Source organism: Actinoallomurus oryzae, assembly GCF_039541955.1.
Classification (GTDB): domain Bacteria; phylum Actinomycetota; class Actinomycetes; order Streptosporangiales; family Streptosporangiaceae; genus Actinoallomurus; species Actinoallomurus oryzae.
Window position 1 is genome coordinate 169219 of sequence record NZ_BAABHF010000035.1, and the last position, 55582, is coordinate 224800.

The 55582-nt window shown below is 71.3% G+C and carries 56 protein-coding genes and 1 tRNA gene (2 of these 57 running past the window's edge); 19 read left to right on the plus strand and 38 right to left on the minus strand.

Features of this window, described 5'->3' with window-relative positions; translation table 11 throughout:
• The 3 genes in view from ABEA10_RS29340 to ABEA10_RS29350 are tightly spaced (at most 48 nt apart) and all read right to left on the minus strand, a layout consistent with a single transcriptional unit that may run on beyond the window.
• On the minus strand, positions 1-122 hold the beginning of the coding sequence (locus ABEA10_RS29340; RefSeq protein WP_345469368.1) for an ABC transporter permease. Its footprint begins 2314 nt before the window's first position; the window shows 122 of its 2436 coding nt (coding positions 1-122); the start codon lies at positions 120-122; its stop codon lies off the left edge, out of view.
• Positions 122-883 (minus strand): ABC transporter ATP-binding protein, encoded by a 762-nt coding sequence (locus ABEA10_RS29345; RefSeq protein ID WP_345469369.1) that lies wholly within the window; start codon positions 881-883, stop codon positions 122-124. Before ABEA10_RS29345 ends, ABEA10_RS29340 begins: the two co-directional genes overlap by 1 nt.
• 48 nt (positions 884-931) lie before the next feature.
• A complete protein-coding gene (locus ABEA10_RS29350) occupies positions 932-1519 on the minus strand; it encodes an ArsR/SmtB family transcription factor (protein ID WP_345469371.1) in 588 nt (195 codons plus the stop codon).
• Between the two features lie 108 nt (positions 1520-1627).
• Here ABEA10_RS29350 and ABEA10_RS29355 point away from each other — a divergent pair, with 108 nt between their 5' ends.
• Positions 1628-2275 carry an HAD family hydrolase gene (locus ABEA10_RS29355; protein ID WP_345469373.1) on the plus strand — a complete coding sequence of 216 codons (648 nt, stop codon included), beginning with the start codon at positions 1628-1630 and terminating at the stop codon, positions 2273-2275.
• Here ABEA10_RS29355 and ABEA10_RS29360 read toward each other — a convergent pair whose 3' ends face one another.
• The 3 genes from ABEA10_RS29360 to ABEA10_RS29370 all read right to left on the minus strand — a co-directional run bounded on the left by ABEA10_RS29360 (position 2276) and on the right by ABEA10_RS29370 (position 3858).
• Positions 2276-2851, minus strand: a complete 576-nt coding sequence (locus ABEA10_RS29360; protein WP_345469375.1) for a hypothetical protein — start codon at positions 2849-2851, stop codon at positions 2276-2278.
• Positions 2852-2994: 143 nt separating this feature from the next.
• Positions 2995-3189: a sigma factor-like helix-turn-helix DNA-binding protein gene (locus ABEA10_RS29365; protein WP_345469377.1), complete on the minus strand. Its 195-nt coding sequence runs from the start codon at positions 3187-3189 to the stop codon at positions 2995-2997.
• Positions 3190-3342: 153 nt separating this feature from the next.
• A complete protein-coding gene (locus ABEA10_RS29370; protein ID WP_345469379.1) occupies positions 3343-3858 on the minus strand; it encodes a MarR family winged helix-turn-helix transcriptional regulator in 516 nt (171 codons plus the stop codon).
• 61 nt (positions 3859-3919) lie between these two features.
• Between ABEA10_RS29370 and ABEA10_RS29375 the strand changes: the two genes are divergently transcribed.
• Complete coding sequence (locus ABEA10_RS29375; RefSeq protein ID WP_345469381.1) at positions 3920-5188, plus strand: amidohydrolase family protein; 1269 nt, start codon at positions 3920-3922, stop codon at positions 5186-5188.
• Here the strand turns inward: ABEA10_RS29375 and ABEA10_RS29380 are convergent, their stop codons facing one another.
• The 3 genes from ABEA10_RS29380 to ABEA10_RS29390 form a co-directional block, all read right to left on the minus strand.
• Positions 5189-6166, minus strand: a complete 978-nt coding sequence (locus ABEA10_RS29380; protein ID WP_345469383.1) for a helix-turn-helix transcriptional regulator — start codon at positions 6164-6166, stop codon at positions 5189-5191.
• Positions 6163-6288: a hypothetical protein gene (locus tag ABEA10_RS29385; RefSeq protein ID WP_329241104.1), complete on the minus strand. Its 126-nt coding sequence runs from the start codon at positions 6286-6288 to the stop codon at positions 6163-6165. The genes ABEA10_RS29380 and ABEA10_RS29385 overlap by 4 nt, the downstream gene beginning before the upstream one ends.
• A 225-nt stretch (positions 6289-6513) precedes the next feature.
• Complete coding sequence (locus ABEA10_RS29390; protein WP_345469386.1) at positions 6514-7317, minus strand: mechanosensitive ion channel domain-containing protein; 804 nt, start codon at positions 7315-7317, stop codon at positions 6514-6516.
• 296 nt (positions 7318-7613) lie between these two features.
• On the opposite strand from ABEA10_RS29390, the gene recQ reads away from it, so the two are divergent.
• Positions 7614-9464 (plus strand): DNA helicase RecQ, encoded by a 1851-nt coding sequence (gene recQ / locus ABEA10_RS29395; RefSeq protein ID WP_345469388.1) that lies wholly within the window; start codon positions 7614-7616, stop codon positions 9462-9464.
• A 630-nt stretch (positions 9465-10094) separates the two neighbouring features.
• Positions 10095-10625 carry a GNAT family N-acetyltransferase gene (locus tag ABEA10_RS29400; RefSeq protein ID WP_345469390.1) on the plus strand — a complete coding sequence of 177 codons (531 nt, stop codon included), beginning with the start codon at positions 10095-10097 and terminating at the stop codon, positions 10623-10625.
• 67 nt (positions 10626-10692) lie between these two features.
• Here ABEA10_RS29400 and ABEA10_RS29405 read toward each other — a convergent pair whose 3' ends face one another.
• Positions 10693-11355 (minus strand): DNA-binding response regulator, encoded by a 663-nt coding sequence (locus ABEA10_RS29405; protein ID WP_345469392.1) that lies wholly within the window; start codon positions 11353-11355, stop codon positions 10693-10695.
• Between the two features lie 93 nt (positions 11356-11448).
• Here ABEA10_RS29405 and ABEA10_RS29410 point away from each other — a divergent pair, with 93 nt between their 5' ends.
• Positions 11449-12333 (plus strand): oxidoreductase, encoded by an 885-nt coding sequence (locus tag ABEA10_RS29410; RefSeq protein ID WP_345469394.1) that lies wholly within the window; start codon positions 11449-11451, stop codon positions 12331-12333.
• A 15-nt stretch (positions 12334-12348) separates the two neighbouring features.
• Here ABEA10_RS29410 and ABEA10_RS29415 read toward each other — a convergent pair whose 3' ends face one another.
• The 7 genes from ABEA10_RS29415 to ABEA10_RS29445 form a co-directional block, all read right to left on the minus strand.
• Complete coding sequence (locus ABEA10_RS29415; RefSeq protein ID WP_345469396.1) at positions 12349-12612, minus strand: hypothetical protein; 264 nt, start codon at positions 12610-12612, stop codon at positions 12349-12351.
• 105 nt (positions 12613-12717) lie between these two features.
• On the minus strand, positions 12718-13719 hold the full coding sequence (gene galT / locus ABEA10_RS29420; protein ID WP_345469398.1) for a galactose-1-phosphate uridylyltransferase: 1002 nt from the start codon (positions 13717-13719) through the stop codon (positions 12718-12720).
• Entirely contained in the window at positions 13716-16382 is a 2667-nt protein-coding gene (locus tag ABEA10_RS29425) for a glycoside hydrolase family 2 TIM barrel-domain containing protein (RefSeq protein ID WP_345469400.1), read from the minus strand. The genes galT and ABEA10_RS29425 overlap by 4 nt, the downstream gene beginning before the upstream one ends.
• 22 nt (positions 16383-16404) lie before the next feature.
• On the minus strand, positions 16405-17889 hold the full coding sequence (arfA, locus tag ABEA10_RS29430) for an arabinosylfuranosidase ArfA (protein WP_345469402.1): 1485 nt from the start codon (positions 17887-17889) through the stop codon (positions 16405-16407).
• On the minus strand, positions 17886-18695 hold the full coding sequence (locus tag ABEA10_RS29435; protein WP_345469404.1) for a carbohydrate ABC transporter permease: 810 nt from the start codon (positions 18693-18695) through the stop codon (positions 17886-17888). Before ABEA10_RS29435 ends, arfA begins: the two co-directional genes overlap by 4 nt.
• Complete coding sequence (locus tag ABEA10_RS29440; RefSeq protein ID WP_345469406.1) at positions 18695-19603, minus strand: carbohydrate ABC transporter permease; 909 nt, start codon at positions 19601-19603, stop codon at positions 18695-18697. Before ABEA10_RS29440 ends, ABEA10_RS29435 begins: the two co-directional genes overlap by 1 nt.
• A gap of 7 nt (positions 19604-19610) precedes the next feature.
• Entirely contained in the window at positions 19611-20882 is a 1272-nt protein-coding gene (locus ABEA10_RS29445; protein ID WP_345469408.1) for an ABC transporter substrate-binding protein, read from the minus strand.
• Between the two features lie 192 nt (positions 20883-21074).
• On the opposite strand from ABEA10_RS29445, the gene ABEA10_RS29450 reads away from it, so the two are divergent.
• Positions 21075-22124 (plus strand): LacI family DNA-binding transcriptional regulator, encoded by a 1050-nt coding sequence (locus ABEA10_RS29450; RefSeq protein ID WP_329241154.1) that lies wholly within the window; start codon positions 21075-21077, stop codon positions 22122-22124.
• Between the two features lie 72 nt (positions 22125-22196).
• On the opposite strand, the gene ABEA10_RS29455 is transcribed toward ABEA10_RS29450, so the two are convergent.
• A complete protein-coding gene (locus ABEA10_RS29455; protein ID WP_345469411.1) occupies positions 22197-22787 on the minus strand; it encodes a TetR/AcrR family transcriptional regulator in 591 nt (196 codons plus the stop codon).
• Positions 22788-22878: 91 nt separating this feature from the next.
• Between ABEA10_RS29455 and ABEA10_RS29460 the strand changes: the two genes are divergently transcribed.
• On the plus strand, positions 22879-24126 hold the full coding sequence (locus tag ABEA10_RS29460) for an MFS transporter (RefSeq protein WP_345469412.1): 1248 nt from the start codon (positions 22879-22881) through the stop codon (positions 24124-24126).
• Positions 24107-25021 carry an alpha/beta fold hydrolase gene (locus tag ABEA10_RS29465; protein WP_345469413.1) on the plus strand — a complete coding sequence of 305 codons (915 nt, stop codon included), beginning with the start codon at positions 24107-24109 and terminating at the stop codon, positions 25019-25021. Before ABEA10_RS29460 ends, ABEA10_RS29465 begins: the two co-directional genes overlap by 20 nt.
• A gap of 99 nt (positions 25022-25120) precedes the next feature.
• Here the strand turns inward: ABEA10_RS29465 and ABEA10_RS29470 are convergent, their stop codons facing one another.
• Complete coding sequence (locus ABEA10_RS29470) at positions 25121-25651, minus strand: rRNA adenine N-6-methyltransferase family protein (protein ID WP_345469415.1); 531 nt, start codon at positions 25649-25651, stop codon at positions 25121-25123.
• A 222-nt stretch (positions 25652-25873) separates the two neighbouring features.
• Here ABEA10_RS29470 and ABEA10_RS29475 point away from each other — a divergent pair, with 222 nt between their 5' ends.
• The gene (locus ABEA10_RS29475; protein ID WP_345469417.1) at positions 25874-26431 is read left to right on the plus strand and encodes a hypothetical protein; all 558 of its coding nucleotides are present in this window, start codon (positions 25874-25876) and stop codon (positions 26429-26431) included.
• 481 nt (positions 26432-26912) lie between these two features.
• On the opposite strand, the gene ABEA10_RS29480 is transcribed toward ABEA10_RS29475, so the two are convergent.
• From ABEA10_RS29480 to ABEA10_RS29510, 7 genes are all read right to left on the minus strand, one after another.
• Positions 26913-26985, minus strand: a tRNA-Ala gene (locus tag ABEA10_RS29480).
• Positions 26986-27054: 69 nt separating this feature from the next.
• Positions 27055-27690 carry a histidine phosphatase family protein gene (locus ABEA10_RS29485; protein WP_345469418.1) on the minus strand — a complete coding sequence of 212 codons (636 nt, stop codon included), beginning with the start codon at positions 27688-27690 and terminating at the stop codon, positions 27055-27057.
• Between the two features lie 94 nt (positions 27691-27784).
• Positions 27785-28192, minus strand: coding sequence for a ribosome silencing factor (gene rsfS / locus ABEA10_RS29490; protein ID WP_345469419.1), 408 nt, complete (start codon positions 28190-28192; stop codon positions 27785-27787).
• Positions 28193-28228: 36 nt separating this feature from the next.
• The gene (nadD, locus tag ABEA10_RS29495; RefSeq protein WP_329241176.1) at positions 28229-28819 is read right to left on the minus strand and encodes a nicotinate-nucleotide adenylyltransferase; all 591 of its coding nucleotides are present in this window, start codon (positions 28817-28819) and stop codon (positions 28229-28231) included.
• Positions 28820-28882: 63 nt separating this feature from the next.
• A complete protein-coding gene (locus ABEA10_RS29500; RefSeq protein ID WP_345469423.1) occupies positions 28883-29743 on the minus strand; it encodes a hypothetical protein in 861 nt (286 codons plus the stop codon).
• A gap of 110 nt (positions 29744-29853) precedes the next feature.
• Positions 29854-30003, minus strand: coding sequence for a hypothetical protein (locus tag ABEA10_RS29505; protein ID WP_345469425.1), 150 nt, complete (start codon positions 30001-30003; stop codon positions 29854-29856).
• Between the two features lie 406 nt (positions 30004-30409).
• Positions 30410-31678, minus strand: a complete 1269-nt coding sequence (locus ABEA10_RS29510; protein WP_345469427.1) for a phenylacetate--CoA ligase family protein — start codon at positions 31676-31678, stop codon at positions 30410-30412.
• Between the two features lie 76 nt (positions 31679-31754).
• Between ABEA10_RS29510 and ABEA10_RS29515 the strand changes: the two genes are divergently transcribed.
• From ABEA10_RS29515 to ABEA10_RS29525, 3 genes are all read left to right on the plus strand, one after another.
• Complete coding sequence (locus tag ABEA10_RS29515) at positions 31755-32792, plus strand: M48 family metallopeptidase (protein WP_345469429.1); 1038 nt, start codon at positions 31755-31757, stop codon at positions 32790-32792.
• Between the two features lie 84 nt (positions 32793-32876).
• Positions 32877-36539 (plus strand): RHS repeat-associated core domain-containing protein, encoded by a 3663-nt coding sequence (locus tag ABEA10_RS29520; protein ID WP_345469431.1) that lies wholly within the window; start codon positions 32877-32879, stop codon positions 36537-36539.
• Positions 36536-36952, plus strand: coding sequence for a hypothetical protein (locus ABEA10_RS29525; protein ID WP_345469433.1), 417 nt, complete (start codon positions 36536-36538; stop codon positions 36950-36952). Before ABEA10_RS29520 ends, ABEA10_RS29525 begins: the two co-directional genes overlap by 4 nt.
• 142 nt (positions 36953-37094) lie before the next feature.
• Here the strand turns inward: ABEA10_RS29525 and ABEA10_RS29530 are convergent, their stop codons facing one another.
• The 3 genes from ABEA10_RS29530 to ABEA10_RS29540 are packed head-to-tail and all read right to left on the minus strand — an operon-like array spanning position 37095 to position 38774.
• Positions 37095-37601 (minus strand): WXG100-like domain-containing protein, encoded by a 507-nt coding sequence (locus tag ABEA10_RS29530; protein ID WP_345469435.1) that lies wholly within the window; start codon positions 37599-37601, stop codon positions 37095-37097.
• Positions 37602-37657: 56 nt separating this feature from the next.
• Positions 37658-37987, minus strand: coding sequence for a hypothetical protein (locus ABEA10_RS29535; RefSeq protein ID WP_345469437.1), 330 nt, complete (start codon positions 37985-37987; stop codon positions 37658-37660).
• A 10-nt stretch (positions 37988-37997) separates the two neighbouring features.
• Complete coding sequence (locus ABEA10_RS29540) at positions 37998-38774, minus strand: YbaB/EbfC family nucleoid-associated protein (protein WP_345469439.1); 777 nt, start codon at positions 38772-38774, stop codon at positions 37998-38000.
• Between the two features lie 173 nt (positions 38775-38947).
• Here ABEA10_RS29540 and ABEA10_RS29545 point away from each other — a divergent pair, with 173 nt between their 5' ends.
• The 4 genes from ABEA10_RS29545 (at position 38948) to ABEA10_RS29560 (ending at position 43623) form a co-directional block, all read left to right on the plus strand.
• Positions 38948-39391, plus strand: coding sequence for a hypothetical protein (locus ABEA10_RS29545; protein WP_345469441.1), 444 nt, complete (start codon positions 38948-38950; stop codon positions 39389-39391).
• 24 nt (positions 39392-39415) lie between these two features.
• Positions 39416-39931 carry a hypothetical protein gene (locus ABEA10_RS29550; RefSeq protein ID WP_345469443.1) on the plus strand — a complete coding sequence of 172 codons (516 nt, stop codon included), beginning with the start codon at positions 39416-39418 and terminating at the stop codon, positions 39929-39931.
• A 191-nt stretch (positions 39932-40122) separates the two neighbouring features.
• Positions 40123-41271 carry an ROK family transcriptional regulator gene (locus tag ABEA10_RS29555; RefSeq protein WP_345469445.1) on the plus strand — a complete coding sequence of 383 codons (1149 nt, stop codon included), beginning with the start codon at positions 40123-40125 and terminating at the stop codon, positions 41269-41271.
• Between the two features lie 108 nt (positions 41272-41379).
• On the plus strand, positions 41380-43623 hold the full coding sequence (locus tag ABEA10_RS29560) for a glycoside hydrolase family 3 N-terminal domain-containing protein (RefSeq protein WP_345469447.1): 2244 nt from the start codon (positions 41380-41382) through the stop codon (positions 43621-43623).
• Between the two features lie 86 nt (positions 43624-43709).
• On the opposite strand, the gene ABEA10_RS29565 is transcribed toward ABEA10_RS29560, so the two are convergent.
• From ABEA10_RS29565 to ABEA10_RS29575, 3 genes are all read right to left on the minus strand, one after another.
• Positions 43710-45905 (minus strand): MMPL family transporter, encoded by a 2196-nt coding sequence (locus ABEA10_RS29565; RefSeq protein ID WP_345469449.1) that lies wholly within the window; start codon positions 45903-45905, stop codon positions 43710-43712.
• Positions 45906-46023: 118 nt separating this feature from the next.
• The gene (locus tag ABEA10_RS29570; RefSeq protein ID WP_329241212.1) at positions 46024-46221 is read right to left on the minus strand and encodes a hypothetical protein; all 198 of its coding nucleotides are present in this window, start codon (positions 46219-46221) and stop codon (positions 46024-46026) included.
• Between the two features lie 56 nt (positions 46222-46277).
• Positions 46278-46619, minus strand: a complete 342-nt coding sequence (locus ABEA10_RS29575; protein ID WP_345469452.1) for an ArsR/SmtB family transcription factor — start codon at positions 46617-46619, stop codon at positions 46278-46280.
• A 151-nt stretch (positions 46620-46770) separates the two neighbouring features.
• On the opposite strand from ABEA10_RS29575, the gene ABEA10_RS29580 reads away from it, so the two are divergent.
• From ABEA10_RS29580 to ABEA10_RS29590, 3 genes are all read left to right on the plus strand, one after another.
• On the plus strand, positions 46771-47343 hold the full coding sequence (locus tag ABEA10_RS29580) for an RNA polymerase sigma factor (RefSeq protein WP_345469454.1): 573 nt from the start codon (positions 46771-46773) through the stop codon (positions 47341-47343).
• Complete coding sequence (locus tag ABEA10_RS29585; RefSeq protein WP_345469455.1) at positions 47340-47900, plus strand: hypothetical protein; 561 nt, start codon at positions 47340-47342, stop codon at positions 47898-47900. Before ABEA10_RS29580 ends, ABEA10_RS29585 begins: the two co-directional genes overlap by 4 nt.
• Before the next feature lie 131 nt (positions 47901-48031).
• Positions 48032-49453 (plus strand): phospholipid carrier-dependent glycosyltransferase, encoded by a 1422-nt coding sequence (locus tag ABEA10_RS29590; protein WP_345469457.1) that lies wholly within the window; start codon positions 48032-48034, stop codon positions 49451-49453.
• Here ABEA10_RS29590 and ABEA10_RS29595 read toward each other — a convergent pair.
• The 6 genes from ABEA10_RS29595 to ABEA10_RS29620 all read right to left on the minus strand — a co-directional run.
• The gene (locus tag ABEA10_RS29595) at positions 49422-50675 is read right to left on the minus strand and encodes a glutamate-5-semialdehyde dehydrogenase (protein WP_345469459.1); all 1254 of its coding nucleotides are present in this window, start codon (positions 50673-50675) and stop codon (positions 49422-49424) included. The two genes, ABEA10_RS29590 and ABEA10_RS29595, sit on opposite strands and share 32 nt — an antisense overlap.
• A gap of 9 nt (positions 50676-50684) precedes the next feature.
• Positions 50685-51827 carry a glutamate 5-kinase gene (gene proB / locus ABEA10_RS29600; RefSeq protein ID WP_345469460.1) on the minus strand — a complete coding sequence of 381 codons (1143 nt, stop codon included), beginning with the start codon at positions 51825-51827 and terminating at the stop codon, positions 50685-50687.
• Between the two features lie 22 nt (positions 51828-51849).
• Positions 51850-53316, minus strand: a complete 1467-nt coding sequence (gene obgE / locus ABEA10_RS29605) for a GTPase ObgE (protein WP_345469462.1) — start codon at positions 53314-53316, stop codon at positions 51850-51852.
• A gap of 177 nt (positions 53317-53493) precedes the next feature.
• Complete coding sequence (rpmA, locus tag ABEA10_RS29610) at positions 53494-53751, minus strand: 50S ribosomal protein L27 (RefSeq protein ID WP_290119150.1); 258 nt, start codon at positions 53749-53751, stop codon at positions 53494-53496.
• A gap of 10 nt (positions 53752-53761) precedes the next feature.
• Positions 53762-54076 (minus strand): 50S ribosomal protein L21, encoded by a 315-nt coding sequence (rplU, locus tag ABEA10_RS29615; RefSeq protein WP_285585043.1) that lies wholly within the window; start codon positions 54074-54076, stop codon positions 53762-53764.
• A gap of 298 nt (positions 54077-54374) precedes the next feature.
• Positions 54375-55582 carry the final stretch of an Rne/Rng family ribonuclease gene (locus tag ABEA10_RS29620; protein ID WP_345469468.1) on the minus strand. 1297 nt of this gene lie beyond the right edge of the window, so the window shows 1208 of its 2505 coding nt (coding positions 1298-2505); the start codon falls outside the window, past its right edge — the gene reads right to left on this strand; it ends in the stop codon at positions 54375-54377.

Below are 55582 nucleotides of genomic sequence, written 5' to 3' on the forward strand. Positions count from 1 at the left end.
AGGCCGGTCTCCAGCAGCACCCCGCAGGCGGTGATGAGCGCGGCCGCGCACATGAGGGCGACGAACGCCCCGGCGAAGGCGCCCTTGCGGCTGCGCAGCGTGTGCCAGGCGAGGGACAGCATCAGACCCGCCCTCCCAATCCGGCCATGTGCTCGGCGACGAGGTCGGCCGACGGCGCGTCCAGCGTGCCGGCGATCCGCCCGTCGGCCAGGAACAGGACGCGATCCGCGTACCCGGCGGCGACGGGGTCGTGGGTGACGACCACGACGGTCTGCCCGAGAGCGTCGACGGCCTCGCGGAGCAGCGTGAGGACGTCGCGCCCGGTGGCGGTGTCCAGCGCGCCGGTCGGCTCGTCGCCGAAGATCACCTCGGGCCGGGTGACGAGCGCACGGGCGAGTGCGACCCGCTGCTGCTGCCCGCCGGACAGCTGCGCGGGGCGATGGCGGGTGCGGCCGGTCAGGCCCACGCGAGCGATGATCTCCTCCAGCCGCGCCCGGTCGGTACGGGTGCCGGAGAGCCGCAGCGGCAGCTCGATGTTGCGCAGGACGTCGAGCGAGGGAACGAGGTTGAAGGCCTGGAAGACGAAGCCGACGCGGCTGCGGCGCAGCTCGGTGAGCCGCACCTCGCTCATGCCGGACAGGTCGGTGCCGCCCAGCAACACGGTGCCGGAGGTGGGAGTGTCCAGGCCCGCGGCGCAGTGGAGGAAGGTCGACTTTCCGGAGCCCGACGGGCCCATGACCGCGGTGAACGTGCCTCGGGGGATGGTGATCGTCACGCCGTCGAGAGCGGTGACGGCGCCGGCGCCCTTTCCGTACACCTTGCGGACCGACGTCATCTGGACCGCGGCGGCGTCCGGCGTCGCGGATCTGTCTCGGCGCGGCATCGGCGCCTTCCTTTCGGGAGTGTGTTCGGTGAGCGGCGGGGGGCCGGCTCACTCGTCGTCGAGGTCGGGATCGGGGTCGGGGTCGATCGCGGGGAAGGCGAGGAAGCGGGCGTAGACGGGCCGGGCGTCCTCCGGGACGTCTCCGGCGTCGCGCTTGAAGCGGTTGACGAGCCGGATGTACTCCTCGAAGAACTCGCGGACCTCGTCGAGCGTGAGGTGCAGGAGCGAGCGGGAGTACGGCGCGGCGTCCGCCCATTCGCCGAGCGACTCGCGCCGGGAGAGGAAGCGCGAGAACGCCTCGACGTCGGCGTCGAACGTCATGCGGTTCATCTGGTCGAGCGCGGCACGCACCTGCGGGCTCTGGCGGCTGCGCGGCGGGAACCGGCGGTCGCCCGGCACGGCGCGCCACCAGCGCTCCCGCCCATGCGCCTTGTCCGCGAGCTCCTCGACGAAGCCGTGCTTGGCCAGCTCGCGCAGGTGGTAGCTCGTGGCTCCGGTGTTGAGCCCCAGCGCACGGGCCAGCGACGCCGACGTGGCCGGGCCGTGCAGGGCGAGGTGCTCGAGCATCTTCTGCCGCCGGGGATGCGCGAGCGCCTTCAGCGCCTCGAGGTCGTTGATCTCCTGCGGTTCGGGCATACGTGCACAATATTCTGTGCACAAGGAATTGTGCAAACTATCCTGTGCACGACCTCCGGGCGTTTATCCGCTGGTGTCCGAGCCGCCGATCGCCCACACTTACCTGCCGTGGTGACTCTGCACGTCTTCGACATGGACGGCACGCTGCTCGAGGGAACGACGGCCAGCCTGCAGATCGCCCGGCACCTCGGATCCACGGAGGAGCTGGTCGAGCTGGAGGCGCGGTTCGCGGCCGGCGAGATCGACACCCGAGGCTTCGCGGCCGCCATCCACGAGCTGTGGCGAGAGCTGACGCCGTCGGCCGTCGCCGAGGTGTTCGCCGCCAGTCCCTGGCTGACCGGTATCCGCGAGGTCTGCGCGGACATCCGGGAGCGCGGTGAGCGATGCGTGGTGATCACCATGTCGCCCGACTTCTTCGCGCGGCACCTTCTCGACCTGGGCTTCGACGAGGTGGCGGCCTCGCGGTTCCCGGCGCTTCCCTTCCTGGAACCGCTCGACCCGGCGAAGATCCTCACCCCGGCCGACAAGGCCCGCATCGTGGAGGAGATGTGCGAGCGGTACGGCCTCGGCCGCTCGCGGTGCGTGGCCTACGGCGACTCGATGTCGGATGCTCCGCTGTTCCGCCACCTGACCAAGACGGTCGCGGTGAACGCCGATCATCACCTCGCCGAGCTGGCCGCCGTCAGTTACCGCGGCAACGACCTGGCCGGCGCGTACGCGCTCGGCCGGGCCCTCCTCGCCCGTGACGCTTCCTGATCAACGCCCGACGCCGGTGTCATCCGGCCCCCGCTCGTTAAGGACCAGCTCCAGCCGGTCGAGCCTGCGGGAGAGGGCGCGGTTATGCACCAGGACGCTCACGATCAGGACGGCGAACAGACACGTGATCACGACGGCGGACGCATCGGGACGCAGCAGCAGACCGGCGACGATCGGCAGCACCACCACGAGGGCGACCCGGGCCCGGCGCAGGCTCCGGCGGCGACGCCGGACCATCGCCAGCAGCGGCCCGTCGAGTGTGACGTCGGCGGGCGCCTCACCCCGGCGCGCCGCGCGGTCCAGCACCCGCCAGTCCTCCATCCGGACGATCCCGAGCGCGGCCCGCTCGTCGATGGCGGCCATGCGCGGGCCGACGTACGCCCCGAGGACGGCCATGACCAACGCGGCCGCAGCCTCCGTGACCAGTGATCTGGCCGACCACGGGTGGTACGGCCCGGCGACACCGGTGGCGCTCAGGGCCACGTAGAACGTGAAGACCACGGCGAACAGGAAGGCGCACACGATCCAGCGTGGCGCATCCGGACGCTCACGGTCGGCGTGCCCAGCGCTCTTCACCCCTCGATGATCGCGGCGAACCGCCGGGAAGAGCACCGTAATCACCGGATCCGGCCACCGGACGACACGGCGCGACCGCCACACGGGCGGTCGCCGGACCGATCACCGGCGTGCCGCGCCTCCGGCGGCGGTGTGCTCGACGCTCAGGTCGCCATCCCGCGCTCTTCGAGCAGGACGTGCAGTGCCCGGAGCGCGTAGTAGATCCGGCTCTTCACTGTGCTCACCGGGATGCCTAACGCATCCGCGGCCTCGTCGACCGTACGCTTCCGCATGACCGTCTCGGTCAGGACCTCGCGGTGCGCCCGCGAGAGTGCGTTCAGCGCTTCCGTGACCACCATCTGGCGCACGACGTCCTCCGATCCGTCGGCGGCCTTCCACTGGGAACAACGGCCGTCGCGCTCCGCGGGTTCACGCCCGGAGAGAACTCTCAGGATCCGCTTCGGCGAGGCGGCGGCGTCTCACCGGCCCGCGCGCCGGTTCCGGGCGGCCTCTCAGCGGACGGGCCGCCGGCCGACGATCGCGAGCACCTCGCGCAGGGCGTCGGCCGCGTCCCGTACGGCCTCGTCCGAGACGCCGGTGAGAACCTCCAGGTGGGCACGGCCCGAGGCGCCGAGCGCCTTCGCGACGAGTTCACGGCCCCCGTCGGTCAGACCGACCCAGCGGCTGCGGCCGTCGCCCGGGCTCGCCCCGCGCTCGACGTGGCCGCCCGCCTCCAGGCGCTGCAGGACGTTGCTGATCCCGCCCGAGGTCAGGAACAGCGACCGGGACAGCTCGCTCGGCTTGAGGCGGTACGGCGGGCCGACGCGGTTGAGCGCGGCGAGCACGTCGAACTCGGCGTAGGTCAGCCCCAGCTCGCTCAGTTCGGCACGTACGGCCTGCTCGAACAGGCCGCCGACGCGGGACAGGCGCTTGCTCAGCTCCAGAGCCGCGACGAGCCGGGGTGGCAGCTCGGCCGCCCATCCCGGCACGAGGGCGTCGACCTCGTCGCGGATGCCGTCGTCTCGCACGGGTCCACGATACTGTTTTTCAATATAGCTTTCTAAAAAGCTTTCCTTTAATGTACCGCTCATGAACATCCTGCTGCGCGGCGCTTCCGCCGTGCTCGACACCGACCCGCTCCCCTCCGTCACCGGCCACACGGACGTGCTCGTCGAAGACGGCCTGATCTCCGCCGTCGGCACCGGCCTGCCCTCGCCACCGGGCACGGAGGTCATCGACGCGACCGGGCGCATCGTGCTGCCGGGGTTCGTGGACACCCACCGGCACACCTGGCAGGCGACGATCCGTGCCATCGCGCCGGACATCTCCTTCCCCGGCTACCTGGAGCGCGTCCTCCGCGGCCTCGCGCCGCGTCACCGGCCCGAGGACGTGTACGCGGGCAACCTGGCCGGCGCGCTCGAATGCCTGAACGCGGGGATCACGACCCTGCTCGACTGGTCGCACATCCAGTTCGGCCCCGCGCACACGGAGGCGACGGTCGCGGCGCTGCGCGCCTCCGGCATCCGGGCCGTCTTCGGCTACTGCTACGGAGGACCGGACGGTCCGGAGGGGCTGGCGGCGGAGGGCCGCCGCGTCCACCGCGCGTACGCCGGCGCCGACCCGCTGCTGACCCTGGCCGTGGCGGCCCTCGGCCCGGAGATCGCCGGAGAGACGGTCGCCGTGCACGAGTGGCGGCTCGCCCGCGACCTCGGGCTGCCGGTGACCGTGCACATGGGCGGCCACGGCCGGGAGAGCGCCGAGCGCGGCCTGGCGTTCCTGCGCGAGAACGGCCTCTTCGGCCCGGGGATCACCTACGTCCACCCGAACCACTACACCGACGACGAACTGCGACGGATCGCCGACAGCGGCGGTACGGCGTCGGTGTCACCGCTGGTCGAGGCCGAACTCGGGATCGGCCACCCGGCGACGGGCCGGGCGCGCGCCGCCGGCGTGCCGACCGGCCTGGGCGCGGACACGGTGACGAGCGGGCCGGGCGACATGTTCGGCCTGATGCGGGCGGCGTACACGCTCGAACGCGCCCGCGGTTCGGACGTCACCACCCGCGACGTCCTGCGGATGGCCACCATCGAGGGGGCCGAGGTGGCGGGCCTTGGCGAGGTGACCGGGTCGCTGCGCGCCGGCAAGCAGGCCGACCTGGTGCTCGTCCGCGCCGACACCCTCGCGACGGCGCCGACGCACGACCCGGTCGGCGCGCTGGTCCTGTCCGCCGACGCCGGTTGCGTCGACACCGTCCTGGTGGCGGGCCGCGTGGTCAAGCGCGACGGGCGGCTGCTCCACCATGACGTGCCCGCGATCCTGGCCTCGCTGCGGGAATCGGCGGCCCACGTCGCCGCCTGATCAGCTGTGCAGCGTCGTCCGGGGCGTCTGGCCGTACGCCCGCCGGTACTCGGCGGCGAAGCGCCCGAAGTGGAGGAACCCCCAGCGTGCCGCGATGGCGGTGACCGTGTCGCCGCGCGTGGGGTCCGCGCGCCGGAGGTCCTCGTGCGCGCGCGCCAGGCGTACCCGCCGCAGATAGGCGGTCGGCGTGGTGCCGCGGTGGCGCCGGAAGGCGTACTGCAGCGCACGGGGCGTGACGCGGGCCGCCTCGGCGATGTCGGCGACACCGATGTCGCGGTGGGCGTTCGCGTCGATGAACGCGATGGCGCGGCGCAGCATCGCGGGTGCGCCGTCGCCCCGGTCGCGCGGCTCGGGGGCGGGCACGATCGTGTTCGGGAAGGCGGTCAGGGCCGAGGCGGCCAGGAGCCGGGCGGCGTTGCCGATGATGAGCGGCTGCGCGGCGGCCTCGGCGTTGGTGAGCAGGCGTTCGGTGACGTATGCCGCCGTGCGCTTCCAGTTCTCGGCGGCCGCGGGCGTGGCCGGCCGGAAGCCGTCGAAGCGCAGAGGCCCCGGCGCCTCGCCGTCCGGCGCGCCGGCGACGCTCCGGAGAAGGGACAGGTCGAGCGTCACCGTCTGCGCCTCCAGGCCGAGCGTCCGGAGCGAGTACGGCAGGTCGGGGCGGACGTTGACGTAGATCTCACCGGCGGCGAACCGCTCGCGCGAGCCCGCGGAGCGACGCTCGATCGCACCGGCGTCGATCCGGGTGACGATCAGCTTGCCCACGGCGTCCGCGTCGAAGTCGAGGTCGGCGGGCATGCGGAGCTCGTCGACCGTGAACGGCCCGGCGTCGATCCGGACGAACCGGAACCGGGGGCGTACGGCGGTGGGAGCCATGCGCAGGCCCGTCCCGTACGCGTCGGCCAGATACTCCCGGGCCGACTCCGGATCGGTCGTGACGAACTCCCCGCGCGTCGGCGGGGCGGTGGCCGGGGCGCTCATGACCGCGTGGACGCGATCCGCAGGGCGTGGTCGAGCGGCCGCCCGGGGCGTACGCCGACGGGAAGACGGCGCTCGGTGCGGGTGAAGCGTTCGACCGTCAGGTCGGGAACGCGGGCGGACATCGTCGGCCTCCGGGATCGAAGAAATCCCAGGCCGCTGCTTGACCCGTCGCGAGCCCCCGGCTCGCGCCCTCCGACTTTACTGCCCTCTGGTCCATTCGACGAACGCGCACGCCGCAGCGGTCTTCGCCGCGCGCGGCGACGTGGTCCGCGTCTCGGAGTGCTCGCACTCGGCGGAGGGGGCGTCGCCGAGCCCTCGGCTCCCTCGCCGCCGGCACTCAGAGTGCCTCAACGCGGACCGGGCTCCTCGGGGGCGTCGCCGTCGTTCGTCTGGGCCGCGATGTGCACGGTCTGGGGTGTGGAGCCGGTCTGAGCCGGGTCGGCCTCGGCCGGCAGCGCCTGCGCCGTCGCCACCACGCCGGTGGCCGTCGCGGTGGCGGTCGGCGACGCCGTGGCGCGCGGGCCCACGGCGGCGGACAGCACCTGGGCATTGGGCAGCCGGAACTCCCCGTTCGACGCCTCGATCCGCACGTACGTCAGGCCGATCTCCAGGACCGTGCCGTCGAACTCCCCGCCGAGCGGCCCGGACCACAGGTGCACGTCGTCGCCGACCATGAACGGCTTGGACAGCAGCAGGACGATGCCGGCGAACAGGTTCGCGAGCGTCTGCTGGGCCGCGATGCCGACGAGTACACCGGTCAGGGCGCCGCCGAGCACGAGCTGCCCGACGGGCAGGCTGAGCAGTTGCAGGGTGAGCACGAGGGTGGCGAGCCCGCAGATGAGCACGATCAGCAGCCGCACCATCGTCGCGTGCGTGGTGCCGATGCGCGGCAGCAGGATGTCACGCGCCCGCCCGGAGAGCCCCAGCGTGGCGCCGAACCCGAACACGAAGAACGCCGCGGCGCAGCCCGCCGCGGCCAGTTCGAGGGGAAGGCTGCCGTGCACGTCTCGCGAGTGCTGCCGGGCGAGGATCGACCCGATCATGGCGAACACGGCCAGGAGCAGCGCGAAGATCGACCGCCATGGCCGTGCGCGGTTCCGTACCTTGGCCACCTGTTCCACCAACTGGTCGACCATCTGCGTCTGGTTCACCCGCGAACTCCTCCACGCGGTCGAGGCATTCCGCCACTCCGGCCCCAACCGTATCGGCGGTGCGGCGAGCCTCTGCCGCGCGGTCCGCGCTCGCGCGTGGTACGTGCGGGGCCATTGTCGTACGGATCCGTACGGTTGTCTCCCACCTGATCGGCCCAGCCCGTGGCCGCCCGCTCCGTACGCCGGACGAGGGGACCTCACCGGGGACGCGGCTGGGGCATCACCGGGGGCGCGGAGTTATCCACAACCCGCCCCTTCGACCCACGGACGGCCCGGGCGCCTTCTAAAGTGGCCGCATGACCGCCCCGGCTCTCGATCTTCACGACAGCGACGCCTCGCAGGTGCTGCGACGGGTCTTCGGCTACGACGAGTTCCGCGAGGGGCAGCGCGAGATCATCGAGCACGTCGTGGCCGGGGGCGACGCCCTCGTGCTGATGCCGACGGGCGGCGGCAAGTCCCTGTGCTACCAGATCCCCGCCCTCGTACGGCGCGGCACCGGCGTGGTCATCTCCCCGCTCATCGCGCTCATGCAGGACCAGGTCGACGCGCTGCGCGCCCTCGGCGTGCGGGCCGACTTCCTCAACTCCTCGCTCGACTACGACCAGCAGCGCGTGGTGGAGGCGACGTTCCGCGCCGGGGAGCTCGACCTGCTCTACCTCGCGCCGGAGCGGCTGCGGCTGGAGTCGACGCAAAAGATGCTCGACGGCGGCGACATCGCGCTGTTCGCGATCGACGAGGCGCACTGCGTCTCCCAGTGGGGCCACGACTTCCGGCCCGACTACCTCGCGCTGTCCGCCCTGCACGAGCGCTGGCCCGACGTGCCGCGGATCGCTCTCACCGCGACCGCCACCCCGGCCACCCACCAGGAGATCGCCACCCGCCTGCGGCTGGAAGACGCCCGTCACTTCGTGGCGAGCTTCGACCGGCCCAACATCCAATACCGCATCACGCCGAAGAACGACCCGAAGCGCCAGCTCCTGGAGCTGCTGCGCACCGAGCACGCCGGCGACGCGGGCATCGTCTACTGCCTGTCGCGCAGCTCCGTAGAGAAGATCGCCGAGTTCCTGATGGCGAACGGCATCACGGCGCTCCCCTACCACGCGGGCCTCGACGCCGGCACACGCGCGGCCAACCAGGCACGGTTCCTGCGCGAGGACGGCGTCGTGATCGTGGCGACGATCGCGTTCGGCATGGGCATCGACAAGCCGGACGTGCGTTTCGTCGCCCACCTCGACCTGCCCAAGTCCGTCGAGGGCTACTACCAGGAGACCGGTCGCGCCGGGCGTGACGGGCTACCGTCGACGGCGTGGCTGGCGTACGGCCTGCAGGACGTCGTCCAGCTCCGCAAACTGATCGATGGTTCCGAGGGGGACGACGCGCATCGCCGCCGGCAGAGCGGTCACCTGGACTCCATGCTGGCCCTGTGCGAGACGGTGGAGTGCCGGCGGGTGCAGCTGCTCGCCTACTTCGGCCAGGAGGGCAAGCCGTGCGGCAACTGCGACACGTGCCTGACGCCGCCCGAGTCCTGGGACGGCACGATCGCCGCCCAGAAGGTGCTGTCGGCGGTGTACCGGCTCGACCGTGAGCGACGGCAGCGGTTCGGAGCGGGCCACGTCATCGACATCCTCATGGGCAAGAAGACGCCCAAGGTGATCCAGTTCGACCACGACGCGCTGACCGTGTTCGGCGTCGGCGCCGACCTGTCGGCGAGCGAATGGCGCGGCGTCGTCCGGCAACTGCTGGCCCGCGGCCTGCTGGCCGTCGAGGCGAATCACGGCACGCTGGCGCTCACCGAGGCGAGCGCCTCGGTGCTACGCCGCGAACGCGAGGTCCCGATGCGCCGCGAGCCCGAACGCGCCGCGAAGACGAAACTCGCCAAGGCCGCGAAGTCCGCCACCGCCCCCGCCGAGCTGACGGAGGAGGCCGCGGCCCTCTTCGAGAAACTCCGCACCTGGCGCGCGGCCAGCGCGAAAGAACAGGGCGTCCCACCGTACGTCGTGTTCCACGACAAGACCCTCCGCGAGATCGCCACCGTACGCCCGTCCTCCCTGGAGGAGCTGAGCACGGTCAACGGCGTCGGCGAGAGCAAGCTGGCAAAGTACGGCCAGCAGATCCTCGACACGCTCGCCGAGCAGCCGGACACCTGACCCTCGGCCCACCACCGCCGCGGAGCACAGCCGGCCGATCTCCCGGCGGGCGCCAGGTCTCATGCCCCGCCGCGTGGTCCAGGGCCGGAGGATGCGACGCGGCCACGGACGCGGCATGCCAAGCTCCAGGCTCAACAGCCAACCGACAGGTAGACGTCCGGACGCCAGGTCACATCACCCACCGCGTAATCCACGACCGCAGGACACAACCCGGCCACGCACCCGACATGCCAAGCTCCAGGCTCAACAACCAGCCGACAGGTAGACGTTGGCCGGACGGCCGATGCCACTTCCCGCGTCTGAAGGGCGGCCCCTGACCGGGTCAGGGGCCGCCTGCGGCCCCGGGCGTTGCGCCCCACCATGGCGTGGCGGCGCCGGCCGTCCCTCGCCGGGGCCGTGCCATGCGCCACGCGGCTGACGACCCCGGCGCGGCGAGCGCGGCGCGGCAAACGCGGCGCGGCGAGCGCGGCGAGCGCGGCGCGGACAGGCCGTATTCCGGGAAATGGCACCCGTAACCTCTCTGCCCTCGATAGTCGCTTGACCAGGGCTTTCGTTTTTGAACCGGCGCCCATGCCTGAGACGCCCGGCTCGCCGGCAGCGCGCCGCGACCCGACGGGGAGGACCACCACCGTGAACACGCAGGTACGGATCATCGTTTGCCGCGAGGAGGATGTCGACCGGCTGGAGCTGCGGATACCGTCTCCGGGCGAGAACCGCCTCCATGCCCGCCGCTTCGGGCGCCAGCAGGAGGGCTTGAGCACCTACCTGGTGGCCTGGCTGAATGATGTCCCGGTCGGGTCTGGCGAGATTCGATGGGGCGGTTGCGCCGCCGCCGAGGTCCAGGCGGCCTATCCGGGCTGCCCCGAGGTGAACGGCCTGAGCGTGTGGCCCCCCGAGCTGCGCTCGCAGGGCATCGGGACAGCGCTGCTACGCGCTGCGGAGCAACGAGTCCGGGAACACGGCGATGCGCTGATCGGGCTGGGCGTCAACGATGACAACCCCGCCGCTGCGGCGCTCTATCTACGCCTGGGCTACCAGGAGACCGGATGCCACTACCTGGACCGCTACGACTACCTCGACGCGGACGGGGCCCGTCATCAGGCCGCCGATCCGAGCCGCTTCCTGGTGAAACCCGTGGACGGGGGCACGACGATGACGTGACACCCACGGCTCACCGCCGCCGACCGTGGCACCGGGAGGGCCGATGGGCCGCGACGACTGCGCGGCGTCAGGGGCTCAGGCCGAGTTCGCCTGCGCGGAGGCCGGCCTGGAAGCGGGAGTCCGAGTCCAGGGCGCGCAACAGTTCGGCCACCCGGCGGCGGTAGGTGCGTAGCGAGATGCCCATGCGCCGGGCGGCGACCTCGTCGGTCAGGCCCGCGCCGAGGGTTCGCAGGATCTCCCGGCCGTCCGGGCCGATCATCGGCAGCTCCAGCCGGTCGGCCAGGGGCACGGCCGCCTCCCAGGTGGCGTCGAACAGCCCGTGCACCGGGTCGATCAGCCCGGGTGACGTCGTCACGGTGAACTCCCGGTCGCCGTGCGTCCGCGGGCCCGCCAGGATCATCACCCGGCGGTCGATGATGATGGTCTCGTGCGGGAGGCCGGACTCGCAGATGCGCACCTGGGCGCCGACGGCCGCGACCTGGAGCAGCTGCTCGCGCTGTTCGGCGTCGGCCAGCGCGGCCGAGGTGTAGAGCTTGCGCACGGTGAGGGCGCGATCCTGGACGGCCGGCCGCATCCGGGCGACGATGGCGGCCCGCGTCGAGGGCCGGGACCAGGTGTCCATGTCCGTCGCGGCGCACAGGAACTCCTTGTTCACCCCGGTGAACAGATGCCCGGCACGCGTGGCGAGGTCCTCCTCGCCGCGGACGGTGATGACCTGGTCGTTCGGCATGGCCCCAGTCTGACGGCGGCCGCGAGCACGAGGCAATGGCAGTTTGCTGTCAGCGAATGGCCCCCGTCCGGATTCCGCAGCAGGGTGAATCACATGACGACGAACATCACGGCCGCCGCGAGCGGCGAGTTCACCCTGGGCGGCGACCGGCCGGTGCGCCGGATGGGCTTCGGCGCCATGCGCCTTCCTCTCGGCACGTTCGGCGGTCCGCCGCGCGACCCGGAGACCGGTATCGCCGTGCTGCGCCGCGCGGTCGAGCTGGGCGTGAACCACATCGACACGGCCGGCTTCTACGCGTGGGACGGCATCGAGGCCAACGACCTGATCCGCCGGGCGCTGTCCCCGTACGCCGACGACCTCGTGATCGCCACCAAGGTCGGGCCGCTGCGCGGTCCCGACGGCCTGCCGTCCGGCCAGGCCGGGCCGGATCGGCTCCGCGAACTGGTCGAGGAGGACCTGCGCGCGCTGGGCCTGGACCGGTTCGACCTGGTGTACCTGCGGATCGGCGGCATGTCGCGGGACCCGGAGGAGTCGCTCGGCGAGCGGTTCGCCGTACTCGCCGAGCTGCGCGAGGAGGGCCTGATCCGGCACTTGGGCATCAGCAACGTGGGCGCCGAGCAGCTCGCGGAGGCGCGGTCCATCGCCCCGGTCGCGGCGGTGCAGAACCACTTCCACGTGCACCACGCCGACGACCTCGAGCTGCTCCACCAGTGCGAGGAACTGGGCGTGGCGTACGTGCCGTACTTCCCGCTGGGCGGAGGCGACCGTCCCCTGGACGCCGAACGCCTGGCGAAGGTCGCCGCCCGACACGACGCCACCGCGGCCCAGGTCGCGCTGGCCTGGCTGCTCGCGCTGTCCCCGGTGATGCTCGCCATCCCCGGGACCGGCTCACCCGCACATCTGGAGGAGAACATCGCCGCCTCCAGTCTCACCCTGACCGAAGAGGATTTGGCCGACCTCGCGGCGCAGAACGCCTGAGCGGCGTTCGCCGCCTCAGTCCCGGCACGATCGCGCGATCGTGCCGGGCAGCAGGTCCTCCTTCGTCAAGCCCCGGAACAGCAGTGCGAGCCGGTCGGTGCCGGCCCCGGTGAGCTCGACCCAGACGTCGTCCACCCGCACGATCCCCGCGTCGGTGTGCAGGCAGACGGTGTCGCCACTGGTGACCTGGCCAGAGACGAGCGTCCCCACGGCAACGGCGCCGCGCCCGGAAATCACGAACGCCCGCTCGACGACGAAATGAAAATCCTGAGTAGGCATGAGCCCATGATCCCCGCGCACCCGCTGCGCCCAGAGTGCGGCGGTTGCTGTGAGCGGCACCCTCACCGGGGCCTGGCATGGTGAGGGGCCCCCTCACAGGGCGCGTTAGGCGGCGGCCTCGCCCGGGTCGGCGCGCTCGCGGGAGAGGGCTTCGCGCAAGGCTGCGGCGGTGCCCTCTGGCGGCAGGTCGGTGACGTAGGCGCCTGCGGCGAGTTCGCTGCCGGCCAAATACTTGCGCTTCGTCGCGGTTCGGTATGGCGGTGACAACTCCAGGTGGAGGTGCGTGAGGTCGCCGTGGCCGCCGGTCGCGGGCTCCTGGTGCACCGCCATGACGTACGGCATGGAGAAGCCGAACAGGCCGTCGTAGGCGACCAGCACCCGCTTGAGCACGTGTGCCAGGTCGTCGCGTTCCGGCGCGGTGAGCGAGGGCAGGGCCGGCGCGTGGCGGCGGGCGCTGATGTACACCTGGTACGGGAACCGCGCCCAGAACGGCACATACGCCGCGAACGCGTCACCACAGACGACGAGCCGTTCGCTCGTCTCCTCGCGTATCACCAGGTCGCACCACACGCACGAGCCGTGCTCGGCCCGGTACCGCCGGGCGGCGGCGATCTCCTGCGCCGGGATCGGCGGAATGTCCGGGTAGCCGTAGATCTGGCCGTGCGGATGGTTGAGGGTGACGCCGATCTCCTCGCCCTTGTTCTCGAACGGGAAGACATAACCGATCTCGGGGCGCCGGCCGAGCACGGTCGTCCGGTCGGCCCAGACGTCCACGAGGGAGCGCAGCCGGGCGACCGGCAGCTCGGTCAGCGTGGCGTCGTGATCACCGGTGAACACCACGACCTCCGCCCGGCCCACGGCGGGCGCGACCGGGGTCAGCGCGTCACCGGCCACCGACGGCTCCGGCGGGTCGGCGGTGAACGACGGGAACCGGTTGTCGAAGGTGACCAGGTCGTACGAGGCGGCCGGGATCTCGGTCGGTGGCCCGCCGGGCGTGGTCGGGCACAGCGGGCACTGGTCGGCGGGCGGGAGGAACGTGCGGTTCTGCCGATGGGTGGCGAAGGTGACCCACTCGCCGCGGGTCGGGTCGTATCTCCGCTCCGTCATGAAACCTCCTTCGTCGCGTAGTAGGTGATGGCACGGCCGTCGGCGAGCCGGTCGTGCTCGGCCCGCAGCCCGGGTACGGGCCCGACGAGATGGCGCAGCAGGTCCGCGAGCACCGCCCTGGCCATCGGGTCGCCCTCCCGCGCGGCCGCGAGCAGCGGGAACTGGCAGACGAGCAGCCGGCCCGGCCCGACATGCGTCTCCCCGACGACCGTGCCGGCGATCTCGTCCGGGAACGGTTTCCACATCCCGGCGATCAGGTGTTCGGGGAAGGGACCGTCGCCGAGCCGGGTCCACACCGCGTCCGGCACGATCGTCATCGGCTCGGTGGACAGGACGGTGGCCGGCGGAAGCGCCGGTACGGCCAGTTCTCCGGTCGTGAACAGGAACGGCGTCGATCCCCAGGCGGTGGCCACCTCGGTCAGCTCGGCGGGGACGGGCAGGTGCCGCGCCCGGTCCGCGTCCTGGGCCAGCACGAGAACCGGCCGCCCGGCCGACAGGGACTCCACGACCAGGGCGCCGCTGTCGGCGTCCAACGCGCCCTCCGCGACGACGAGCGGTGCCGTGTCGTCCGTGACGATCTCCGCACCGGCCAGGCCGTCGGCGGAACCGGCGAGCCGGACCGCCACCCGCGCGGGTTCGGCCGACACCACGTGCAGCGGATAGCGGTTGACCGCGGTGACGCCGTCGCCGGTCAGCCGTACGGTCAGCTCGTGCGTCCCGGTCACCTCCGGGGCCGGCACGCGGACCGTCGCCAGCTCCGACGCGGTGTGGGCGGGCACGTCCACCGGTCCGTACCGGACCGTGCGGCCGCGCAGGCCGGCCTCGATCGTCACCCCGGTCAGCGCCGGGCCGTCGTTGGCGATGGACACCGGCAGCTCCACCGCCTCGCCCGCGGCCACCGTCCAGGAGGTCCGCGCGACGATCGGGAGCACGTCCGCGCAGGCCAGGGCGAGCTCGGCGAGGGCGGCGGGCTTGGCGTCCCGCTCCAGGCTCCACAGGCCGTTGAACTCGTGCGGCACGTCGGTCAGCTCGGTGACGCACCAGCCCGCGATGCCGTCCTGGCGGCGGAACAACTCGATCTGCAGCCGGTCGGCGAGCCCCTGGTACCGCTGGGTGCCCTCGACGAACGCCGCGACCGTACGCGGCCAGGGCGTCCGCTCGATCGCCGCCCCGAGCACGTCGCCGTACCACCAGAACGGCGCGTTCTCACGCGGCTCCAGCGACGGCAGCCCCCAGTCGCCGAACTCGCTCATCAGGAACGGGCGCGGCGAGGCCGCCCACGGGGCGGTCTTGGCCGCCAGCTCGGTCAGGTACGCCGTCGACAGCCGCCCGTACCAGTGCGCGGTCAGGATTGGGCTGGCGAACACCCGGTCGGGGTCGGGGTCGACCCAGTCGTTCTCGATCACCGGCCGCGTGGGGTCGGCCGCCGTGACCGCCGCGTACATGCGCCGCGCGAACCCCTCGTACCCCTCGCTCGCCCGCGAGGGTCCGTGTTCGAGGCCGAGCTCGTTCATCGCCGACCAGAGCACGACGCTCGGGTGGTTCCGGTCGCGGCGGACCTGCTCGGTGGCCGCCGCGGCGCAACGGTCGGCGACCTCGCCGGCCGTGCCGAGCTCGGCGTGGGCGATCGGCTCGGCGACCGGGATGTCGCAGTGCACCAGCATGCCCAGCTCGTCGCACACGTCGAGGTAGACCGGGTCGAACGCCTTGATGTGCAGCCGCAGCGTGTTCAGGCCGAGGTGCTTGGCCGCGGCGACCTCGGCCACGATCGCGTCGCGGCCGGGCTCGGCGTACAGGGTGCCGGCGTAGAAGCCCTGGACCAGCGCGCTGCGCATCCGGTACGGCTCCCCGTTCAGCAGGAGCCGGTCGCCCTCCACCGCGATCGTCCGCAGTCCGAACCGCGTCGTGCGCGTGTCGCTGACCTCCTCGCCGACGGCGACCGTGACCTCCGCCTCGTGCAGCACCGGCGACTCGGGCGCCCAGAGTGCCGCGCCCGACGTACCGAAGGCGAGCACCGCGCGGCCGTGGCCGCCCGGCGGCAGCAGGACCTCCGCCTCCCGCGCGTCGCGGGGCACACCGGCGCGTACGCGTGCGGTCACGGTGTCCGCCGACCGGTTGGACAGCTCGACGGCGACGGTCAGGTCCGCCGGGTCGCCGTTCACGAACACGTCGTCGATGGCGACCGGCCCGTGGCGGCGCAGGGTGACCGGCTGCCAGATGCCGCCGTAGGTCAGGTAGAGGCTGGGCGGGCTGGGGAAGGCGTGGTTGGCCCAGCCCTGCTTGCCGTGCGCGGTACGCGGGTGCTCCGGGTCGTCCAGGGCGTGGTCGGTGACGCGGACGGCGAGGACGTTCTCCCCGGCGACCAGCGCGCCGCCGGGATCGATCTCGAACGGCGTGAACGCGCCGACGTGGCCGCCCAGGGCGACGCCGTTGAGGTACACCTCGGCGACGTCCATGACCGCGCCGAACCTCAGGGTCCACCGGCCGGACGGGTCCGCGCAGTCGAACGCGCGCCGGTACCACACCACCCCGTCGAGGGCCGGATCGACCTCGGCCTCCCAGAGCCCGGGCACGGTGACGGGCCGCGACGGGGCGTCGGCCAGCCCGGCGATCCCCGGGTCGCCGACGATGAGGTCCCAGGTGCCGTCCAGGGTGAGATGCATCGTTTTCCTTCGGAAGGTGGGCTCAGACGGTGAGCCGGATGACGTTCCAGGACACCGGCGGCAGCTCCACGAGCAGCGGCTCCCCGGCCCGCACCGGGACCTCGCCACGCCGGGGCGTCACCCGGCCGGGCTCGGCCGCGGTGTTGGCCGCGCCCGTGTCCGGGTCGGAGAGGACGATCCGCTCGGCGCCGCGCACGCCCGGCAGGGCGCGCAGGTCGAGGGTGAGGCCGACGGACTCCTCCGCGTCGCGGTTGACGGCGAAGACCGTGACGCCGTCGTCGTCGTGGGTCGCCACCGCGTCCACGAGCGGCACGTCGCCGTACTTGGCGGTCTCGACCCGCGGCGCGTCCAGCACGACCCGCAGCGCGTCGCCCTTCGCGTACGCCGCCGCGTGCGCGAAGGGATGGAAGATGGTCTGCCGCCAGGAGGGGCCGCCCGGCTCGGTGCGGATCGGCGCGAGGAGGTTCGCGAGCTGTGCCTGGCAGGCGACACCGACCCGGTCGGCGTGCTTGAGCAGCGAGATCAGCAGGTTCCCGACCACGACGGCGTCGGCGACGTTGAACAGGTCCTCGCTCATCCGGGGCGCCCGCTCCCAGGTGCCGCCCTCGAAGGAGTCGGTGTACCAGACGTTCCACTCGTCGAAGGAGAGCTGGATCCGCTTGGACTTGTGCAGCTTGGCCCGTACGTGGTCGGCGGTGGCGATGACGCCCTCGATGAAGGCGTCCATGTCCACCGCCGAGGCGAGGAAGCTGGGCAGGTCGCCGTCCTGGCCGTAGTAGGCGTGCAGGGAGACGTAGTCGGCCTCGTCGTAGCAGTGCTCCAGGACCGTCGCCTCCCAGCTCCCGAACGTCGGCATGTGCCCGTTCGAGCTGCCGCAGGCGACCAGTTCGATCGACGGGTCGACGAGCTTCATCGCCTTGCCGGTCTCCTGGGCGAGCCGGCCGTACTCTGTCGCGGTCTTGTGCCCGATCTGCCACGGCCCGTCCATCTCGTTGCCGAGACACCACAGGCCGATGCCGTACGGCTCGGCCCGGCCGTTCTTCACCCGGCGGTCCGACAGGGCGGTGCCGCCGGGATGGTTGCAGTACTCCAGCAGGTCGACGGCCTCCTGGACGCCGCGGGTGCCGAGGTTGACCGCCATCATCGGCTCGACGCCCGCGCGGTCGGCCCACGTCATGAACTCGTGCAGCCCGAACTCGTTGGTCTCCAGCGACTGCCACGCGAGGTCCAGGCGGGCCGGGCGTTCCTCGACCGGCCCGACGCCGTCCTCCCAGCGGTAGCCGGAGACGAAGTTGCCGCCCGGGTAGCGGACGACGGTGACGCCCATCTCCCGGGTGAGCGCCAGGACGTCCTCGCGCATGCCGTCGGCGTCGGCGGCCGGGTGGCCGGGCTCGTAGATGCCGGTGTACACGCAGCGCCCCATGTGCTCGACGAACGAGCCGAACAGACGGGGCCGTACCGGCCCGACGCGGAACGCGGGGTCGAGGATGAGAGTCGCGGTCTTCATTTCAGTCCCGTCGTGGCGATGCCTTGGATGAACTTGCGCTGCACGAAGAGGAACGCGATCACGATCGGCACGGTGGTGAGCGTCGCTCCGGCCATCACCACGCCGTACTGCGACACGTGCTGTCCCATGAACAGGGCCAGCCCCGCGGGCAGGGTCTCCATCTTCGTGCTCGTGGTGAAGATCAGCGGCCACAGCAGGTCGTTCCAGTTGAACATGAAGTCGAACAGGGCGATCGTCAGCAGGGCCGGTTTGGACAGGGGAAGGATGATCCGGGCGTAGATCCGCCAGTCGCCGGCCCCGTCGATACGGGCCGCCTCATCGAGCGAGCGCGGGATGCCGAGGAAGAACTGGCGCAGGAAGAAGATCCCGAAGGCGTTCGTGGCACGAGGGATGATCAAGCCCGGGAAGGTGTTCATCAGGCCGAGCTTGGCCACGATCTGGTAGATCGGGATCAGCGTCACCTGATACGGGATCATCAGGAAGAGGATGACCGCGACGAACAGCGCGCGCTTGCCGGGGAAGTCCAGCCGGGCCAGCGCGAACGCGGTCATCGAGTTGAACACCAGCGAGCACACGGTCACGCCGCCCGCGAAGATCACCGAGTTGAGGAACTGGCGGGCGAACGGGATCTGCCGGGTCACCTCCCGGTAGTTCTGCGTGGTGACGTGCTCGGGCAGCAGTTGTGCGGGGTTGCCGGTGATGTCCGCCTCGGGCTTGACGGAGGCGAAGACCATCCACACGACCGGCAGCAGGATCACGGCCACGGCCACCACGAGACCGGCGTAGAGGCCGATACGACGGAGCATCAGTACTTCACCTGCCGCCGGCCGAAGTAGAAGTTCTGCACGAGGCTGATCACGAAGACCAGGAGCACGAGCACCCACGCGACCGCCGAGGCGTATCCGAACTCGAAGTCCTTGAAGCCCGTGCGGTAGACGAGGTACACCAGCGTCTCGGTCTTGAAGAACGGGCCGCCGTGCGTCATCACGAAGATCTGGTCGAACGCCTGAAGCGAGGCGATCGCCGCGATGACGAACACGAACAGCGTCGTGTTGGACAGCAGCGGCCAGGTGATGTGGCGGAACCGCGCCCACGGCCCGGCGCCGTCGATCGCCGCGGCCTCGTAGAAGTCGTTCGGGATCGTGCTGAGGCCCGCCAGGTACATCACCATGTAGAACCCGGCGTTCTTCCAGACCCCGACGAACATCACGTACGCCATCGCCCAGCTCGGGTCGTTCACGCCGTTGCCGAGCGACAGGCCGACGTGCTGGAGCCAGCGGGGCAGCACGCCGATGTTGGGGTCGAGCACGAAGTCCCACGCGATGCCCATGACGCCGAACGACAGCACGGCCGGCAAAAAGATCGCGGCGCGGAAGAACGACCGGCCGCGGAGGCGACGGTGCAGCATCAGCGCGAACACCAGCGCCAGCCCGACCGCGATCGGGGTGACGACCGCCGCGTACACCAGCGTGTTGACCAGATCGCCGCGGAATGTGGCGTCCGCGAACAGTTTCCGGTAGTTGCTCAGCCCGACGAACGTGGGCGGGGCGAACTGGGAGGCGTCGTAGAAGGAGGTGCGCAGCGACCAGATCATCGGCCAGGCGAGGAAGACGCCGAGGATGATGACGGACGGGGCGATGAAACCGTACGCGCTGAGGCTGCGCCGGGCGCGCAGCGTGAGGCCGCCGCGCGCCCGGACACCGGATCGACGCATGGACCGGTCAGCTCCCCGACAGCAGGGTCCGCAGCTGCCCCGCACTCTGTTTCAGGACCGTCGCCGGATCGCCCTGGCCGTTCAGGATCTTCTCGAACCCCGGGTCGATGACCTCGCTCTGCATCTGCGCGAACTTGGTCTGGCCGGGCAGGAACGGCACGGCCTTCGGCGCGTACTTGGCGAACACCGCGACATTGGGGTTCTTCAGGTCCGACGCGCCGATGTCGGTACGGGTGGGCGGGAATCCGGTGGTGTTGGCGAAGTAGATCTGGGAGTCGCGGGAGTTCCAGTAGGAGAAGAACTCCTCGGCCGCCTTCTTCTTCGCGCCGGTCGCGCGGCTACCGAGCGAGAACTGCACGCTGTCGCTGAGCGTCGTCTGCGCGGCCGGTCCGGCGGGCACCATCGCGAGGCCGTAGTCGATCTTCGACTGTTCCAGCGAGGACGTCAGCCAGGGACCGTTGATCTCCATCGCCGCGTCACCGGACTGCATGAGCTTGTCGGCGTCGGCGCCGGACGTGCCCACCGGCATGACGTGGTTCGTGCGGACCAGGTTCGTCCATGTGGTCATGGCCTGGATCGACTGGGGGCCGTCCAGGGTGACGGTCTTGCCGTCGTCGGCGATGACGCCGCCGCCCTGACCGGCCAGCAGGATCGGGATGCCCTCGACCGTCTCGTGCGTGCCCATGGTCAGCCCGTACTGCGCCGGCTTGCCGCCCGGCCCCTTGCCCTTGGTGAGCTTCTTCAGGTCGGCGATCCACTCGTCCCAGTTCGCCGGCGGCGCCGCGATGCCGGCCTGCTTGAACAGCTTCTTGTTGTAGTAGAGGAGGAGCGGGGTGAAGTTGGCCGGCAGGCCGTACTGCTTGCCGGCGTACTGGCGCGCCTGCAGAGCGCCGGGCACGATCTTCGACTTGTCGAGGCCGGTGGAGAAGGCGTCGTCGAGCGGCTGGAAGACGCGCTTGGCGGCGTACTGCGCCACCTGGTTGGAACTCATCGCGGTCATGTCGGGACCCTTGCCGGCGCCGTAGGCGGGCAGCAGCTTCTGGTAGAAGACGTCCCACGGCATGATCTGCATGTTCACGTGGATCTTCGGATGCGACTTGTTGAACTCGTCGACAAGATGCTCGACGCCGGGCCGGTCGCCTCCGGTGAAGCCGTTCCAGAACGACAACGTGACGGTGCCACCGCTCTTGTCGCCCGACGAGCCGGACCCACCGCACGCGGCGGCGGCGCCGAGCGTCGCCAGCGCGGCGAACACGGTGAGCTTCCTGCGTAGGTCCACGGCGTCTCCTCCCTCATCGGCACCGATGAGCCGGCCCGTTTTCTCGTCACCGGGCCGGAGTTATCGGGACCATACTCGGGAAGGTAAACGATGTACACCCTTCACCTCGAAGTAGTTCACATCGCCCCTCGTGGGACTTCCATCGATGTAGTAATCGATATACTCTCGTCCGGCGACAAGAGGGGGTCGGGGATGACCAGCACGTCCGCGCAGCCAGGACGCCGCTCGGCGAGCATGAAGGACGTGGCCGCCCGTGCCGGAGTGTCGGTCAAGACCGTCTCGAACGTCATCAACGGCGCGCACGTCGGCGCCGCGACCCGCGAACGCGTCCAGCGCGCCATCGCCGACCTCGGCTACCGGCCCAACATCAGCGCCCGCAACCTGCGCCGCGGCCGTACGGGCATCCTGGCCCTCGCCGTCTCCGAGGTCGACGTCCCGTACTTCGCCGAACTGGCCCGGCTCATCGTCGACACCGCCGAGGAGCACGGCTACACGATCTTGATCGACCAGACCGGCGGCGACCCGAAACGCGAGCAGTACGTCATCGACGGCATGGGCGCCCGGCTGGTCGACGGCATCGTCTTCAGCCCGGTCGCCATGGACCACCTCGACATCGCCCGCCGCGTGGACACGACACCGCTGGTGCTGCTCGGCGAACGGGTATCGGCCGGCACCGCCGACCATGTCGCGATCGACAATGTCTCCGCCGCCCGCACCGCCACCGCGCACCTGGCGGGTCAGGGCCGTCGCCGCATCGCCGCGATCGGCACGCAGCCGTCGTACGAGCAGAGCACGTCGAGCATGCGCGAGAGCGGCTACCGCGCCGCGCTGAAGGACGCCGGGCTGCCGGTGGAGGAGTCGCTGATCGTGTCCGCCCGGCAGTACCACCGCCGCGACGGCGCGGAGGCCGCGGCGTACCTGACCGAGCTGGAGAACCCGCCGGACGCGTTGTTCTGCTTCAACGACACACTGGCCCTGGGCGCGATGCGGACGCTGTACGACCGCGGCTACCGCATCCCCGAGGACGTCGCGGTGGTGGGCTTCGACGACATCGATGACGGCCGGTACAACGTGCCGAGCCTGACGACCATCAGCCCGGACAAGGCCGGCATCGCCCGCTCGGCCCTGCGCCTGCTGCTGGACCGCATCGCCGCCGTCGACTCCCCGCCCCGCGAGGTGACCGTGAGCCACGAGCTCCGCGTCCGCGAGAGCTCAGGCGCGGGCCCCCGACGGCACCGCTAGGCCTCGCCGCTCCTTCCGGGCGCCGCCTGCTGTGCTTCGGCGGCCGCCCCGCAGGCAGCTTTCGCGAACGGCCTAGTCGCGCGCACGCAACGCCTGTGCGAGCGCGTCAATGGTCACGTCCACGATGGCCAGGAGCTGCGCCGGGCTCGCCCCGGCTCTGCTCATGACGGCGAGAGACTGGTTCACGGCCGCCGCGTGTACGGCGAAGGCCTCGGCGGCCTGGTCGGTCATTCGGCCGGCCTTCAGCGCGGCGCGCAGGCGCAGGCGCTGGAGGCCGAGCGCCTCCTTGGCGTGCGCCGCGACGGCCGGGCTCAGCACTGGGATCGCCATGGCCGACTGGGCGATCAGGCATCCATCGGGCAGTTCGGGATCGGCGATGCGCTCGAGGGTGACGTCGAAGAACGCACGGACGGCCGCAAGCGGCTCGGAGACCGCACACGACAGGGCGGCGTCGTACTTGTCGCCGTAGCGCGCGGCATAGCGATCCAGGCAGCGCAGGAACAGCGTGTCCTTGTCGCCGAGCGAGGAGTAGATCGAGCTGCGGTTCAGGCCGGTCGCCCGGGACAGGTCGTCTACCGAGGTGTCGGCGTAGCCGGCGCGCCAGAACTGGATCATCGCGGCGTCGAGCGCCGTGTCCATGTCGAACTGCTTCTTGCCTGCCACGTGGCACTTCCTTGCCGGTGTGTCGGTGTTCCGGATGCTGCCCATCATCCTATCTTGAACTGATCAGTTCAAGATGTGTTAGCCTTCGGCAATGATCGTGACCGGGTGTCCCCCGCAACCCGAGACGGCGCGGCAGACGCACCACGCGACCCCGGCCGCCGCCGTCGTCTTCATCTACGCCGTCGTCATGGCCGGCGGGAACCTGACCGTCCCGCTCTATGACCTGTGGGCGTCACAGTTCGGCTTCGGGCCCGCCATCACCGCCCTCGTCTTCATCGCCTACGTGATGGGAGTCGCCGGCACACTGCTCGTGGCCGGCTCGCTGTCCGATGCGATCGGGCGCCGTCCCGTCCTCGCGCTGGCGCTCGCGCTCGCAGCGCTCAGCACTCTCGGATTCGCGCTCGCCGACGGCCTGACCGTCCTGCTGATCTCACGGGTCCTCAGCGGCACGGCGACCGGCCTCATCACCGCGGCGGCGACCTCCTCGATCGCGGAAATCGTGCCCGGCCGCAAGACCGCATCCGTGCTGGCCGCCGCCGCCAATGTCGGCGGCCTGAGTCTCGGCACCATCACCGCGGGCCTGCTCGCGCAGTTCGTCCCGGCACCGACCCGCACCGTGTTCTGGTGCTACCTGGCCGTCTGCGCCGTGGCGGGCATCGGCTGGCTGAGGGTCCCCGAGACTTCAGGTCGAAGGACCCGCTGGCAGCCTCGGATTCGCCGGCCGGCACTTCCTCGCGGCGCGGGCCGGGCCCGCTCGTTTCTCGCCGGCGGCGTGCTCGCCGCCGCCGCCTTCGGCGTGAACGGCTTCTTCTCGTCTCTGGCCCCGGCGTTCCTCCGTGACGACCTGGGCATATCGAACCGGGCCGTCATCGGCGCGGGCATCGGGATCCTGTTCATCAGCGCACTGCTGGCTCAGGTCATCGCACCGCCGGCCATCCTGCGACGTGGCACCGGGACAGCCCTGCTGGCCATCGGGATGACCGTCATCGAGGTGGCGCTCTGGATCCACTCCGCGCCCGTCTTCATCGTCGGCACCGTCTTCGCCGGGGCGGCTGTGGGGACTTTGTTCCGCCACGGCCTCGGCGTCACGGACGCACTGTGCGATCCCGGCAACCGGGCTGAGCTCAGCGCGACGTACTTCCTGTTCATCTATTCCGGGCTCGCCGTCCCCGTCCTGCTGCTGGGCCTCATCGATCAGGCCGACGGGACCCGGATTTCGAGCACCACGCTGGCCGCCCTCGTCATCTGCGTCGCCCTCGCGGGCCTGGCCCTCGGGCGGACCGCCGGACCGTCACACCCCGACACCGATGGAGGATCCCATGACCGTCTCCGGAAGTAACCCCGTCCGCGACCTGCCCCTGTACGACCTGGCCGGATTCACTCACCGCTGGGTCGACGCAGACGGCATCCGCCTGCACGCCGTCAAAGGCGGCCGGCCGGCCGGCCCGGCCGTCGTCCTGCTCGCCGGGTTCCCGCAAACCTGGTGGGCCTGGCGAAAGGTCATGCCCAGCCTCGCCGGCCGGTTCCGCGTCATCGCGATCGACCTGCCGGGCCAGGGCCACTCCGAACGCCCGGAGGGCAGCTACGACACCCACACGGTCGCCGCCCACGTCCACGCCGCCGTCAAGGCACTCGGAGTGCCCGCCTACTGGCTGGCCGCCCACGACATCGGCGCCTGGGTCGCCTTCTCCCTCGCCCTCGACCACGAGAGCCAACTGCGCGGGGTCGCCCTGCTCGACGCCGGAATCCCCGGCATCACCCTCCCGGAAACGATTCCCACCGACCCGGCCCGGGCGTGGAAGACCTGGCATTTCGCGTTCCACCTCGTGCCCGACCTGCCCGAGACCCTGCTCGCCGGCCGCGAACGGGAGTACGCCGGCTGGTTCCTGAAGGTGAAGGCCCTCGCTCCCGGCACGTTCGACGACGCCGACCTCGACCACTACGCAGCGGCCCTCGCCGCCGAGGGCGGCCTCCGCGCCTCCCTCGCCTACTACCGAGACGCCGCCGAGTCGGCGCGCAAGAACCACCAGGCGCTCAACCGGCAGCACCTGACCGTGCCCATCCTCGGAATATCCAGCAGCCACGGCTCCATCCCGGACATGGCAGCCTCCATCAGCCCATGGGCCGACAACACCACCGGAGTCGTCGTGCCCGACGCCGGGCACTTCATCCCCGATGAGCAGCCCGAAGCCGTCGCCGCCGCCATTGCCGGCTTCATCGGCGGCGGCGACTGACGCCGCTCAGGCCTGCCCGGCTGCGCGAGAACCGCTGTCGCGGCCATCGCCGCCATCGGTGAATGGCCACGACGCCTCACCTCACTTCTGGAACACGGCCTAACGCCGTCGGCGTACGACGAGGACGGAGGAGTCGACCTTCGGCGGAGGGCGGAAGGCGCGGCGTGGCAGCGCGCGGCCGGCGCGGACGTCCCAGCGGCCCGGCCGCGAACGGCCCTCGGTGTAACGCCGGACCACCGCCCGCTGGAGGACCAGGTCGGCGGCGACCAGCCGCGACCGCGGAGCGAGCAGAAGCCGAAGCAGCTCACTGGAGATCGCGTACGGCGGGCTGGCGACCACGCGAAAGGGCCGGCGCGGCAGCTGCACGGCCAGCGCGTCGGTCTCGACGACCGTCACGTCCGCGCCGTCGAACCGCTCGCGCAGCCGCTCGGCCCGGCCGGGATGCGCCTCGACGGCGACGACCCGGGCCCCGGCGGCGACCAGATGAGTGGTCAGCGCGCCACGGCCGGCGCCGATGTCGAGCACGAGCTGCCCCGGGCGTACGCGGGCGTCCTCGACCACACGGCGAGCCCACTCGTCAACGAGCGGATGCCAGCCCCACGCCCGCCGCGACCGCCCGGAGGCGACCACGGCGCACCATGTTCATGAAGCACGTCATGCGCTCACCGTAGGAGCCCCCAGCCCGTCCCGGCAATCGAATTAGACCGCGATCGCCAGCCGCAGGTAGTGATCTTCGCCGCCGCCGGTAAAAAGACCCCGGTGCGGGTCACGGTCATGATGATCTCGCGGGGAGACCTTCTGCGGACGCCGGCCACGGTGTCCGGCAGGCCGAACTCGACGGGGGAACAGAAAATGACCAAATCCATCCGACGAAACACCGTGACCGCCGCCACGGTGATCGCCATCGGCGGCACCGCGGTCGTCGCGCCGTACGGGCCCGCGGAGGCGTCGAGCTTCTCGGCCACCTACACCTGCAGCGTTCCGGTGCTGGGCTCCCGGCCGGTCACCATCAACGGTCGGCTGACCGCCTCGCCCGAGCGCGCGACGCCGGGCCGGCCGGTCCGCTTCCAGCTGCACATCTCCCGGCTGAACCTGCGCACGCCGGTCGCGATCGACTCGTGGACCGCGGTCGCCGAGATCGACGTCACCGGCGCGCAGTCGACGTCGTTCCGCATGACGGGGACCGGTGGCCCGGTGACGCCACGCCAGCCGATCAGCGGTGACCTGTTCGGCTCCTGGACGCCGCGAGCGCACGGCACGGACCACTTCCGCGGCGCCAACGTGGCCCTCACCGCAAAGGTCGCCCGCATCGGCCGGCTCACGGCCGGATGCACACCGACCAAGCCCCGCCCGGTAATGGAGACCGTAACGGTCACCTCACCATCCGCACGCCAGAACACCGACCTCTGACCCTCGGCCGGCCCACCGGAAACCCCCTCGGGGCGTGGACCGGCGGCGAACCGACCCAAAAAGGCGCGTTCCCGCAGCCCGATCAGCCCGTAGCCGCCGCCGTCCGAGGCCCCGCCAGAGACGGCAGCGGCACGGCCGAGGCCCGTAATCAAGAACTTGCATGATCCACCCCTGACCCCAAGGGCGGCCCAACCCCGCATCGACCGAACCCGCGAGAAGACAATCCAACCCGGACAGATCGAAAGCAGACCCGAGCGGAACCTCCAGGGCGATGGCGAAGCCGAGGCCCATCTCCGCCCAGGACCGCCGAGGCAGTCCCCATCGCGCCAAGAAGCAACCGAACCCCGGACAGCACCACAAGGGGGCGTGGGGGCGAAAGCCCCCACATCGGGGGGAATGGGGGGGGTCGCCCCCCAAAAAAAATAGCGGCCCACCGCGAAACCGCCCCCGAAGGGGGCGGTGAGCACGATGAGCCAGCCCGTGGAGCTATGGGGATTCGAACCCCAGACCTCCTCCATGCCATGGAGGCGCGCTACCAACTGCGCCATAGCCCCTCGCGTCTTTCAGGTCTCCCTGCGACGCCCCGTCAGTGTATCGGACCTGACGGCCATACCTGTAATCGATCAGCCGTCACTCGCGGCGCGGTCGTCGCTCAGGACGGGTTCCGGCAGCGTACCGGCGTTGTGCTCGACCAGACGCCAGCCGAGCCGGCCCTCCTCCAGCACCGACCAGGAGCAGTTCGACAGGCCTCCGAAGCGGGCCCAGAGCTCCTCGGGGAAGCCGAGCCAGTGCAGCATGCCGATGCGGACCGCCGCGCCGTGGGAGACCACGACGAGCAGGCCGTCGTCGGGGATGCGGGACAGCGCGCGTTCGAGGGCGGCGCTGAAGCGCTTGGCCACCTGCTCGGTGGTCTCGCCGCCCGGCGGCTGCCAGATCGCGTGTTCGCTCGGATAGCGGGTGCGGATCTCGTGGTTGGTCAGGCCCTCCCAGGCCCCGCCGCCGCGTTCGATCAGGTCCGGGTCGTGGGTGACCGGCAGGCCGGTGACCTCGCTCAGCGCACCGGCGGTGGCGCTGGCCCGCTGCAGCGGGGACGAGACGATCGCGGTCGGGCGGAGGGCGGCGAGAAGCCGGGCGGAGCGGGCCGCCTGCTGGACGCCGGTCTCGTCCAGGGGGATGTCGGTCGTGCCCTGGAAGCGGCGTTCGACGTTCCAGGTCGTCTGACCGTGCCGCCACAACACGATCTTGCGGGACTCGCTCATGAGCCCTCCCGCGAAGGCGCTCCGCAGGCGCCGCGCTTCCCCGCATGCGGAGCGGTGAGCCGCCCGCCTTCGTCGTCCGGCAGGATCTCGGGACTCACCGGCCCTCACCCGCGCGTACACGCTGTGCCGCGTGGGCGTTCACGTCCTCGGGCAGGGCCATCTCCGGGCAGTCCTTCCACAGGCGCTCGAGCGCGTAGTAGACGCGGTCCTCTTCGTGCTGGATGTGCACGATGATGTCGGAGTAGTCGAGAAGCACCCAGCGGCCCTCACGCTCGCCCTCGCGGCGGACCGGCTTGGCGTCGGCGTCCTCGCGCAGACGCCTCTCGACCTCGTCGACGATCGAGCGCACCTGGCGGTCGTTGGCGGCCGAGCAGAGAAGGAAGGCGTCCGTGATGACGAGCTGCTCGCTCACGTCATAGGCGATGATGTTCTCGGCCAGCTTCTCCGCCGCGGCCTCGGCGGCGATCTGGACCAGCTGGTTGGCCCTGTCGGATGCGGTCACGATGCTGTCGTGTTCCTCCCTGCGGGGGCTTCGTCGTCAGTCGCCACGATAAAGCCCTCGTTTATTGATGTACTGCACGATTCCGTCTGGCACCAGGTACCACACGGGCTCACCGGCGCGTACGCGTTCGCGGCACTCCGTCGATGAGATCGCCAGAGCGGGTACCTCGACGAGACTCACCCCGCCCCCGGGCAGCCCGGGGTCGGTGAGGTTGTGGCCGGGACGCGTACAGCCTATGAAATGCGCGAGGTTGAAGAGCTCATCCGCGTCACGCCAGGACAAGATCTCGGCCAGAGCGTCGGCGCCGGTTATGAAGAACAACTCGACGTCCGGCCCGTGTATTTCGCGCATCTCCCGCAACGTGTCGATGGTGTAGGTCTTCCCTGGCCGGTCGATGTCGACGCGGCTGACCGAGAACCTGGGGTTGGACGCGGTCGCGATGACCGTCATCAGGTAGCGGTCCTCGGCCGGGGACGTCTTGCGCCCCTCCTTCATCCACGGCTGGCCGGTCGGCACGAAGACCACCTCGTCCAGCGCGAACAGGTGCGCCACCTCGCTCGCGGCCACGAGGTGCCCGTGGTGGATGGGGTCGAAGGTGCCGCCCATGACCCCGAGTCGACGTTTCATGGCGCGACCCTAACCATCGACACCGACGTCCGACTCGCACGCCCCCTCGATTCGCCGCAAGACTCAGCGCTCGGCGGCGTTGCGCAGTTCGAACGCGGCGCCGGCCAGGGACGCGACGCTGCCGCTCCCCGATCGGAACATCATGCCCACGGTCGAGGCGTCCGCCCAGGCGCAGGCCGCCATCGGTCCGCTCTCGTCCCTGCCCGCCCCGCAGCGGAGCACACCGCCGAACGGCCCGGCCGCGTAGTCCTTCGTCCCGCCCTTCAGCCCCACGCCCTCGAACACCCAGTCGACCTGCTCCGACGGCGAGCCGGAGCGCAACTGCTCCGCCGCCGCCGGACCGTCCTTCGCCGAGAGCCCGATGAAGACGATGGGAGGTTCGGTGCTTCCGCGCTTCTCGTATATGGCGGTCTTCGCCTGCGCGAACGCGCCGCCCTGCGGTGCCATCTCCTGGCGCAGGTCCTTCTCGATCCGCCGCGCGTCGCTTCCGGTCATCCGCCGGTAGTGGCCGAATGATTCGGGGACGACGATCGCGTGCACCTCGTGTGTGGCGCCCGGAGACCCGGCGTCGTCCGTGTCCCCGGCAGGAGAGTAGGCCTTCCCGAGCAGCACGGACATGCCGGCGAGCACGACGGCGGCCGTGATGACGAGCCCGGCGATCAGGCCCCGGCGGTTCTTCTGCGGCGTCCGCGGTCCCGGCCCGTACGGCCACGGACCCGGCGCGCCGTACCCCCCGGGCGGCGTGTCGTCGCCGTACGGCCCAGGTGAGGCGTTGACATACGGTCCCGGGCCGCCGGGGGACTCGTGGTCTCCCGGGGCACCGTGCGGAGCGCCGCTCCGCAACGACGGCCCCTCATCGGGCCGGGGCTCGCCGTCCGGCGGCACGAACCCCGATCTGTCGTCGTCGTCCTGCCCGTCGTTCACGCGTCCCCACCCCCGCACTCCCCCTGAATGGTGGATGAATTATCCCTAATGGACGCCTCGATGTCGCTAGAAAACCTTTTGTCGAAGTCTGCCGCGAATCGGGGGCAACGTCAGCGTTCGGCGGCGTTGCGCAGGCGCAGGGTGATCCTCGCGAGCGCAGCGATCTTCGGGCTGTCCTCGGCCGACATGCCGATGAACATCAGCCCACGGTCCACGGGGCCGCCGTTCGTATAGAGCGCGATCTTCCACTTGGCGTACACCTCGGCGTACTGGCCACCTTCGATGACGACGCCACGCCGACCAGTGTGGCGGCGCCGCCCACCACGACGACCGCGCCGATCGCCAGCCCGGCGATCAGCCCCGTACGGCGCGGGCCCGACGGCTCCGCCTGCGGCTCGATCCCGTACGCCCCGGGCCGTTCGCCGTGGGAATCGGGCCGCGCGCCGTACGCGCCCGGTCGTCCCTCGTACGGTAACCGTGCTCCGGCTTCGTACGGCGTCCCGTCCCGCCCCTCGTCCGTCCGCTGCCCGCCATCCGGCGGCACGAAGCCACCCTCTCCACCGCTCACGCGTTCCCCGTCCCGGAAACCCTTTGCCGATCAATGGTCGGTAAAGATTAGCCAGGAAACGATGGCGTTATGCCGCAAATAGGGGTCAATTAGGAAATTCACAGACCGGGAAGCGGCGCCTCTCCGGACTCCCAGGTCACCACGCGGACCGCCTTGCCGATCTCCACGCGCGGGACCGTGCCGGCGGGCAGTACCCGGACCTCGCACGACAGGCCCAGTTCGGCCGACAGCACCTGCTCCAGCCCGGCGTCCGCCTCCTCGCACGCCACGATGAGCCGGGGCATGGTCGCCCGCCGGTCGACGATGACCTGGTAGTGCGGCGATGCGTGCCGCAGCAGCACCGCCTCGATCTCACGCGGATAGACGTTCACCCCGCGGACGACCAGCATGTCGTCGCGGCGGCCCAGCACCTTGCTCATCCGTACGAGCGTGCGCCCGCACGGGCACGGCGCGGTCGTGAGCGACGCGACGTCCCCGGTGCGGTAGCGCAGCAGGGGCATCGCCTCGCGCGTCGTGGTGAACACCAGCTCGCCCGGCGTGCCCTCCGGCACCGGCGAGCCGTCCTCGCCGACCGTCTCGACGAGGAAGTGGTCCTCGTTGACGTGCAGGCCGTCGCGTTCGAGGCACTCGGTGGCCACGCCCGGGCCGATGACCTCCGACAGGCCGTAGATGTCCAGCGCCGCCAGGCCGAGGAGGTCCTCGATCGTGGCGCGCATCTCCTCAGACCAGGGCTCGGAGCCGAACAGGCCCGCCTTGAGGTTCAGCTCGACCCCGGCCTCCCGCGCCGCCTCCCCCAGGCGTACCGCGTAGGACGGCGTGCAGGTCAGGATGTCGGGCCGCAGGTCGGCGAGCAGCCGGACCTGCCGCTCGGTCATGCCGCCGGACATCGGCACGACGGTCGCGCCGAGGGCGATCGCGCCCTGGTGGATGCCGAGCCCGCCGGTGAACAGCCCGTAGCCGTACGCGTTGTGCACCACACTGTCCGGGCCGGCGCCGGCGCAGACCAGGGATCGCGCGCACATCGCCGCCCACAGCTCCAGGTCGCCCCGCGTGTACGGGACGAGCGTGGGCCGGCCGCGCGAGCCGCTGGAGCCGTGCACCGCGACGACGTCGCGCATCGGCACCGCCAGCATGCCGTGGGGGTAGGAGTCCCACAGGTCCTGCTTGGTGGTGAACGGCAGCTTGGGCAGGTCGGCGAGCGCGATGTCCTCTCCCCTCGTGACGCCGACCTCGCGCAGCCGCTCGCCCTGAACGCCACCGGCCCGTACGAGCCGGTCGACCAGCTCGCGCAGCCGGGTCCGCTGCAGTGCGGCCCGTTCGTCGCGCGACATCGTCTCCTCGGGCCCGGGCCCGTACGCCTCCACCATGACCGGACCATAGATCGGGTACACGCGGAAGGGGAACCCTGAGCGCGAGACAAGCGTCGGACATAGCATGCCGGACATGACGAGCAATACGCCCGACCGTTCACGCACGCGCTTCCCCGGGATCAGCTCCCGCGCTTACGAACATCCCGCGGATCGGTCGGCGCTGGTCGCGCTGCGATCGCTGACCGGCTTCGACACCGTGCTCAAGCGCCTGGCGGGCCTGTTCAGCGAGCGCGCGATCCGGTTGATGTTCCTCGGCGGGAGCGTACGCGCGGGTGAGACGCAGTTCCGCAACATCAACGACATGGTCCGCGACGCCGCCTACATCCTCGATCTGCCCGAGGTGCCGGAGCTGTACGTCACGCAGGACCCCGCGCCGAACGCCATGACGATCGGCACCGACCACCCGTTCATCGTGCTCAACACCGGCCTGGTCGACCTGCTCGACGACGAGGAGCTGCGGTTCGTCGTGGCCCACGAGGTCGGGCACGTGCTCTCCGGGCACGCGGTGTACCGGACGATGGCGCTGATCCTGACCAACCTCGGCGCGCGGATCGCCTGGCTGCCGCTCGGCAACATCGCCATCTCGGCGATCCTCATGGGCCTCAACGAATGGCAGCGCAAGTCCGAGCTGTCCGCCGACCGTGCCGGGCTGCTCGCCGGCCAGGACGTCGACGCGGGCAAGCGCGCCCTGATGAAGCTCGCCGGCGGCGGCCGTCTGACGGAGATGAGCTCCGAGGCGTTCCGCGAGCAGGCCCGCGAGTACGACGCGGCCGGCGACGTGCGCGACGGGCTGCTGAAGTTCCTCAACCTGCTCACCCGCTCCCACCCGTACGCCGTGGTGCGCTTCGCGGAGCTGGAGCACTGGGCCGCCGAGGGCGAATACCAGCGCATCCTCGCCGGCGACTACCCCCGCCGGGCCGACGACCCGAACGCCTCGATCTCCGAAGAGATCAAGAACGCCGCCCGCGCGTACCGCGAGTCGTGGAACCGCAGCGAGGACCCGTTCATCGGCGTGGTCAAGAACGCGGCCGAGGGCGCGGTCAACGTGGGCGAGAAGATCTTCTCCCGCTTCGGCGGCCGCCCCGGAGACGACCGCAACAGCGACTCCTGACGGCGGCACAAGTGTCGCCGTCCACCGGCACGGCGCGACATCGTGGGGGTCGCACGTAGCGCAGGCGGAGAAGGGGCATACGGGGTGGAAGGGGGCATCTTCGCCAAGGCCGCCGGTGAGCTGTTCCGGCTGGCCGAAGGTGACGCGGCCCGCGTGGTCACCGCGGACGCGGGCAAGGCGGCGGAGAAACTCACCCTCAAGGAGGGCCGGCAGACGGCGCGGACCGCCGCGCACGACGGGCAGAACCGCGCGCTGGAGGCCGAGGCCCGCACCACGACGAAGGACCCGATCGACGTCGCCTCCGGCGAGGTGATCCTGCGGCAGGTCGACGTCGAGTTCCCGGGTGTCCTGCCCCTCCTCCTCGAGCGGACGCACCTGTCGTCGTACCGCACCGGCCGCTGGTTCGGCGCCTCCTGGGCGTCCACTCTCGACCAGCACCTCGAGGTGACGCTGGACGGCGTCTACTTCGCCGCCGCCGACGGCATGGTGCTCGCCTATCCGCCCGCGACACGGGCGGGTGTGCGGCTGATGCCGGAGGAGGGCCCGCGCCGCCCGCTCACACTCCTCGCCGACGGTTCGTACGCGCTGGAGGATCCGCTGACCGGGCGGACCCTGCACTTCCGCCGCGCGGCGTCGCCTCGCGAACTGCCACTCGTGGCGCTGACCGACCACAACGGCAACCGGATCGACGTCGTCCACGACGATGACGGGACCCCGGCCGAGGTACGCCACTCGGGCGGCTACCGTGTCGCCGTCGACACGGCGAGGGGCCGGGTGACCGGTCTGCGGCTTCTGTCGGGCCCGAGTGGCGAGACACCGGACGACGTGGTCCTCGCCCGCTTCGGTCACGATGAGGACGGCCGGCTCACGGAGGTGTACGGAGCGTCGGGCGCGCCGCTGCGGTTCACCTACGACGAGCGCGGCCGGCTCACCGGCTGGGCCGACCGCAACGGCTTCTGGTACCGGTACGACTACGACGAGCTGGGCCGCGGCGTCCGCGGCTACGGCTCGGATGGGTTCTTCGACGCCCGGCTGGTCTACGGCGACGGCATGACGGTGGTGACCGACTCGCTCGGGCACGCCACGACCTACCGGTTCGACGAGCGGGGCCGGGTGGTGGCCGAGACCGACCCGCTGGGCAACGTGACACGGCGTGAGTGGGACCGTCACGGGCGGCTGCTCGCCGAGACCGACCCGCTGGGGCGTACGACGCGGTACGCCCACGACGAGGCCGGCAACGTCATAAGGGTCACCCGGCCGGACGGCGCGCAGAGCGCCGTTGAGTACGACGCCGCGAACCTCCCTGTGCTGATGACCGAGGCCGACGGCTCGACCTGGCACAACACCTACGACGAGCACGGCAACCTCACCGCCGTGACCGACCCGGCCGGGGCCGTCACCCGCTTCTCCTACGACGAGCGCGGCGCCGTCACGTCGGTCGTCGACCCTACCGGCGGCCGCACGCTCATCGAGCCGGACACCGCGGGGCTGCCGGTGGCGGTGACCGACCCGGCCGGCGCGACCACGCACTACCGCAGGGACGCCTTCGGCCGGATCCGCGAGATGGTCGACCCGGCCGGCGGGACGACACAGCTCGCCTGGACCACGGAGGGCCACCTGGCCGCGCGGACGTCGCCGTCCGGGGCGATCGACCGGTGGACCTACGACGCCGAGGGGAACCCGGTCGAGCATGTCGATCCGATGGGCCAGGTCACGCGGACGGAGTACGGCCCGTTCGACGCGCCCACCGCGCGTGTCGGCCCCGACGGTGTGCGGCTGGAGTACTCCTACGACACCGAGTTGCGGCTGAACGCCGTGACGAACCCGCAGGGCCTGCGGTGGCGGTACGACCGTGACGGCGCCGGCCGGGTCGTGGCCGAGACCGACTTCGACGGCAGAGTGCTGCACTACTCCTACGACGCCGCCGGGCAGCTCCTGCGCCGGGTCAACGGCGCGGGCCAGGCGATCGACCTGGAGCACGACGTCCTCGGCAACGTCGTCCGCGCCCGCTCCGCGAGCCAGGAGACCACCTTCGGCTACGACCGGGTCGGCCGGCTGGTGCACGCCGTCAACGCCGACGCCGAGCTGTCGCTGCGGCGCGACCCCCTGGGGCGGATCGTGGCCGAGACGGTCAACGGCCGGGTGTTGCGGTCCGCCTACGACGCCGCGGGCCGGCGCACCCATCGCCTGGCGCCGTCCGGGGCCGAGTCGGTGTGGCAGTACGACGCCGCCGGCCGGCCCGTCGCGCTACGGACCGGCGGGCAGACCGTGCGGTTCGGCTACGACGCCGTCGGCCGTGAGGTGCAGCGCCGGATCGGCGCCGGATCGGTGCTGTCGCGTGCCTGGAACGCCGACCACCGCCTGAGCACGCAGACGCTATGGGGGGCACCCGCGCCCGGCGGCCCGGCACGGATCCTCGACCACCGCGCGTACGCCCACCGCCCGGACGGCCAGATCGCGGGCGTACTCGACCAGAGGCTGGGCGAACGCCGCGTCGAGCTCGATCGCGCCGGACGCGTCACGGCGGTACACGGCCACGACTGGGCCGAACGGTACTCCTACGACTCCGCGGGCAACCTCACCGACGCGTCCTGGCCGTCCGCGGACCACGACGCCACCGGTCCGCGCGAGTACGCCGGCACGCTCATCCGGAGAGCCGGGCGCGTCACCTTCGAGCACGACGGCCAGGGACGGGTGGTGACACGCCGGCACCGCACCCTCTCCGGCGGGCAGCGGGTCTGGCGATACACCTGGGACGCCGAGGACCGCCTGACCAGGGTGGTCACGCCCGACGGCCGCGTGTGGCGTTACCGCTACGACCCGCTCGGCCGTCGCATCGCCAAGCAGCTGCTGGCCCCGGACGGGCACGGGGTACTCGAGCAGACCGACTTCACCTGGGACGGCGTCGTCCTGGCAGAGCAGGCACACCACGTGCGCGGTCCCGCCGCCCACACCACCACCTGGGACTACCGGCCGGGCACCTTCACGCCGCTGTCCCAGACCGAACGCACACTTCCGTACGAACCGTCCTCCGCGGGCGACGCCGGGCAACGCTGGTACGACGAGCGGTTCTACGGCATCGTCACCGACATCGTCGGGACGCCCACCGAGCTCGTGGACGCCGACGGCGCCATCGCCTGGCGGCATCGGCCGACCCTGTGGGGCGTCGACCCCGCGCCCGCGCCGGGCGCCGTCCACTGCCCGCTGCGTTTCCCCGGGCAGTACCACGACGCCGAGAACGGACTGCACTACAACTTCTCCCGCTACTACGACCCGAGCACGGGCCGCTACGGGACGCCCGATCCGCTCGGGCTGGCACCGGCGCCGAACCCGCGCACCTACGTCGGCAACCCGCTGCGGTGGATCGACCCACTCGGCCTCGCGCCGTACGAGCCCGAACGCGTCTACGACGACTCGGAGTACGGCAAACACGGCAGCAAGGCGCGGAGCACCTCACGTGGTGTCGCGAGCGCGGCGCCCAAGGACGGGCAAGCGGCGCTCAAACGCTCGTTCGACCCGTCGCCCGACAACGAGGCGGTCTTCCGCCGGTACGGTGTCGACTACGAGAACCAGGAGATCGTCGTCCTGGACCGCCACCGGTACATCACGGACAAGGACGACAAGATCATCAAGGAGATCTACCACGGGCACGTGCCGGATCCCTCGACGATTCCGTCGAAGATCCTCACGCAGCTCAAACGCATGGGCATGATCGACAAGAAGTTCAGGGTGCTGCCGCCGCCATGACGTTCGACTGGGAGACCGGAGAGGGCCTGCTGGGCGTCGACGATCCGCTGGTCGTCGACGACGCGCTCGACCGCGGGGAGCGCCACGCCGGCATCGCCGTCGCCGGCCTGGCCCTCAACCACGAGGATCTGGCCGAGATCGCACCACGGGTGGCACGGGCGGCGCGGTCAGGCGACGCGGAGACCCGGCGCATGGCCTTCGTCGCGCTCGGCCACGCCGTGCGCCTGTTCGGCGCGCTCCCGCCGGAACTCGACCGTGCCCTTCGCGACGCCCGGCACGATCCGGCGGCCGAGACCGCGTTCGACGACACGCTCCAGTACGTTCCGTTCGCCCGGCTGCCGACCTGGCTCAAACTGCGGTCGCTCAGGGAGTGGGCCCACTGGCACCTGTGGCGTCGCCAGCGGGACCGCTGAGAAATGCCCCGGCGGTCCCCGCCTCATCGCTGGGGCAACGGAGTTTCACGTCAAGCCGCGGTCACCCAGGGAGCGCGGCACCGATCGAGATCGCATGCGGCGCACCGGCCTCGGGCGCCCCGGCATGCGTTCCGGCGACGGCTCAGGCCGCCATGGCTCCATTCGCGATCGTGTTGACCGCCCCGGTCTCAATGGCCTTCTGCATGCCACGGCCCTCCAGCAGTTCCTCCGGCCAGGCGGCCTCGCCGCCGGGGAAGAGCGCGGAGGCGAGCATCTGCGCAAGAGTGATGCCGCCGTCCGCGAGCTTGTAGATCTTGTAGCAACGCAGGATCATCGGCACCGCCGCGCCGCCGATCGCCGCCGTCACGAGTGCGCCCTTGTGGTGATCGACGAGATTGTTGAGCGCGCCCAGCGGATGGTCGACCGTCTGTGTCATCGACGTCCCGGCCGTTCCCTGCGCGGCGGTGGTCGCGCGCTGCCCGTGGGTCTTCGCGTCGGTCACCGCGGGCTGCAGGTTGGCCGCGTGCTGCTGGTACACGGTGCCGGCGACGTGTGCCTTGTCCTCGTTGGCGTTCGTCCAGCCCGCGCCCCCGGCCAAGCCCATGAGGTTGAGCAGCTTGGCCATCCAGTCCGGGAGCTCTATCGCCATTGGATTGTCACCTTTCCGGCCATGTCCGGCCGATTCGGATCGACGTGGGACCGCGTTCAGACCGACTGGGTCAGGCCGGTGTTCGCTTCCTCCGCTCCGGTCATGTTGCCGGACATCGCCTGTATCGCCTGTCCCTGACTGTGCAGCACGTCGAGGTTCTGGTGGCCGGTGGACATCATCATCTGATGGACGGCCGTGAAGCACCCGCCGAGCAGGCTACCGATCAGGTCGTTCGGGTCCTTGTCGGGATTCCACCACTCGCCGAGCCCGTCGATCTGCGTCTGGGTGTTGTTCAGCTCGGTTCGGGCGTTCTCATGAGCCGTCACAATGCCCTCGCCGGACTGCTTCAGCCGCGTCCGGTCATACTCGATCTGCTGCTCGGTCATCCTTGCTCCCTCAACGCTCCGGCTCGATGCCGTTGATCACGTCACTCAGTGCCCGAAAGTAGGACTCCAGCCGGGCCACATTTCGTTCCCGCAACTGACCGAGCTGTTTTTTTACAGCCTCCGGATCGATGTCGGCCTCCGCCTGCAGGTCCCGCGTCTTGGCCGCCAGGTCGTCCAGTGCGGCGTTCACCGCCGCCACGACGCCCTGTTCGAGCTCGACAGTGCCGCGCATCGCGCGGGCGTCCAATACCAGTGAGGCGAGCCGGCCGCTGGGAACGCACACCGCGCGCACCGCGCCCCGGGGAGCCTCCCCGGTACCGGTGAGATCCTCCTCACCGAGGTTCCGCGCCTCGTCCACCGTCCGCAGGACGCCGATCAGCTCATCGAGCATGTCATCGGTATTCAGGATCGGCAGGTCGGCGATCTTCACCCCGGCCTCGCGCAGATCCGCGATGACGTCCGCGGCGAACTCCATGTCCCGGTTCGTGCCGCGGTGGAATTCCTCGTTCGCCTTCTGCAGGTCCGCGATGACCTCGCGCAGATCGATCTCCGAGATCTCGCCGCCCGGACGTTGCGCGCGGAAGTCCGCGAGTGCGGCGTTCACCGCCTCGATGAGAAGCCGGCTCAGGTCCTCCCGGGACGACCGGAGCAGCCTCGCCTCCACACGTACGGTCTCCAGCCGCTCGTCGACCACGGTCACCCGAACGCGGCCCTCATCCGCCTCGCCGGTCCCACGGGTGGCTTCCCCGGAGCCGGCGTCCGACCGTTCTACCGACCACTGCGCCATGGGCCTGATCGTACAGTTCGATCGCGCCTTACATGAAGGATTGACGCTATCGCCAGAAGTGCCCGCTTGGGGTGATCCGCGCCCCTATAGTCACTAACCTATCGGCTCCGTGTCATCCGCGCTTCACGGAACCGTGCGCAACCCGAGTGATGACGGCGACGGCGAGGAGCAGCATGGTCGCGGGTGGAGGAGCAGTAGCCAAAAGCGTCTTCGCGGCGGTCGGAAAGTTCTTCAGAGAGACCGCCGAAGACCTCCGCACCCCCTTCCAGGACCTCCACCTCGGCGGTCCCGAGCTCGCCCTCCCCGGCGGCGGCTCGGTGCCGAGCCGCCGGTTCGGCCAGGAGATGCGCCAGTGGCAGAAGGACGCCGGGCGCCGTGAAGAAGGCATCGCCTATGCTAAGCGTTTGCCCTCCTCCAACAGCAAGAAGAACACCGGTGGAGGGATCTTTGGCAGCAAGAAGGACGCGGAGAAGGCCGCCCGCGAAGCGGTCAGCCATGGCGGCCGGGCCCGCTACCGTGACGAATGCGCCAAAGGCGATCATGTGCACGCGGAGTTCTTGAACAAGCACGGCGAGGTGTCCGAGACACGGCACTTCGGCTGGCGCAAGAAGAAATAGCAATACCAGTGGAAGGGAACGGCCATGGCCACGAAAGATGATCTCCTGCGCGGCGCAGAGGAGATCGGAGCGGCCGTCGAACAACACGCGCGGGCACTGGCCGAGTCTCCCGATGATGCCAAGGCCGTGATCGCGGCAGTGAACCGCCTGCGCACCGCGGCGATCACCTATGTGGTGAACGCCGGCGAGCTCACCGGCTGGGGAAACCCCTTCAGCGACCTCGAGGACGAGCTCGAGGAGGAGGCGGAGGAGACGGCGGCGGACGACTCCGGCGAGGAGTCCGGGGATGACTCCGGCGCTCCGCCGTCCGTGGTGAAGGTCGAGGCCAGCTACCTCGTGCGCGTCAACGACGCCGAGGCCGCACGGCGTCACCTGGCCGAGCGGGGTGCGGCCCAGGAGTACTCCGCGGAGGTCTCCGCGGCCGTGACCACCGATGTCGTCACGGACCTGTTCCTGGCGGACGGGTGGAGCCCGCACCAGTACGGCGAGGAGATCATCGAGGTCCTCGAAGAGAAGTGGTCGTGCGGCCCGGACGAGTGAGAGTGAGTCCTCGCGGATCGCGGTGAGGGCGAGCCGGCGGTTCGGCCCCGTGACACGCGGGCCGAACCGCGAGCGGGCCGGTGACCCCGGGCGGAGCCGGGCATCCATCGAGGCGGGTTACTCCGGACAGGGTTGCGCGTAACCTTTAGTTCACTTGTTGAACGCGGCGACCCGCTGGGGGACTGATGGCGATGCCCGGCTCGCAGACGTCCCTCCACGAGGCGAACCAGCGGCGTGTGATCCAGGCCGTCCGCGAGTCCGGCGCGCCGACCCAGGCCGACATCGCGCGCAGCACCGGGCTCTCGCGCGCCACCGTCTCCAACATCGTGCGTGAGCTGACCGCCGGCGGACTGCTCGTCGTGACGCCGACGTCCGCGGGCGGGCGGCGTGCCCGTGCGGTGTCGCTGGCGCCCGGCGCCGGACTCGCCGTGGGTGTCGACTTCGGTCACTCGCACCTGCGCGTGGCGATCGGCAACCTGGCCCGCGAGGTGATCGCCGAGCGGGCCATGCCGCTCGACGTCGGCGCGTCGGCGGCCGACGGCCTCTTCGCGGCGGAGCGCCTGATGGACGAGCTGCTGTCCTTGGCCGGCGCGACGCGCGATGACGTGGTCGGGATCGGGCTCGGCGTGCCCGGCCCGGTCGACGCGGTGACCGGCACGATCGGGTCGAGCACCATCCTGCCCGGCTGGGCCGGCATCCACGCCGCCGACGAGGCCGCCCGGCGCCTCGGCCGCCCGGTGCACGTCGACAACGACGCCAACCTCGGCGCGCTCGGCGAGATGACGTGGGGCGCGGCGCACGGCCACGCCGACGCCGCGTACATCAAGATCAGCTCGGGCGTCGGCGCCGGCATCGTCATCGGCGGCCGGCTCTACCACGGGCCCGGCGGCACCGCGGGCGAGCTCGGGCACCTCACGCTGGATGAGAGAGGGCCGATGTGCCGCTGCGGCAACCGCGGCTGCCTGGAGACCTACGCCGGTGGCCGTTACCTCGCCGAGCTGCTGCGGCACGCGCACGGCGACGGGCTGACCACCGCGCGCATCGTCGAGCTGGCGCTGGCCGGCGACGCGCCCTGCCGCCGCGCGGTCAGCGACGCCGGCCGGTACGTCGGCGCCGGCGTGGCCAGCCTGTGCAACCTGCTGAACCCCACACGGGTCGTGGTCGGCGGCGATCTGGGGCGGGCGGGCGACCTGCTGCTGGATCCGATGGCCGAGGCGGTGAGACGGTCGGCGATCGCCAGCGCGGCCTCGCTGGTCTCGATCGTGCCCGGGGTCCTCGGCGACCGCGCGGAGGTGCTCGGCGCGCTCGCGCTCGTTCTCCAGATCGCGTTCAACTCCTGAACGATTCTGGCAGACTTCGGCCAACCTTAATTCAAGCCTTGATTTGATCTTCAGCTGGGTCTTTGATCACAGAACCTCTTCTTGATCCCCCGCCTGGAGAACACGCGCATGAGACTGAGGTCCAGGGCCGCCCATATCGGGCTGGCCGTCACTGTCACCCTTTCCGGCCTGGCACTCAGCGCGACCGGCGCCAGCGCCCAGTCCGGCTATCAGGACCCGCACGCCTCCATCCCCGCCCGGGTGGCCGATCTCCTCAAGCGCATGACGCTCGAGGAGAAGGTGGGCCAGATGACACAGCCCGCGGTGCTCAACATGCAGGGTGACTGCCAGTGGTCCGGCGGCGCCCTGGTCGAGTCCTGCGAGAAGCACATCCTGACCGACCTGAAGGCCGGCTCGGTGCTGTCCGGCGGCGGTGAGACACCGCCGCAGAACACGCCCAAGGACTGGGCCGACATGGTCAACGCGGTCCAGAAGTACGCGATCGACCACTCTCGCCTGCACATCCCGATCGTGTACGGCGTCGACGCCGTGCACGGGCACAACAACGTCCTCGGCGCGACGAAGTTCCCCCAGCAGGTCGGCGTCGGCGCGACCTGGGACGCACAGCTCGCCGAGCAGATGGGCGAGTCGACCTCCCGCGCGGTGAAGGCGACCGGCCCGCAGTGGGACTTCGCCCCGGTCGAGGACATCTCCCGTGACACGCGGTGGGGCCGCTACTACGAGACCTACTCCGAGGACCCGTACCTCGCGGGCTCGCTCGGCGCCGCCACGATCCAGGGCCTGCAGAAGACGGGGCAGGTCGCGGGCACGGTGAAGCACTTCGCCGGCTACTCCGCGCCGTTCTCCGGCCACGACCGCACCGAGGCGCACATCGACCAGCGCGAGCTGCAGGACACGTTCCTGCCGGCGTACAAGGCGGCCGTCGACGCCGGCGCGCTGACCCTCATGGCGAACTCCGGATCGATCAACGGGATCCCGGCGCACGCATCGCACTACCTGCTCACCGACCTGCTGCGCCACCAGTGGGGCTTCAAGGGCGTCGTCGTCAGCGACTGGCAGGACGTCGAGAACCTGCAGACGGCGTACCACCTCACCGACTCGTACGCCGGCGCGGCGGCCATCGCGGTCAATGCGGGCGTGGACATGGCGATGATCCAGCCGGGCAGCGTCGACGGCTTCGTCAACGGGCTGATCTCCGACGTCAAGAGCGGCAAGGTCTCCAAGCGGCGGATCGACGAGGCCGTCTCGCGGATCCTCACGCTGAAGTTCAAGCTCGGCCTGTTCGACCACCCGTACGTCGACGCCTCCCAGGCGGACGGCATCGTGCTCGGCGCCGACAAGGACCTTGCGGTCCAGGCCGCCACCGAGTCCCAGACGCTACTGAAGAACGACGGGAACGTGCTGCCACTGTCGACCGGCCTCGGCAAGGTCGTCGTGACCGGCCCCAGCGCCGACTCCATCCCGAACCAGGACGGCGGCTGGACGATCGGCTGGCAGGGCATCCCGGACGGCGTCAACGATCCAGGCGTCACGATCTACCAGGGCATCAAGAACGTCATCGGCGACCACGCCAAGCTGGTCAAGGACGCCGGTGACGCGGTCGACCAGACCAAGGACGCCGACGCGGCCGTCGTCGTGGTCGGCGAGAAGCCCGGTGCCGAGGGCACCAACGACAACGAGACGCCCGAGCTGGCCGCCGACCAGCAGAAGCTGGTCGACGACCTGCAGGCCACCGGCAAGCCGGTGATCGTGGTGGTCGTGGCCGGGCGACCGCTCGCGCTCGGCGGTGCCGCCGACGCCAAGCAGCTGCTGATGTCCTGGCTGCCGGGCAGCGAGGGCGGTACGGCGGTGGCGAACGTCCTGTTCGGCAAGGCGAACCCGAGCGGCCGCCTGCCGGTGTCGTGGCCGAAGGTCGCCGGCGACGAGCCGATGTTCTACCAGCAGCTGGCGGGCACCAACTCCGGCACGAGCTCCTCCTACGACCCGCTGTTCGGCTTCGGGGCGGGCCTGTCGTACACCTCGTACACGGTGAACGACGTCTCGGTCTCGGGCGGCAGGACGGTGAAGGTGTCGGTGAAGGTCGCCAACACCGGATCCCGCGACGGCGACATGGTGGTGCCGGTCTTCGCCCAGCAGCCGGTCAGCCGCATCCTCGTCCCGCCGAACCGTCTCGTGGCCTACACCCGCGTGCCGCTCAAGGCCGGCCAGTCCACGACCGTCTCGCTGTCGTTCCCGCTGTCGCGCCTGGCCGTGACGCAGGGCGACATCAACGGGTCGTCCACCCGGTCGGTCGTCCCCGGCCAGTACAAGATCGTCGCCGGCGGCAAGTCCGCGGACCTGACCGTCCACTAGGCGACGGCGACCAACCGGCCCTCCGCCGGGAGAGGCGGTCGCCCCGGCGGGTTCGCAACCCACCCGCCGGGGCGGCCCAGCCGCTCTCAGCCGAGGGCTTCGCTCGTCTGCGGCCGGGCCGGGCCCCGGCCCCACGCCCGGTCGCCGAGCAGCGCCAGGGCGGCCGGGAGGAGCACGCCGCGCACGAGGGTGGCGTCGATCAGGATGGCCACGGACAGCCCGACGCCCATCATCTTGTACTCGATCGCGGTCAGCACGACGAAGACGCTGAACGCCGCGGTCATGATGACGGCGGCGCTGGTCACGACGCCGGCGCTGGCGCCGATGCCACCGACGATCGCCTCGCGCGGACCGGCCCCTCCCGACCGGCGTTCGCGGATCCGGCTGAGGATGAAGATGTGGTAGTCCATGCTCAGGCCGAACAGGATGACGAACATGAACACCGGCAGCCAGTCGACGATCCCTCCGTAGGAGGTGAAGCCGAGCAGCGAGCCCCCGTGACCGCCCTGGAACACCCAGCCGAGCACACCGCACGCGGCACCGATGGACAGCAGGTTCAGGGCGATCGAGACGAGCGGCACGGCGACGGAGCGGAACGCCACGGCGAGCAGCACGAACGCCAGCACGAGCACGAACCCGAAGACCAGCGGCGTACGGCCGGAGAGCTGCCGGGTGAAGTCGTACGCCAGCGCGGTCCTACCGGCGACCGCGTACTCGACGCCGTCCACGTGCCCGAACGCCGCGGGCAGCGACCTGTGCCGCAGCGTGTCCAGCGCGCGGACGGCCATCTCTCCGTTGCCGAAGTCGGCCAGGGGCACCCGCAGGAGCAGCGCCCGGCCGACCCTCGCCTGGGCGATCGGCTCCGCACCGCCGCTGCGCAGGTCGTCGACGGCCCGCCGTACGCCGGGAGAATCGAGCGCGCCTTCGCGCGTCTCCCACACCACCACCCGTGCCGGAGACGGCGTGCCCGGGAACGCCTCCTGCATGCGGACGGCGGCGTCCACGACGGGCACGCTGCGCGGCAGGCTGTCGGTCACGGCCGCGTCCTGAAGATGGATCCCGAACACGGGCAGCGCCATGACCACCAGCGCGAGCACGGCCGCTCCGCCCCAGACGAGCGGCCGTCTCACGACCACCCGCGCGACGGCCGTCCACGTCCGTGACTCCGCCGCCGCCGTACGCCGGCGGCCCAGCCACGGGATGCGGCTCCGGTCCACCCAGCGGCCCAGCAGGCTCAGCAGCGCCGGCAGCACGGTCACCGAGCCGACCATCGCCAGGCCGACCACGAGCACCGCGCCGATCGTCAGCCCGCGCAGCTCGGCCAGCCCGCTGAACAGCAGCCCGGTCATGCAGAGCATCACCGTCAGGCCCGAGACGAGGATGACGTGCCCCGACGTGCGCGCGGTGATCCGCAGCGCCTCCCGCACGGTACGCCCCGCGGCGCGCTCCTCGCGTTCCCGCCGCAGGTAGAACAGCGAGTAGTCGATGCCGACCGCGACGCCGATCAGCAGCACCATCGAATGGGTCGCGCTGTTGATCGGGGTCCAGTGATCGACCACCTGCAGCAGGCCGAACGCGCCGACGACGGTGCTGAGCGCGAGCAGCAGCGGAATCCCCGCCGCGATCAGCGAGCCGAACACCACCAGCAGGATCACCACGGTGACCGGCATCGAGAAGTGCTCGGCCCGCTGGAAGTCGCCCTTGATGCCCTCGTCGACCGCGGAGCTCAGGCTCCGGTCCCCGGCCTCCACCACGCGCGCCCCCGGATGGCGGGCCGCCACCTGCGCGACCGCCCGGACGACGGCGTCGTACTGCGCGTCCACCCGCTCGTCCGGTCCGGCGAGCTGGAAGGTGACCAGCCCGGAGCGGCCGTCCTCGGACACCAGGGGCGAGCGGAGGCCCGTCACGGTGCCGGGCGTCCGCTGGAGCGCCGCCTCCAGGTCCCGCGCGGCCTGACGCAGGTCCGGGTCGTCGGCGAACCGCCCGTCCGTACGGGACTGGACGAGCACGTTCTCCAGGACGGGCACATAGGCGTGCTGGGCGCCCAGGACACGTTCGGCCCGGCCCGACTCCCCCGGATCGATGCCGCCGGCGCCCTCGCCCGGAATCAGCGCGCTGGAGAGCACGGCGAGGATGACCAGGGCGAACCAACCCGTGATGGCGAGGGCGCGGTGCCGTGCCGACCATCCCGCGACGCGCTCCACCACGGGAGCGGGGCCTCCGCGACCGCCGGGAGTTCGCCCGGCGGCCTCCGGCACGGCCGACTTGCCAATGCGCAGCATGAGCTGCTGTCCTTTCCATGAAGGGGTATTCGACGAGAACTCGCCCTCGGGCGAGGTGATGCTTCTTCGCTACCTGGGCCGCCGAGTTGCAGCTCGGCGGCCCAGGGCATCCGGATCCTTACTCGACCTCTTTGAGGATCCGTTCAAGCGAGGCCAGGCGCGCCCGCATGTCCTCCAGCACGAGGGTGATCTCCCGGAGCTGCAGGTCGGTGCGTTCCTGTACGGCCGCCGTGGTCTCGGCGAGCTGGTGGTACCTGCCCTCGCGTGGCGACAGCACCTTGGCCCGCCAGATGGCGGCGATCTGCCAGATGGTCACGGCGATCACCGTGGAGAGTCCGGCGGCTCCGACGACTTCCGCTAGCGCATGCCCGTTCATCTGGGTGTTTCCTCCTCGCCGCCGCGCTGGACGATCTCAGGTGTGGTGAGAGTGAGTACGGCGGCCGCGACGGCCTCCGGGGTGAGCTGGATGGAGAAGGGGGTCACCTCGTAGAACTTCATCGCCTTCCCGTCCTCGGACAGCTCCATCTGGGCCGACACGAGCCCGGCCGCCTGGAGCTTGCGCAGGTGCACCTGGAGCAGCGCGCGGCTGATGCCCAGCTCGCGGGCCAGCCGGCTGACGTAGTTGCGCTCACGCGCCAGCGCCGCGACGACTCGCAGGCGATGCGGGTTGGCGAGCGTCGCCAGCACCTCCACGAGTTCGTCGCCGTTCGGCACGTCGACTCCTAATCTTTGTTTGCTCCTGCAAGAAAAAGTTAGCAGGTATCCATCGCGGGCACCACCGGACGAGTAACCCGGGATGTAACGCTTTTTCCGCCGACGACCAAGTAAGGGTGTCAGCGGGCGGACGGCGAAGGAGGCGGGGCGGGTGCGCGGCAGCGACGCATCACCGGCGGAGGTCGCCACCGACCCCGAGGCGTTCGAAAGGTTCTACCGGCGCCACATCGAGGTGGTCACACGGTTCGTGACACGCCGGGTCGACGATCCGCACCTGGTGGCCGACCTGGTCGCGGACGTGTTCGTCGCGGTGATCGACTCGGCGCACACCTACCGAGCGGACCACGGCACCGAGGTCGAGTGGCTGCACGGCGTGGCGCGCAACACGCTCGCGGCCCACCGGCGGCGCGCGGCGCGGCAGCGGCGGCTCGAGCACCGGATCGCCGGGCGCCGCCTGCTCGACCCGGACGACGTGTCCCGGCTCGAGGACCGCATCGACGCGGAGAGACCGGCACGCCGGCTGCTGGCCGCCATGGCGGGGCTCCCCCCGAGCGAGCGCGCGGTACTCGAGCTGGTGGTGATCGACGAGCTGACCGTCGGGGAGGCCGCCACCGTCCTGGGCATCCGGCAGAACACCGCCCGGGTGCGGCTGCACCGGGCCCGCCGGTCGCTGCGCGGCAACGCCGATCTCGATCTGACCGTCGCCGTGGAGGGACTGCGATGACCTTCGAGGACAGGCTCCTGGCGGAGCTGAAGACCGAGGTGGCGGGACGAGCCGCCCGGCGACGCGGTACGGCGCGGTGGTGGGCGAGGCCGCGGCCGGTGGCCGTCGCGATCGCCGCGGTGGCGGCCCTCACCGCGGTCGCCGTACCCACGCTGATCGGCTCCGAGGCCACGGCGGCCTACGCGGTCACCCGGAACGCCGACGGCTCGATCACCGTGACCATCAAGGAGTTCCGGGAGGCGGACCGGCTGCAGCGGGAACTCGCGGGCGACGGCGTCCGGACCGACATCACGTATCTGCCCCAGCACAAGAGATGCGCCGGCGTGCGGGGCACCGAGGTCGACTCGGCCCCTCCCCCCCACCAGCCGCTCGTGTGGCCGGAACGGGAACGGCCGGTGCGATCCTTCAAGATCTCCCCGCAGCTCATCGAGCCCGGCCGTACGCTCGTACTGGAGCTCGCCGAGTCGCACCGCACGAAGCTGTGGAAGCTCAAGTTCTACCTGGTGACCGGGCCGGTCGGGCCATGCGTGTTCGAGAACGACCCGTACTGGAACTGACCCGCGTGAGGCCCGTCACCGCGTAGCCCCCGCCGACGGACCCCGCCTCTCCGCCCTCCTGGGAACCGCCCGGCGGCGGTGACGCCCGTCCTCACGCTATTGGACTCATTTACAGTAAGGAGCTGGTCGCTTTGGCGTCCCCCGTGGCCGGCGTGGAGGCGCCGGTCTCCCCCACGCCGTCCCGCCCACCCGGCGCACGCACGCGGTGGGCGGCGCACGCGCCGTTCGCGGTGGTCCTCACCGTCGCGGCCGGGCTGCGGGCCGTGACGATGATGGGATACCGGCCCGGCCGCGTCTACTACATCGACTCCTACGAGTACCTCGACCTCGCCCTGCACCCGCGTCCCGGAACGGGCTTCCGTGGCATCGGCTATCCGCTGCTGCTGCGCCTGCTCCTGCCGTTCCACAGCGTTCCCGTCGTGGTCGCGGCCCAGCACGTCCTCGGCCTCGCGACCGGCCTGCTGATGTACGCGCTGCTCCGCCGCAGGGGCGTGCCCGCGTGGGGCGCCGTGCTCGCGACGGTGCCCGTGCTGTTCGACGGGCAGATGCTCCAGCTCGAGCACGCCGTGCTGTCCGACACGATGTTCCTGTTCCTCGTGGTCGTCGCGGTGGTGGCGCTGATGTGGTCGCCCGGCCGCCCGTCGGCGCGGGCGGCGGCGGGCGCGGGCCTGTCGCTCGCCCTGGCCGCGCTGACCCGGAGTGTGGGCCTGCCGCTGCTCCTGCTCGTGCTGGCCTACCTCGCGGCACGCCGGATCGGCGTACGCCGGTTCGCCGCCGCCGCGGTCGCCGGGCTGCTGCCCCTGGCGGTGTTCGCCGGCTGGTACCGGGCCGACCATGGCCGCTTCGCCCTCTCCGGGACCGACGGGGTCGTCCTCTGGGCACGGACCATGACCTTCGCGGACTGCCACCGGATCCAGCCGCCGCCGGACGAGGCTCCGCTGTGCCCGAACGGCACCTGGCAGGACGCGGCCTCCGAATACGTGTGGGACCCCGACTCGCCGATCAACCGCACGCCCGGGGGCGCCGCCGCGAACAACGACCTCGCACGATCCTTCGCGCTACGGGCGATCCTCGCCCAGCCGCTGGACTACCTCGGCGCGGTCGGCCACGACGTCTCGCTGGCCTTCCACTGGACACCGGCCCGCCACCCCCGGCGCGTGACTCCCGCGTTCGGCTTCGCGAAGGGCCGCTGGGCACCGACCGGGGTGCCGCCGTGGGCGGGGCGGACCCTGTCCGCGTACGCCCCCGGTGCCACCGGGGAGTACCGCTCCGTCGAGCCGTACGCGGCCGTTCTGCGCGCCTACCAGTACCCCGCCTACCTGCGCGGTCCGTTCCTGGCGGCGATCCTCCTCGCGGGCGCGCTCGGCCTGCGGCGCGGCACGCTGCTGCCGTGGGGCACGGCGGTCACGCTGCTGGTCGTGCCGGTCGCGGTCCTCGACTTCGACCACCGGTACGTCCTGCCGGTCGTACCGGTGGCCTGTCTGGCCGCGGCGCTGGCCCTCGCCGGACGGCCCGGCCGGGTCAGGCCCCCTTCAGGTGGCCCTCACCGGTGACGACGTACTTGGTGGAGGTCAGCTCGGGCAGCCCCATCGGACCGCGGGCGTGCAGCTTCTGGGTCGAGATGCCGATCTCCGCCCCGAAGCCGAACTCCTCGCCGTCGGTGAACCGGGTCGAGGCGTTGACCATGACGGCCGCCGAGTCGACCAGGGCCACGAACCGCCGGGCCGCCGGCTGGGAGGTCGTCACGATCGCCTCGGTGTGCGCCGAGCCGTACCGGCGGATGTGCGCGACCGCCTCCTCCAGCGAGCCTACGACGGCAGCGGCGAGGTCGAGGGAGAGGTACTCACATCCCCAGTCCTCCTCGGTGGCCGCCACGACGTCGTCGCCGTACGCGCGCACCGCCTCGTCGCCGTGCACGGTGACGCCCTTGGCGCGCAGGGCCTCCAGGGCGCGCGGCAGGAAGTCGGCGGCGATGTCGCGGTGCACGAGCACCGTCTCGGCCGCGTTGCACACCGACGGCCGCTGCGTCTTGGCGTTCACCAGGATGTCAACGGCCATGCCGAGGTCGGCGTCGGCGTCGACGTAGACGTGGCAGTTGCCGACGCCGGTCTCGATCACCGGGACGGTCGACTCCTCCACGACCGAGTTGATCAGCGACGCGCCGCCGCGCGGGATCAGCACGTCGACCAGGCCGCGGGCCCGCATGAGGTACTTCACCGAGTCGCGGTCGCGGCCCGGGACGAGCTGCACGGTGTCGGCGGGCACGTCGGTGAGCGCCGAGCGCATGACCTCCACCAGCGCGACGTTGGAGTCGTACGCCGAGGAGGAGCCGCGCAGCAGCACGGCGTTGCCGCTCTTGAGCGTCAGGGCGGCGGCGTCGACGGTGACGTTCGGCCGGCCCTCGTAGATGATGCCGACCACGCCCAGCGGCACACGGACCTGCCGCAGCTCCAGGCCGTTCGGCAGGGTGTAGCCGCGGACCGACTCCCCCACCGGGTCCGGCAGCGAGGCCACGTGGCGTACCGCCGCCGCGATCTTCTCGACGCGCTCGGCGGACAGGCTCAGCCGGTCGATCATGTACTCGGACGTGCCCGCCTCGCGGGCCCGCGCGACGTCACCGGCGTTCGCCTCGACGATCTCGGCGGACCGGGCGAGGAGGGCGTCGGCGATCGCGTGCAGCGCGGCGTCCTTGGTGGCGCGCGGCAGCGGGGCGAGCTCGGCCGCCGCCTGCCGGGCGCGCCGCGCCACGTCGAGAACCTGCTCCTGGGTGGTCATGCTCCCCTCCTACCCCGCCGCCGACCGCGACGGTGTCTCCGCACTCGCCAGGACGACGAGGTCGTCCCGGTGGACGATCTCGCGTTCGTACTCCGGGCCGAGCTCGCGCGCCAGCCAGCGCGTCGAGCGGCCCATGAGGTCGGGGATCTCCCCCGCGTCGTAGTTGACCAGCCCGCGGGCGATCAGGCCGCCCTGCTCGTCGCACATGTCCACCGGGTCTCCGGCGCTGAAGTCGCCCTCGACCCCGGTGATCCCGGCGGGCAGCAGCGACTTGCCGCGGCGTACGACGGCCTCGACCGCACCCGGATCGAGCCGTAGCCGTCCCTGGCCGGTCGTGGCGTGCGCCAGCCACTGACGCCGTGCCGACGGCCGTGTCGCCGGCGGGTGGAAGTACGTGCCGGCCTCCTCACCGGCCAGCGCCGCGCCGACCGAGGCGGCGTCGGTCAGCACGACCGGCACGCCCGCGATCCGCGCGGCCTCCACCTTGGTCACCATGCCACCGGTGCCGACCCGCCCGGAGCCGCCGAGGCGTACGCCGCCGAGATCCGCGGGCCCGCGGACGTGCTCGATCCGGCGGGAGCCCGGCAGCCGCGGGTCGCCGGTGTAGAGCGCGTCGACGTCGGAGAGCAGGATCAGCGCGTCCGCGCGGACCAGGTGGGCGACCAGGGCGGCGAGCCGGTCGTTGTCGCCGAAGCGGATCTCGTCCGTCGCGACCGTGTCGTTCTCGTTGACGATCGGCACGACGCCGAAGGCCAGGAGCTGCTCCAGCGTGCGCCGGGCGTTGCGGTGGTGCGAGCGCCGCATCATGTCGTCCGCGGTGAGCAGCACCTGCCCGACGCCCAGGCCGTACCGCGCGAAGGAGGACGCGTAGCGGGCGATCAGCAAGCCCTGGCCCACGCTCGCCGCCGCCTGCTGGATGGCCAGGTCACGCGGGCGTGCCGGCAGAGCGAGCGGACCCATTCCGGCGGCGATCGCGCCCGAGGACACGAACACCACCTCGCGGCCCTTGCCGCCGTCCGGGCTCCGCCAGCCGGTCAGGGCGTCGACGAGCGCGTCGATGCGGGCGGCGTCGATCGCGCCGTCGGGTGTGGTGAGCGAGGAGGAACCCGCCTTCACCACCACGCGGCGGGCGCTCGTGATCGCGGTACGCATCAGCTCGTCCGCCTCCGGCGCGTCATCGGCCCTCCAGTCTGGTGTCGGTGCCCCGGCGGCCCAGCCCCTGCTCGGACCCGGCGAGCACCTCCGGCTCCCAGTCGAAGACGATCGAGTCGTCCTCGGTGCCGATGAGCACGGTCGCGCCGGGCTCGGCCCCCGCCTCGGCCAGCCGCTCCTCGACGCCGAGCCGGGCCAGCCGGTCGGCCAGGTACCCGACGGCCTCGTCGTTGGAGAAGTCGGTCTGCCGGAGCCAGCGGCGCGGCTTTTCCCCGGTGATCAGGAAGCTGCCGTCGCCGAGGCGACGGATCTCGAACTCCGGCCCGCCGACCGGCGCCGGCCGGATGACCAGCCGGGTGGGCTCCTCGGCCGGCTGCGCGGCGCGGTAGGCGTCCACCATCTCGGCCATCGCGAAGCCCAGCTCGCGCAGGCCCTCGTGCGTGGCGGCCGAGATCTCGAACACCCGTAGCCCGCGCTCCTCGAACTCCGGCCGTACGAGCTCGGCCAGCTCACGGGCCTCGGGGACGTCGACCTTGTTGAGGACGATGACCCGGGGCCGGTCGGCCAGCGGCCGGTCGCCGAGGGCGTTGTAGGCCTCCAGCTCGGCCTCGATGACCTCGAAGTCGGAGATCGGGTCGCGGCCCGGCTCCAGGGTCGCGCAGTCGAGCACGTGCACCAGCGTCGAGGCGCGCTCGATGTGCCGCAGGAACTCCAGGCCCAGGCCCTTGCCCTGGCTGGCCCCCTCGATGAGGCCGGGCACGTCGGCGACCGTGAAGACGGACTCCCCCGCGCTGACCACGCCGAGGTTGGGCACGAGCGTGGTGAAGGGGTAGTCGGCGATCTTGGGTTTGGCCGCGGACATGGCCGCGATCAGCGACGACTTGCCCGCGCTCGGGAAGCCGACGAGGGCGACGTCGGCGACGGTCTTCAGCTCCAGGACGACGTCGAGCTCGTCACCCGGCTCGCCGAGCAGGGCGAACCCGGGCGCCTTGCGCCGCGCGGTGGCGAGCGCGGCGTTGCCCAGTCCGCCGTGCCCGCCCTGGGCGACGACGAACCGCGTGCCGGCGCCGGTCAGGTCGGCGAGGATCTCGCCGGCCGGCGTCTTGACGACCGTGCCGTTCGGCACGGGCAGCAGGAGGTCCTCGCCGTTCGCGCCGTTCTTGTGCGAGCCCTGTCCCTGCTTGCCGCCGCTCGCCTTGCGGTGCGGACGCTTGTGGTATTCGAGCAGGCTGGCGGAGTTCGGGTCGACCTCGAACGTGATGTCACCGCCGCGCCCGCCGTTGCCGCCGTCGGGGCCGCCGAGCGGCTTGAACTTCTCCCGGTGCACCGAGGCGCAGCCGTTCCCGCCGTTGCCGGCCTGCAGATGCAGCGTCACCCGGTCGACGAACTGCGCGCCCTTGCCGCCCGGGGCGCGACCTCGGGCGGGGGCATGATCGTCCCGGTGGCCGTCGTGCTCCCCCGTCGCCGGGGGAACGGCACGATCCGGCATGGTTCCTTCTTCCTGTCGTGAAACACGACGAGGGCGGACCGATTGATCGGTCCGCCCTCGTCTCGAAGTCGTGCGTGTCGCCCAAGCGGGGGTTCCCGGGGGTCGCCCCCCTGGACCAAACACCGGGCGACGACCCGGCCCGCAAGGGCATAACTGCCCCAGAGTTGCTCGGCGGACCTACTCCGCCGGCGGGACGATGCTGACGGCGCGACGGCCGCGGTAGCGGCCGAACTCGACCGCGCCCGCGACGAGCGCGAACAGCGTGTCGTCGCCGCCGCGACCCACACCCGGACCCGGGTGGAAGTGCGTGCCGCGCTGCCGGACGATGATCTCGCCGGCGTTGACGACCTGGCCGCCGAACCGCTTCACTCCGAGCCGCTGAGCGTTGGAGTCACGGCCGTTGCGGCTGGACGAGGCGCCCTTCTTGTGTGCCATTGTCTGCGACCTACTTTCCGGCCTTGATACCGGTCACCTTGACCTGGGTGTACGGCTGACGGTGACCCATGCGCCGCTTGTACCCGGTCTTGTTCCGGTAGTGCATGATGTTGATCTTCGGGCCCTTGGTGGCCCCGAGGATCTCGGCGGTGACCTCGTACTTGGCCACATCGGCGGGCGCGCTGACGACGTTGTCGCCGTCGACGACGAGCACTGCCGGCAGCGTCACCGTGGAGCCGACCTCACCGGACAGCTTGTCGACGGCGAGCACGTCGTCGACGGCCACCTTCTCCTGCCTGCCGCCGCAACGGACGATCGCGTACACCGCGGAACCTTTCCTTTGCGTGCCTCGGGCACGACTAACCGAACTGAAGCTCATTTCGGAAGCTGCTGCCTGCACCCCGTCGGGCGAGGGGCCTCAGGCGCGCTAACAACGACGCAGAAGCGCCGGATGACCAGGATACCGGATCGGAAGCCTCAAGGTCGAACCGGACGCCGCTTCCGAACCGTGGACCGGCAACAAGCGTGCCGATCCACGGCCCGGGGCGCGCACGTCGGTGACGCGTCGACGGCCGGAAGCCGTGGCCATCCGGTGCTCCGCCGCGCTCCGTACCGGATGCCCGTCAGTCGGCCGCGGCCTCGGACTTGGCCCGCGGCGACCGGCGGGAACGCCGGCGGCGTCCGTTGGCGGAGGGCTCGGTGTCGCTCACCTCGGCGTGGTCGGAAGGACCGGCGTGGTCCGCGGCCACGGGCTCGGCGGCGCCGTGGCCGTTCTCCCCGCTGTCCGCCATGGCGGGCTCCTTGGCCGGCTCTCCGGCGTCCGGCTTGGCGGACTCCTTGGCGCGCTCGGCCTGGGCCATCTTGTCCTCGACGGCCTTCTCGATGTCGCCCTTGCGCTTGCGGCGCCGGCTCGACCCGCCGGACTTGTCGGCCTTCGGCTCGACCGGCGAGAGCGTCACGTGGATCCCGCGGCCGTTGCAGCACTCGCACGGCTCGGAGAAGGACTCCAGCAGCCCCCCGCCGACGCGCTTACGGGTCATCTGGACGAGTCCGAGCGAGGTCACCTCGGCGACCTGGTGCTTGGTGCGGTCACGCGACAGGCACTCGAGCATCCGGCGCAGCACCAGGTCCCGGTTGCTCTCCAGGACCATGTCGATGAAGTCGATGACGATGATGCCGCCGATGTCACGCAGCCGGAGCTGGTGGACGATCTCCTCGGCGGCCTCGAGGTTGTTGCGGGTGACGGTCTCTTCGAGGTTGCCGCCCTGCCCGGTGAACTTTCCGGTGTTGACGTCGACGACCGTCATGGCCTCGGTGCGGTCGATGACCAGCGAGCCGCCGCTGGGCAGCCACACCTTGCGCTCCATGGCCTTGGCGATCTGCTCGTCCACGCGGTAGCCGGAGAAGATGTCCTCCCCGTCGGACCACAGCTCGAGCCGGTCGGCCAGGTGCGGCGCGACGTAGCCGACGTACTCCTTGACCATGTCCCAGGCGTCCTCGCCCTGGACGACGAGCTTGCTGAAGTCCTCGTTGAAGATGTCGCGCACGACCCGGATGGTCAGGTCCGGCTCGCCGTACAGCATGGCCGGGGCGTTCGCGGTCTTGGACTGGCGCTTGATGTTCTCCCACTGCGCGGACAGGCGCGAGACGTCGCGGGCCAGCTCCTCCTCGGCCGCGCCCTCGGCGGCGGTCCGGACGATCACGCCGGCGTTCTCGGGCATGACCTTCTTGAGGATCTGCTTGAGGCGCGTGCGCTCCTTGTCGGGCAGCTTGCGGCTGATGCCGGTCATCGAGCCGTCCGGGACGTACACGAGGTAGCGGCCCGGAAGCG

Excerpts from the sequence above, each read along its gene's own strand:
- ABEA10_RS29345 (WP_345469369.1), bottom strand. The coding sequence starts at position 883 with ATGCCGCGCCGAGACAGATCCGCGACGCCGGACGCCGCCGCGGTCCAG.
- ABEA10_RS29350 (WP_345469371.1), bottom strand. The coding sequence starts at position 1,519 with ATGCCCGAACCGCAGGAGATCAACGACCTCGAGGCGCTGAAGGCGCTC.
- ABEA10_RS29365 (WP_345469377.1), bottom strand. The coding sequence starts at position 3,189 with ATGGTGGTCACGGAAGCGCTGAACGCACTCTCGCGGGCGCACCGCGAG.
- ABEA10_RS29375 (WP_345469381.1), top strand. The coding sequence starts at position 3,920 with ATGAACATCCTGCTGCGCGGCGCTTCCGCCGTGCTCGACACCGACCCG.
- ABEA10_RS29380 (WP_345469383.1), bottom strand. The coding sequence starts at position 6,166 with ATGAGCGCCCCGGCCACCGCCCCGCCGACGCGCGGGGAGTTCGTCACG.
- ABEA10_RS29385 (WP_329241104.1), bottom strand. The coding sequence starts at position 6,288 with ATGTCCGCCCGCGTTCCCGACCTGACGGTCGAACGCTTCACCCGCACC.
- recQ (WP_345469388.1), top strand. The coding sequence starts at position 7,614 with ATGACCGCCCCGGCTCTCGATCTTCACGACAGCGACGCCTCGCAGGTG.
- ABEA10_RS29405 (WP_345469392.1), bottom strand. The coding sequence starts at position 11,355 with ATGCCGAACGACCAGGTCATCACCGTCCGCGGCGAGGAGGACCTCGCC.
- ABEA10_RS29410 (WP_345469394.1), top strand. The coding sequence starts at position 11,449 with ATGACGACGAACATCACGGCCGCCGCGAGCGGCGAGTTCACCCTGGGC.
- ABEA10_RS29415 (WP_345469396.1), bottom strand. The coding sequence starts at position 12,612 with ATGCCTACTCAGGATTTTCATTTCGTCGTCGAGCGGGCGTTCGTGATT.
- galT (WP_345469398.1), bottom strand. The coding sequence starts at position 13,719 with ATGACGGAGCGGAGATACGACCCGACCCGCGGCGAGTGGGTCACCTTC.
- ABEA10_RS29425 (WP_345469400.1), bottom strand. The coding sequence starts at position 16,382 with ATGCATCTCACCCTGGACGGCACCTGGGACCTCATCGTCGGCGACCCG.
- arfA (WP_345469402.1), bottom strand. The coding sequence starts at position 17,889 with ATGAAGACCGCGACTCTCATCCTCGACCCCGCGTTCCGCGTCGGGCCG.
- ABEA10_RS29435 (WP_345469404.1), bottom strand. The coding sequence starts at position 18,695 with ATGCTCCGTCGTATCGGCCTCTACGCCGGTCTCGTGGTGGCCGTGGCC.
- ABEA10_RS29440 (WP_345469406.1), bottom strand. The coding sequence starts at position 19,603 with ATGCGTCGATCCGGTGTCCGGGCGCGCGGCGGCCTCACGCTGCGCGCC.
- ABEA10_RS29450 (WP_329241154.1), top strand. The coding sequence starts at position 21,075 with ATGACCAGCACGTCCGCGCAGCCAGGACGCCGCTCGGCGAGCATGAAG.
- ABEA10_RS29460 (WP_345469412.1), top strand. The coding sequence starts at position 22,879 with ATGATCGTGACCGGGTGTCCCCCGCAACCCGAGACGGCGCGGCAGACG.
- ABEA10_RS29465 (WP_345469413.1), top strand. The coding sequence starts at position 24,107 with ATGACCGTCTCCGGAAGTAACCCCGTCCGCGACCTGCCCCTGTACGAC.
- ABEA10_RS29475 (WP_345469417.1), top strand. The coding sequence starts at position 25,874 with ATGACCAAATCCATCCGACGAAACACCGTGACCGCCGCCACGGTGATC.
- ABEA10_RS29485 (WP_345469418.1), bottom strand. The coding sequence starts at position 27,690 with ATGAGCGAGTCCCGCAAGATCGTGTTGTGGCGGCACGGTCAGACGACC.
- nadD (WP_329241176.1), bottom strand. The coding sequence starts at position 28,819 with ATGAAACGTCGACTCGGGGTCATGGGCGGCACCTTCGACCCCATCCAC.
- ABEA10_RS29510 (WP_345469427.1), bottom strand. The coding sequence starts at position 31,678 with ATGGTGGAGGCGTACGGGCCCGGGCCCGAGGAGACGATGTCGCGCGAC.
- ABEA10_RS29515 (WP_345469429.1), top strand. The coding sequence starts at position 31,755 with ATGACGAGCAATACGCCCGACCGTTCACGCACGCGCTTCCCCGGGATC.
- ABEA10_RS29525 (WP_345469433.1), top strand. The coding sequence starts at position 36,536 with ATGACGTTCGACTGGGAGACCGGAGAGGGCCTGCTGGGCGTCGACGAT.
- ABEA10_RS29530 (WP_345469435.1), bottom strand. The coding sequence starts at position 37,601 with ATGGCGATAGAGCTCCCGGACTGGATGGCCAAGCTGCTCAACCTCATG.
- ABEA10_RS29535 (WP_345469437.1), bottom strand. The coding sequence starts at position 37,987 with ATGACCGAGCAGCAGATCGAGTATGACCGGACGCGGCTGAAGCAGTCC.
- ABEA10_RS29540 (WP_345469439.1), bottom strand. The coding sequence starts at position 38,774 with ATGGCGCAGTGGTCGGTAGAACGGTCGGACGCCGGCTCCGGGGAAGCC.
- ABEA10_RS29545 (WP_345469441.1), top strand. The coding sequence starts at position 38,948 with ATGGTCGCGGGTGGAGGAGCAGTAGCCAAAAGCGTCTTCGCGGCGGTC.
- ABEA10_RS29550 (WP_345469443.1), top strand. The coding sequence starts at position 39,416 with ATGGCCACGAAAGATGATCTCCTGCGCGGCGCAGAGGAGATCGGAGCG.
- ABEA10_RS29555 (WP_345469445.1), top strand. The coding sequence starts at position 40,123 with ATGCCCGGCTCGCAGACGTCCCTCCACGAGGCGAACCAGCGGCGTGTG.
- ABEA10_RS29560 (WP_345469447.1), top strand. The coding sequence starts at position 41,380 with ATGAGACTGAGGTCCAGGGCCGCCCATATCGGGCTGGCCGTCACTGTC.
- ABEA10_RS29565 (WP_345469449.1), bottom strand. The coding sequence starts at position 45,905 with ATGCTGCGCATTGGCAAGTCGGCCGTGCCGGAGGCCGCCGGGCGAACT.
- ABEA10_RS29585 (WP_345469455.1), top strand. The coding sequence starts at position 47,340 with ATGACCTTCGAGGACAGGCTCCTGGCGGAGCTGAAGACCGAGGTGGCG.
- ABEA10_RS29595 (WP_345469459.1), bottom strand. The coding sequence starts at position 50,675 with ATGACCACCCAGGAGCAGGTTCTCGACGTGGCGCGGCGCGCCCGGCAG.
- proB (WP_345469460.1), bottom strand. The coding sequence starts at position 51,827 with ATGCGTACCGCGATCACGAGCGCCCGCCGCGTGGTGGTGAAGGCGGGT.
- obgE (WP_345469462.1), bottom strand. The coding sequence starts at position 53,316 with ATGCCGGATCGTGCCGTTCCCCCGGCGACGGGGGAGCACGACGGCCAC.
- rpmA (WP_290119150.1), bottom strand. The coding sequence starts at position 53,751 with ATGGCACACAAGAAGGGCGCCTCGTCCAGCCGCAACGGCCGTGACTCC.